Here is a 46,234-nt window from a genome sequence, read left to right on the forward strand (position 1 = left end):
GCTCTGGCAGGCGAACCAGCCGTCACGAAACGCACTGAAATCCTCGAGCCCGCCAGCCCAAAGCTCGTAGACGATCTTGCCGCTATCGTTGCGCAGCGGTTTGCCATCCGGTCCCCTAACCGCCACCTTCTTCGAGCCGAAACCGTCTTCGGTCAGCGGCCGCAAAGTGGTCATCAGATGAATGTGCGGATTTCCCGGTGCGTCGTGGAATACCCAGTCCGCCACCATGCCCTGGGCGGTGAGGTGGCGTGCCACGAAATCCCTGACGAGCTCGATGTTCTGCTGGGCTGACAGCTCGATTGGCAGGGCGATGGTGACATCCTTGGCGAGCTGCGCATCGGAGCGTTTCTCGAACGCCTCGACTTTATTCCAGAAGGCTTCGGAGGCGCCAGATACGGATCGATCGGAAATCAAGGATTGCAGCCAATCAGGTGCGTCGGCCGGAATCACAAACTCCTCGTGCAGCAGACCCTGCTTGCGGGTGTAATCGATGGTGCGGGCTTCCCGCTCATAGTCCATTTTAGCGCAATGCCGGTACGCCGCCGACAGCACTGCGCTGCGGCCGGAGCCGCGCGTAACGATGCTGACTGAGAAATGCGGAACGGCCATTACCGGACGAGCTCCTTCAACCCAACGAAATCAACTTGTTCATGAGGAGCGGAAGGCCCCGCCAGGGCCTAGAAGCATGGCGTCGCATCAGCGACGTATAATTGCGCCCTTCGGATCCGTCCTTCGAACGGTCGGGATGATGCTCAAAAGCGTAGGCTCCGCCTACTCGCATTTCTGCTAGTAGATCGGCACGCCGATCTGAAGGACTCTGGATGCGTGAACCACGTAATGCACCAACAGAGGACGATCCAGAGATGAAAAAGCCATCATCCAAGATCCGCGAAGAAATCGCCAAGCTTCAGGAACAGCTCAAGCACGCGGAAACGAGAGAGGCCGAGCGTATTGGTCGCATCGCACTTCGGGCAGGCCTCGGCGAGATAGAAATCGAGGAGAGCGAGCTTCAGGCAGTGTTCGATGAACTGGCCAAACGCTTTCGCGGAGGCAAGCCGGGCACGAGCGAACGGAACGGGACAGGGGAAAGCGCCACGGGCAGTGGGCGTTCACAAGCGCTCTCGTTTAGCGCGACTTCGGGCAGCGATCGTGAGGCTTGAAAGGATGAGCAGGAACGCAACGTCCGATGCCCGGAAGAAAGATACGCGTGACAAGATTGAGCTCGGCGGCCTGATCGTCAAAGCTGGCCTACGTTTCGAGAAGCGAGCGCTTTTGCTCGGAGCGTTGATCGACCTGCAGAAGCGGCTGAAGTCCAACGAAGAGGAGCGAACACGATTGACGGCGATAGGAGCGGAGGCGTTCGGCAATGAAGGCGAATAGGATCGTTTTCATCATTCTGCCTGTGGCCATGATGAGCGCTGCCATGTTCGTAATGACAGGCATTGAGACATGGCTTGCCGGGTTAGGAAACTCCGAAGCGGCAAGGCTTACTCTTGGACGGATAGGGGTCGCCGCACCCTATATGTTGGCGGCTGCACTCGGCCTGATTTTCCTGTTCGGAACGGCTGGGTCGGCGAGCATTCGCGCTGCAGGCCTTGGAGCCGCTATCGGCAATACGGTGGTCATCCTGGTGGCGTGCTTGCGGGAAGGAATGCGCTTGGCAGTGCTCTCACCCCAGGTCCCAGCCGGAAAGTCCGCGCTATCCTACCTCGATCCCTCGACCGTGATCGGCACGGCCGCTGCACTGATATCAGGATGCTTTGCAGTGCGGGTGGGGATGGTGGGCAACGCCGCATTTGCGCGGGCTACACCGAAGCGCATCGTTGGCAAACGCGCTTTGCACGGCGAGGCCGACTGGATGACACTTGCCAGAGCCGAAAAGCTGTTCCCGACGACCGGCGGCATCGTCGTCGGTGAGCGGTATCGCGTCGACCGTGACGGTGCCAGCGGTGTTTCCTTCCGTGCAGATAACAGTGAGACGTGGGGTGCTGGAGGCCAGTCGCCCCTCCTTTGTTTCGACGGATCGTTCGGCTCCTCGCATAGTATCGTCTTCGCTGGATCGGGCGGTTTCAAAACGACCGCGGTCACAATCCCGACTGCTCTGAAATGGGGCGGACCGCTCGTCGTGCTCGATCCGTCGAACGAGGTTGCGCCCATGGTCTCGAAACATCGTGAGGACGCCGGCCGGCGCGTCAGGATCCTCGATCCGCGCATGCCCGCGAACGGCTTCAACGCCCTCGACTGGATCGGTCAGTATGGCGGCACCAAAGAGGAGGACATCGCCTCGGTCGCATCATGGATCATGAGCGATAGCGGTCGCGCGTACGGAGTGCGCGACGACTTCTTCCGTGCTTCAGGCTTGCAACTCCTGACCGCAATCATCGCCGACGTCTGCCTGTCCGGTCATACGCCGAAGGACCAACAGACGCTGCGCCAGGTACGCAGAAATCTATCAGAACCCGAAACGAAGCTTCGCCAGCGACTCCAGGATATCTTCAACAATTCGGATTCGGACTTCGTGAAAGAGAACGTCGCCGGTTTCGTCAACATGACGCCGGAAACATTCTCCGGCGTCTACGCCAACGCCATCAAGGAAACACACTGGCTCTCTTACCAGAACTATGCATCACTGGTCTCGGGTTCGACATTTCGAACCGAGGACATCGCATCCGGAACGACGGACGTGTTTATCAACATCGACTTGAAGACACTGGAGACCCATAGCGGATTGGCGCGTGTCGTGATCGGCTCATTCCTGAACGCGATCTATAATCGCGATGGCGCGATGGAAGGGCGGGCGCTGTTCCTGCTCGATGAGGTCGCGCGGCTCGGTTACATGCGCATTCTGGAGACCGCGCGGGATGCTGGCCGCAAGTATGGCATCACTCTGACAATGATCTACCAGTCGATCGGCCAGCTGCGCGAAACCTATGGGGGGCGCGAAGCGTCCAGTAAGTGGTTCGAGAGCGCGAGCTGGATCAGCTTTGCCGCAATCAACGATCCGGAGACAGCAGACTACATCTCTCGCCGCTGCGGCATGACGACCGTCGAAATCGATCAGGTCAGCCGCAGCTTTCAGTCGCGCGGGTCGTCACGGACCCGGTCAAAGCAGGTTGCCGCTCGGCCGCTCATCCAGCCGCATGAAGTGCTGCGGATGAGAGCTGACGAGCAGATCGTCTTCACGGCAGGAAACCCGCCGCTCAGGTGCGGTCGCGCCATCTGGTTCCGGCGAAACGATATGAAAGCTTGCGTTGCGCAGAGCCGATTCGCGCCGCGCGCAGCGCCCCGCCATTCAAAATGAAGAGCATCGGAGAAATCAGCATAGCGACGACCGCCAGGGCGTGATTTCGGGAATTCTCGTCATGCTTCGGTCGGTTATCGGGCAGCCGCAGGAGGCTTAGCATAGCGCCGCGTTAGCGGAAGCCGGGACCGACTGCCCCCGACCGAGGCATTCTGCTTGAGAAAGCCGTCTACTGGTCGGGTACCCCCTTCGGTCAGTCCGCCGAAGACCTCCGTCACCGCGTTGGTGATGGCTTGGCCAATAGCGAAGATCGAACGGGGACTTCGTTCGCGACAGCGCATAGACACGTACGCCGGAGGCGGACCGGCCAAGCACGACTGCATCGCCAGATCACGAAAATGAATCAATCACTCCCGAGCGATTCAAAACTGTCGTTGGACGAAGATTCCAAGAAGCACGATCATGCCGACATGATCATCCAGCCCTATAACCTTTATATCGAGCGCTCAGACGCCACGAGAAACATGGCTCGCTTCTATGCGATGTCGATCGAGCCAAACCTTTTTGGGGAAGCTTGCCTGATGCGACGTTGGGGTCGTATCGGAACGCGCGGCCAGACGATGAGTCACCATTTCGAGACTGAGCAGGAGGCAGTCGATCTGTTTTTAGAGCTTCTCCGTCAGAAAAAGCGTCGCGGCTACTCATCCGTGGCCCATCAGGCGCCCGCGGGTAGATAACAGGGCTCGTAACCTTGAAGGGCGAGGATGAAGACGAGATCAGGAGTGGGTGCTGATAGTAGAACGTCGAGATCAATCCGAGCGACCTTGTTGGCTTTGGTCGTGGCGTTTTCAGCTTCCAACACGTCAATCAACATCCAGCTTACTTGAGCGACAAAAGCCCCGAGGTAAGCCTCCAATTCCAATAATGCGTTGCGGTCTGGCGTATGGCCTGCGTCGTCGATAGAGATACTAATTGGCAAACCCGCCAGAAGATTTGATCGCCAAAATCGACACGCCGGATGTGGGCGAGCCAAGGTGCTCGTGGAGCCGGCACTTGGCAACAGCGCGACAGACATGATGCTCAAGCTGATCAACGAAGGTCCCTTAGAGATTTAAGCGGGGCCTGGCTGTGATGTCGACCGATATGGCCGGAAGCGTCGCGTCGTGGTCAAAAAGGACCGTAGTCTTGGATCTGGATTTCGAGTTCGTAGGTCGTGTTCGTCTCCTCGACCTTTGTGAACTATGACAGACGAGTCCGGGAGGGGATGGCAAGGCCAAGGATCGCGCCATCGACCGGAAAATCTGTGGAGTGGGGGCCGATTTGCGGCAGCTGCCCTCAAAGACGGGTAAAGCAAATTGGGGGCACTGCCCATCCTAGAGGCCGGCGCACTCACCTGACACAATCATACATTCTGAGCAGCTTCCTGCTCCGTATGCCACCCCTAAATCCGGACTCGGCTCAATGCCTGATCAGGCTCTGATCTCTTGGTAGGAAAGAAGGCCCCGCCAGAGGCGGAGCCTCGTGATTCTGATTAGTCATGGTTCGGGCGGGACCAGATGAGCTGGAGGCCTTCCTCGCCTTCGACCTCGGCGAGCGTCGCGTAGATCGGAGCCGGGAAGCTTGGATCGTCGAGCTTAACCGAGAGATAGTCGCGGCCCTGCTCGGAGGTCCTCTGCCAAGCGGCGCCCAGCTCGACGCTGCCGGCGTAGACGCGGAACTGCGGGCCCTTGTCGGATGGGTTCTCGACCCGAGCGATGCGGGCCTTGACGTTCAGGGCGAGAGTTCGGATGGAGCCGGTGAAGCCGTTTTCGGTGGAGGTGAAGTTGCCGATGGTAGCCATTGTCGTATTCCTTTTCTCGTGTTCGGGCCGCGCCCATCGCGGCCTCGATGGCAGTCGACAAGACCGGAGACGATCGGACCGCACCTGATAAGGCCGCAATGCAATGGAGGGCGGCAAGTCGCATATTTGTTAGTGGGCGAGGAGGAGCCCGTGAGGGATACGGGGTAAGAAATCTGAGCCTTGTCGTTGCGGGAAGGCGATCGAGGCGCAGCCGGTCTCCGGTCAGACATGCCTCATCGAGCCGCAGATGGGTTGCCAGGAACCCTGTCGTAAAGGGATATTGCAATAGCGTGACTCGGCATTTCCCCGAGCACACTGGCATCCGTTCCATCACCTCGCTCGCGCCGCCGTCACCGCTTGCTTCAGTTGGGGAAACGAGACCGCCCTCGAACATTGGCCTGCTTGCCCGCTATGCCTCGTGCGATATCGTGCATCGCGAATCGCAGCCTGGAGGATCAATGTTTCGATCCTCACTTTCGATTCGAACCGACGCTCGAAGACGAGACTGCTAGCATCAGCCATAACCCGAGGATGGGACTAGGTTCGGCGCCCGAGAAGGGCGAGACCATCTGCAAGCATACGCTTCAAGATCAGCTTCCTGCTTTCCCCTGAAGCAGAACCAGCTTCGGCGATAGCAACAGCAGCAGGCGGTGGGTCGGCGGCCCCGGAATTTGAGAGCTTGAAAGGCTCTTCGGCCACTGAGGAGACAACGACATGCGTGATTGTCGTCTCATCCGACTTGACCGCGACGGCGACCTGTCCTCCGGAGCGGAGTCGGCCGACGCCTATCTGAGCGGCCTCCTGCTCATCCTGTGCTTCGACCAGCGATGTCTGCGTCACGAGAAAAAAAGGCATGTGTTTCCACGAAGTTTCTTAATGCAGATCTCATTCGCGAAGCCTGTGCGGTCAAGGTGCAGCATCACATTTGCGGTCGCATCAGACAAAAAAAAGGCGCTCTACCCGAAAGGGGAGCGCCTTCTTCTGTATCCCGGACAACGTCAAACGCCGCGGCGATTGCAGCGAGCAGGACATCGGCTCATCGGGAAGTGATCCTTAGATGTTACCGATTGAGAGCGATTTCAAGCCGAGAGCGGGGATCCAGAGTCATTTCAAGGCAGATGTGCGTTCATGGCTCAAGAGCCGACCCGCAAAGTAGCGAGATGGCGTGGTACCAAGCGCCTTCCTGAACATGACGATGAAGGGCGTCGGAAGGCGCCAGCCCCGAAACATTTCTGACGTGGTGCTCGAAAGGACAACGAGTTGGTTGACCAAACGCGATCGCGTCATCGCCTGGTCGTGATCGCCAGCAAAGTCAAACGAAAGACAAAAAAATGGGCCAGCGGAAATCGCGGCCCTGAAGTGCGGAGATTTGAAACCTCCAGAGGGGAACAGTTGCTGCGGCGGAACTGGGAGGCTACCGCCATGTGCAACAACTAACGCCATTATGCCTGGTTTTTGATCAGCTGAACAACTTTTATTGTGCAACGCAGCTATGCATGAGTAGCGACACCTTCCTTGTTCGGGTCTGAAGCAAGTTGAACCTCGACTAGCTATAGCGCGAGCAGCCATCCTGCAGATCGCCCGCGACGAAACCAGTACGGGGTCGGAGCCGGCATTGTCGGCGAGCGCACGGCCATTCTGTTTGAACGAGTACCAGCTGACTGATTGCCTGCAGCGTGACGGTCCGGCATCTCGTTGACCGGCATAGCTTAGGTTGCCCACCGCCTCCAAATAGACGCCATACCTTACTGAGAACCCATTTTGGCCACGTGCCAGTGCCTTTTAAAGACCCAAGCAAACGTACTTAAGTTCGGTGTAGTCATCTATGCCGTATTTCGATCCCTCGCGTCCGAGTCCAGACTGCTTGACACCTCCGAAAGGGGCCAATTCTGTGGAGATAAGACCTGTGTTTACGCCGACCATCCCAGTCTCCATATCCTCGGCGACCCTAAAAATGCGAGCAAGATCCTTCGAATAGAAGTAGCCGGCCAGTCCAAATTCTGAGTCATTGGCCGAACGGATCACTTCCTCTTCCGTATCGAACGAGATAAGTGGGGCCAAAGGCCCAAAGGTTTCTTCGCGAGTAACTTTCATGTCCGAGGTGACACCGACGAGCACCGTGGGAGCGAAGAACTGCCCGCCGGTTTGGACTGAAGAACCGCCGGCTACAACGCGTGCACCGTTTGCCAAAGCGTTGTCGAGATGACTCTTGACCTTCTTCATCGCGTTGCCGTCAATCAGAGGTCCGATCTCTACGCCAGCGTCAAAGCCATTCCCGACCTTGAGGGCGTCAACGCGTTTCGCGAGCTTGGCCGCAAACTCATCATAGACGCTTGATTGGACATAGATGCGGTTTGCACAAACGCAGGTTTGCCCTGCGTTCCGGAATTTAGCCGCAACAGCCCCTTCGACGGCTGCGTCAATGTCGGCGTCGTCAAACACTATGAAAGGCGCGTTACCACCAAGCTCAAGGCTGAGCTTTTTGATCTGATCGGCACCCTGACGCATCAGAATGCGGCCCACATTGGTCGAGCCGGTGAATGAGATCTTCGCGACCAACTCATTTGCGCAGAAACTTTGTCCGACCATCTCTGCGTCGCTTGATGTGACGACATTGAAGATACCTCTTGGTATTCCGGCGCGTTCGCTAAGGACGGCGAGAGCCAGGGCCGAGAGCGGAGTCTGTGCGGCTGGCTTTGCGATAATCGAGCAGCCGACTGCCAAGGCGGGCGCCAACTTGCGGGCAAGCATTGCGTTCGGAAAATTCCATGGCGTGATGGCTCCAACGACGCCGACTGGCCTTCTTAGTACAAGGATGCGCTTATCGGCCTGATGAGCCGGGATTACATCGCCGTTCAGACGCTTTGCCTCTTCTGCGAACCATTCGATGTAAGCGGCGCCGTAGAGAATTTCTCCCCGGGCTTCTTGGAGTGGCTTGCCCATTTCAGCTGTCAGAATGATCGCCAAATCATCTACGTGTGCCACAACAAGATCGTGGAATCGGCGCAGCATTGAAGCACGTTGCTTGCCCGTCAGCTTAGACCAAGACTTCTGCGCGTGGCTGGCAACGTGAATCGCTTTTTCAAGATCGCCTGCATCGAGATCTGGCACCGACGCGATCCTAAGACCCGTCGCAGGGTCGAGAACATCGAATGTAGCTCCGCTTCCGGCGGCCATCCATTCGCCGTCAACGAACGCCTTTTGTATAAAAAGGCTTGGATCTTCCAATTTCGATGCGAGGTCAAAGTTTCCCACGATGTCGCTCCCTAGAAAGCGCAGCGTCTCACAGCTGCGAATACGATGATCTGATTGTTGGGTGAGCCTCCCGCCTTGTAATAGCGAGAGGAAATTTCGGTGAGAGTTTGAAGGCCTTAACTTTGCGATGTCCTGCAGGTGGACAACAATCGAGGGTCGCTGAGGCAAGCTCGATGGGAGTGCCCTGTCACTCTCGCCAACTTGAGCCCTTATTCATGTGGAATGGACAGCCGCTCTCGGCCTTGAGACATATTCCGCGCTCAGCGGATCCAGCTGTTCCACCGTTGGACAAGCAATCCCATGTTTGCGTTTATCCACTCGGCATCGGGAGTGATGACCTTGCTGTCCATCTCCTCCGCAGAGGGCAACCCTTCTTGCGCTTCTTTTGACATCATCCCGATGGCGCTGCGACTAGGAGGCGTACACGAAAGCCGCTCGCAGACTTTCGCTTGAGCTTCGGGATGATCGAGCCAGAAAGCCACGAGTTTAAGAGCGTTGTCGTGGTTTTTTGCTCCCTTGATGAGCGCGATGCGGTCTCCAACCAGAAATGCGCCATCGTAGCTCCAGCCAATTTGAAAGCCCTCGGTCTGGAGGGCTTTCGCCCTTGTCAGCCAAATCTGACCGAGACTGTACTCGCCGTTTCGAAAGCCTTGAACGCTCTGGTCGCCGGTCTTCCACCAGAGCTCAACCGACGGGCGGATGTTTTCAAGTTTCCGCAGAGCTCTCTCGACGTCCAAAGGGAAAAGGTCTTCCTTATTGACACCATCCGCTAGCAGAGCAGCGGCCAACACCCGCCAAGGGTCGTCAAAGTTGGGGAACGCCCTTCCTCCAGGAAACCGCTCGGTATCCCACATGTCGGCCCAATTTTTAGGATTATCACCGGCCTCGCTTGGCTTATAAGCTAGAAGCGTCGCAGTCGACTGAAGACGCGCGCCCCCTCTCGCACAAGTATCGGAGACCAGATCGATGTTTTGGCTGTAACGCTTACAAAACTCGGTCAAGTCCTCGGTGATGTCGAAGTGGCGCTGGGATCCCGCCTGGATTTCTCCTTCTAAGAACAGATCCCAAGTCACGTTTCCAGTTTGCACCATTGCTGACGCTTTGGCTCGCTTTTCAGCGTCAGTCGCAGAAACAGCTATTACTTCGATTCCGGTCGCTTTAGTGAAGGGTTCGAACCATTCTTCACGTAAAACTTTTTCGTAAGTTCCCCCTGTGGTGGCAATTACAACATTTTCAGCCCCTTCTGCGGAAAGTGGCATGAGCGCTGTGGCAAGCAGCGTAACCGCGACCGAATATCCGGCCGCAATCGGGCAAGCCTTCGGCGTCTGACCGAAGTGGGTCATTTTGAAGTCCTTTCGAGCTGTTGACTATTCTATTTCGAGCGCTTCGCTGTCAGCCGTTGTGCGCAAGCCATGAGAACAAGGGAAATCGCGATAAGCACGGTTGATGCAGCTGCTATTATAGGTGTGAGATTGAAGTCGATGTCCTCGAACATCTTTCTTCCTATGGACTTGCCTCCGATGTCCGAGATGAAAAACGATACTGTCGCATCGTCGAAGGATGCGAGGAAAGAGAAGACCGCGGCGGCCGCCACACTCGGGGCGATAATAGGCAATTCTACTAAGAAGAATGCCTGTACGCGGCTTGCTCCGCAGCTTCTTGCCGCCAGTTCGAGGGTGGTGTCGAGTTTCTGCAATGCAGCGCCGACGACGATCACGACATACGGAACAGCGAGCACTGTGTGCGCAAGCACGAAACCGACAGTCGTGCCAGTCATTCGTAGCGGTGAAAACACCAGATAGAGTGCGACACCGACGACCACGTGCGGAACGATCATGGGACCGAGCGCGAGTGCCTGGAGCGACCCCCGGCCCGGAAGGGTGCTTTTCGAGATGGCTAAAGATGCCATAGTTCCGATTAGCGTGGACAATGTTGCTGTCAGAATGGCGATCTTCAAGCTAAAGCGGGTGGCACTCATCCAGTCGGCATCAGCAAAATACGCTTGATACCATTTCAGGGTTAAGCCGCGCGGCGGAAACTCCAGGTAAGATCCATCATTCAGACTTAACGGAACCACCAACAATGTCGGAAGAACAAGGAATACTAGAATTGCTGTGACGATTGATGCTGAAAGCATCGTCCCCATGACCACTCTTATAGGAGTATGAGAATGAGGTTGCTTGGTCAGCATATCGTGCGAGGCAAGGCTGAGGTTGTCAGATACCACTGGTCAATCCTTTGCTAAGTGCCAACGTCTTTCTAAAGAGGATGATGACTGCCAGCGTGAACGCCAACAGAACAGTCGACAGCGCTGCGGCGAAGGGCCAATCCAGCAGCACCGTCGTTTGCTGACCTATGAGTGTCGCCATCATCAATGAACCCGGTCCACCGACCAGAGCTGGCGTGACGTAGAAGCCGAGGGCCAGCACGAAGCACATGACGCATCCTGCGAATATCCCAGGGAGCGCTAGGGGCACTGTGATCCTGACGAATGCGTGAATAGGTCCTGACCCGAGGGTTCGCGCCGCGTTTACGAAGTGCTCTGGTATCGCACGCAGGGCAGCGTAAATGGGGAGGATCATGAAGGGGAGCAGAACATGCGTCATTGCCAAGATGACTGCACCCTGGGTGTAAATCATCTTTAAAGGACTTGAGATCATGCCAGCAGAATGAAGTAATTCGTTGATCAAGCCGTTGCGTTGCAGGAGCACGATCCAGGCATATGATCTGATGAGTACAGACGTCCACAAGGGGATGATAACGCAGGCTGCTACGATTGTGGCCAATGGCCCTTTGAGGCGCGTCATCGCGTACGCGACTGGGAAACCAAGGAGAAGCGCAGCGCCCATAACTGCAACAGCGACAGCGACTGTTGAAAGCAGAACAGCTAGGTAAAGGGGTTCGTCCACAATCCTGATGTAGTGGTAGAAGCTCAAATCAGGCAGGCTCAGAGCGACCAATTTGAAGAGCGGATAAACGAAACCAGCGAGCATCACCAAAAGGAACGGCAAGAGCAACAGTGTGGCTGTGAAATGAGAGTACGTCGTTGCCGAAGACTGTGCGAGCAAAACGCTCTGCCAGCTCGAGCAACGTGACTTGTTTCGAAAGATCCTCATGCAGCGGACCTCTCGGAAGCGGAAAAACAACACATTGCATTTGGTTCGACTATGACATCGACCTCCTGCCCGGGCTTGAAGGGCGCTACGCTAAAGACGTGTGGAACCTGCGCCTCGACTGCTGGCCTGCCTGGGAGACTTAGCCGGACTATGAGGACGTCATGGGCGCCCATAAAGATTGAATGTTCTACTACACCTGGAATTCGATTAGGTTTTGTTTCCTTGCGTGCGTCGATACCAATCATTTCAGGCCGCAAGGCAATTGTGACCCGCTCCTGTCCGCCTGATGAAGCCGTCCGACTTCTGTAGTCGCCTGGCATAGTGAGAGTGATATTTTCGCACAAACGGATATCCTGTCCGCCGTCCTGCCTAGCGAAGCTTTCACCCTCGAGAAAATTCATCCTCCCCACGAAATCCGCGACGAAAGTCGATTTTGGCGATCGGTAAAGCTCAATAGGGGTGCCAATCTGCATCACCCTTCCACTCTTCATGATGGCGACGCGATCCGACATAGTCAGAGCTTCTTCCTGATCGTGCGTCACATAGAGGATTGTCGCGCCGACAGATTGCTGGATACGTTTAATCTCGATCTGCATGGCTTCTCGAAGCTTCTTGTCCAGAGCTCCCAGTGGCTCGTCCATCAACATAAGAGGCGGCTCGAAAGCGAGCGCGCGCGCGACCGCAACACGCTGTTGTTGACCGCCTGACAATTGAGCTGGAAGTCTGTCCGCAAATGATGCCAGCTGAACAAGTTCAAGCATCTCGTCTGCTCGTGACTTCCATGTTCCCTTCCATCTTTTTTTCAATTTCAATGGGAAGGCGATGTTCTGTCGCACCGTCAGGTGCGGGAAGAGGGCGTACTTCTGAAACACCATTCCGATATTGCGGTCGTTGGGAGCAAGCTGCGTCACCTCCTTCGAACCGATTATGATTTCCCCACTGCTCGGCCGCTCAAACCCGGCGACCATGGACAGGATACTCGTCTTGCCGGAGCCGGACGGACCGAGCACAGACATGAACTCACCAGCATTGACGGTTAAATTCAAATCATCGACGGCGAGCGTGTCATCGTATCGTTTCACTAGGCGATTAAGTTGTAAGGCTTCCCCGATCAAATTGTATCCTCCTCATCTCGTGGGTGCAGATCGGCTTATGAATCAGCCAGTTTGTCAAAACGAGACAGACCCGGCGACGAGACGTCCAAAGCGTGGTAGAAACCCGCAATTGGCGTCACATAAGCTTTGCACTAACTTCACATTTGATTTTTGTGACATCAAAAAATGAGCGAGTCAACAAGGATCGAGGGAATATGGCAGGTAGTGCGCGTGATGAGGGTGATGTAGCTGCCCAGGGGCAGCGTATGGGGAACGCCGTATACGACGTTCTCCGCGAACGAATGATCAGAGGACGCTACGCCCCCGGCTACAAGTTCACCGTCAGAGGTGTAGCCGCCGAGCTGGACGTTAGTACCACGCCGGCTCGCGACGCTCTCAATCGACTCATAACTGAGTCGGCGCTCGTATTCTCAGGACCCAAAACACTGGTTGTGCCGACCATAAATCGCAGCCAGCTGAAGGACATAACAGTCACGAGGATCGCTCTCGAGGGCACCGCTGCTGAATATGGGGCGCGGAATGCGACAGCGGAAACTATTCAGCGACTGCAGGAAATTCAGATAGTTATCAACACTGCGCTGCAAGAAGGCAGGTATCAGGACGCACTTTGGCACAATAAGGAATTTCACTTCGAGGTATACAATCTATGCGGCATGAGCGGCCTTCTTGAGATAATAGAATCGCTATGGGTACGCATTGGCCCGACCCTCCTCAATCTCTATCCTGAATTCGCCGAAACCCGGAGCGGCGTGCACAATCATCTCGTCGTGATTGAGGCCCTCACCGAGCAGGATCCGATTAGCGTCAAAGCTGCGTTTGAGAACGATATTCGCGACGGTTACAGAAAATTACGGCGAGAAGCGCCAAACAAACAAGCATAAGACACAACCTAAAGATTGATGTCACATATTGACTCTTCCTATTTTTGTTGCAACAAAAATGTGAAGAGCAGGCAAACCTGTTCTTTCAAACTTGGTGAGGACAGAGATTATGACATCAGATCGCAGGGCAGCGCCGGCTCACACGACCGGAGGAAAGCTATCGGAGGAACTCTTCGAACGTGCACGATTAGTGTTTCCGGGCGGCATCACGAGGGCGACGGTTGAGAGAGATCCTTTTCCCGTCTTCGCGGATTTTGGCGAGGGCGCATATCTAACAGATGTCGACGGGCGCCGTTTTCTCGACCTGAACAACAACTTCACGACGCTCATCCATGGTCACGGATTTTCACCCGTCGTTGAGGCGACCGCCGCAGCACTCCGCCGCGGTACATGCTTCGCTAATCCAATGAAACATGAGATCGAACTTGCAGAGCTGCTTGTTGATCGAATTCCTGCCGTTGAAAAAATCCGCTTCGTCACCAGCGGTACCGACGCCGTCATGTTTGCGATCAAAGCGGCGCGAGCAGCAACGGGACGGACCGCTGTTGCGCGACTGGCAGGCGCTTATCACGGCGCTTACGACTGGGCGGAAGCCGGACAGACAACCGCTGCTGGTATGCCGGTTTCGAGCTTCACCGGTACGCCGAGTTATGTCCTCGACGACGTCATCGTCATCGATTTTAACAATGTAGCGGATTTGAAACTGAAAGTGGAGGAGAACGCGCATCGTCTTGCGGCACTTCTCATTGATCCAATGCCTAGCCGCGCCGGCCTTATGCAGCCGCTTCCCGAATTCCTTGAGACCGCCAACCTCCTGGCCAAGAAACATGGTGTGGTACTGATAGCCGACGAGGTTCTCAACTTGCGGCAAGGATTTCACGGAGCCTCCCATCGATACGGTCTCGAACCGGACCTGATTACGATGGGGAAGATTATCGGCGGCGGCTTCCCTATAGGTGCGGTCGGTGGACGAGCTGAGATCATGAACCTCTTTGCAAGTGACAATGGGGTTGCTGGACTCCCACAAGGTGGCACTTTTGCAGCGAACCCTGTCTCGATGATGGCGGGCAAGGTTGCAATGGAGGCATTGACGAGAGCCACATTCGAACGGCTCGAAGAGCTGGGCGACCGCGTCAGGGGCGGTTTGGCGTCACGCATTGCCCAACACGACGCAGCTTTCTTCGTGACTGGCGCCGCTTCATTATTTCGCATCCATGTCAGTTCAACAGCGTCGAGTAGTTCCCAACATGAGCACGCTGTGTCTGACGATGCAAAGACACTGAGCCGCCTGCACCGCCATTTCGCAGCGCATGGCATCATTTTGCCACGAGGAGCGGCAGCTTCGCTCTCTACTCCGATGAGCGAAGCGGATGCTGACCAGATCATTTCCGTCTTTGACGACTTTTTAGCTTCCGATTCTAACAAAGCCGGGGAGGCCGCATAATGACGACGAATACTACAAACTGCACGGTTGCGGAGCAGATAGCCACAGGCCTGATGAGGCATGGAGTCGAATTTATTTTCGGTCAAAGCCTCCCGTCAGCAGTGATACTCGCGGCCGAGAAACTAGGCATCCGGCAAATCGCCTACCGGCAGGAGAACATGGGCGGGGCGATGGCAGATGGATACGCCCGTCGTTCCGGGAAAGTAGGAATTGTTGCGGCTCAAAATGGCCCAGCCGCAGCACTTCTGGTAGCGCCCCTGGCGGAAGCGATGAAAGCAAGCGTTCCCGTCATCGCATTGGTACAAGATGTCGAGCGTGATCAGACGGACCGGAACGCATTCCAGGACCTCGATCAGATCAGCCTCTTTCAATCCTGCACGAAATGGGTCAAACGCATCAATGTAGCGGAACGCGTCGACGATTACCTGGACGCAGCGTTCACGGCAGCGACATCCGGAAGACCAGGCCCTGTCGCCCTTCTCCTTCCGGCTGATTTGCTGAGGGCGACTTCGGCAACGCAGACGAGACTGAGACGCCGAAGTCTCGGTAATTGGCCACTTGACCGATTCAGACCTTCAGATGAGCAGATCGACATTGCCGCCCATGCGATCGCCGCAGCCCGCAACCCCGTCGTCATAGCAGGCGGTGGCGTCATCACTTCAAATGCGATCGATGAGTTGAGGCTTCTGCAGGACAGATGCTCTCTGCCAGTCTTCACAACCAATATGGGGAAGGGGGCGGTAGATGAATTTCATCCACTCTCTGGAGGCGTTCTAGCGTCATTGGTGGGCCCAAAATCACTGGGCCGCCATACGCTTCCAATAGTTCAAAATGCGGATCTCGTTCTTCTGGTCGGCACAAGAACGAACCAGAATGGAACCGATAGTTGGAGACACTATGCGCACGACGCAACGATTATACACATCGACGCTGATCCACAGGAGATTGGCCGTAACTATGAAGCGATCCGGCTTTTTGGGGATGCGCAGGAGACACTCAAATCTCTGCGGCACAAGCTAGAATCGCTTGGCCCAAATGCCCGGACCAAGTCACGGAAGGAAGTTGAGAAGACGCTCGGCGAGTGCTGGGAAGCTTTCAGCGCAGAGCGGCAGGTCTACTCAGCCTGTGACAAAGCGCCTATGAGACCTGAGCGCGTGATGGCGGAGCTTCAAACGCTCATCGGTCCGAATACCACGATCGTCGCCGACGCCAGTTACTCATCGATGTGGGTGATTGGCCAATTGCGCATCTCATCTCCTCAGACACGTGTATTAACGCCTCGGGGCCTTGCAGGGCTTGGTTGGGGAGTGCCCTTAGCGATCGGGGCGAAAGTGGCAGCGCCCTCAAGCGACGTTGTCGCGCTAGTGGGGGATGGCGGCTTCGCTCACAGCTGGGCCGAAATCGAAACGCTTGTGCGCATGGGCATCCCTATTACGATCATCGTCTTGAACAACGGTATTCTTGGCTTCCAGAAAGACGCAGAGACCGTAAAATTTGGGGCTTACACGACAGCTTGTCACTTCGCTGAGGTCGATCACTGCGCCATTGCTCGCGCGTGCGGGTGTGACGCGGTTCACGTGTCCGGGCCGGACCAGTTCACCGACGCACTTGCACGGATCAAAGGCCGGACATTGCCGCTCTTGATTGAAGTCAAAACGGATCCCGACGCCCATCCGGCGTTGTCCCTATTCGCACAAATGGATAGCGCGGCATGACCGAGGACCGGAAGAGCAGGACCGCAATCGTCGCGGGGGGCACGTCAGGGATCGGACTCTCGATCGTTCAACGACTTCTTGATTCCGGCTACAGGGTGGCCGCATTTGGGCATACGGAGAGCGCGTCGCAAGCGGCGCGCTCCAGTTTGGGCGAGGCGCTCGGCTCGGGCAGGGCGCTGATCGAGAAAGTGGATGTCAAATACCCGCAGGATGTCCACCAGTTTTGCGAGAAGGTCAACTCCGTTTGGGGAGGTGCCGATACGTTGGTCTACTGTGTCGGCATCTCCCCAAAAGACCCGAAGGGTAATGCAAGAAGGTTCGGGGACGTGCAAGCCGGCGAATGGGATGAGGTCATTGCCACAAACTTGACAGGAGCGTTCTTGTGTACGCGGGCTACGATTGGGGCGATGGCAAGTCGAGGCTTCGGTCGGATCGTGCTGATCGGCTCGCTCGCCGCTCGCACCCGGCCTCAGGTGGCTGGTGTCGCTTACACGGTTTCAAAAGCTGGACTGGGCGGACTTGCGAGGGCTCTCGTCAGTGAATTTGCGGGCAAAGGCGTTACCGTAAACGTGGTCGCTCCGGGCCGAATTATAAGTCCGATGTCCGGCTCGCCAGAAAGCCCCGTGAATATCGAGGCAATGAAACGTATCCCTACAGGTCGATTGGGGGTGGCGGAAGACGTTTCCGCCGCAGTTGCTTTTTTAGTTTCGGAAGAGGCAAGCTTCATCAACGGGGCAATTTTGGACGTCAACGGCGGCGAGTTCGTACCAACCTGAGGCCTTTTGGGAGCAGCGATAGTGCGTCCTATCATCGTTCACACCACCGACCCTGAACTTTACCTCATACTCCGATACGTGCTTCAGCAGGCAGAGCATACGGTGGAAATTGCCTCAAGCATCGACGGGATAGTCTCCAAAGCTAAGGCGATGGCAGGTAAGGGTGCAGCCATACTTGCACTCCCCGCATGTACTCTTATGGCTGCAGCAAATCGGCTTCAAGTTGACCGAACTCATTTGGACCTGGTCGCTTTTCCGTTTGCCGAAGAGCGCTTGGCTTACAATGCAAATCAACTCTTCGACTTTGTCATCAACCGCCCATTCGAACCGCAAGAACTTCTGGATTTTTTGCGCAGCGACCAAGTTGAACGTGGCGGCTCACGCGGCTCAGACATAATTCGTTTTGCTGATGTCCAGATAGATGTTGCGGCAAGACGGGTGAAACGCGGCAATTCTCAGATTGAACTTACACCGCTTCATTTCAGGCTTTTGCAGCATCTCGCCGAGAATACCGAGCGTGTCGTCAGCCGTGACGATCTTATTGACGCCTGCTGGCCCGCGGGGGCGAACGTCGAGCCGCGGACTGTAGATATTCATATTGGTCGGATAAGGCACAAGCTGTGCTCATGTGGCAGCGACTTGATCAGGACCATTCGTGGAGAGGGCTACGTCCTCAAATAATGCCATTGATCGCAAGTTGTTCAGTACGGTAGCCTTCATCGAATAAGTTTGCTACTGCCGCGCGTGTGCTCGACGCCGTCATCGAGTGGACACTCATTTCGCGCAGTTCGCCGACGCTCCTTACGTCTTTATACGCAATTGGCGCTGCTGCGGTGACGCTAAACTCCACCAGTTTGAGTTTTGTAGTGAACCGCAGCGACAGGTCGCATCATCATATCGACGTCGGTCAAGAGACCAGGAATTCGCCGCACCAACCTAGTTGAACGTCGTGAGCTTCTTAAACACGGCGGTCCAGAACCTGAATTCTTCTGCGTCACCGTCAAGTCGCGCATCCAGAGCGCAGAACGCAACAGCTGTGGCTGCCTGTTCACCGAATAGGCCGCGAACGAAGTCAGCCGCTGAATTGAGACGCGCGTCGTTGACTTGATTGTAGGCACGGCGCGAATGTCCCGCCGTGTAGCTCGAATATGTCATTGTGCCTCCTACGCCCAGACGCAGGAATTAGGATGAAGCCGGGCGTTTTGGCTCATAAATGAGATACAGGCATTCGCTGTATTTTCGCCCCTTGGCTTCCTTGCAGCGTGACTTCGAATATTAGCTGAGTGACACAACACACACGTATTTTTTTGATGTCACAAATTTTTGACGATTTCAACCGAATATAAATTTTTCAGATGATTTCTGACAGTTATAATAGGACATCAAATATCATAAGCGATATTTTCGAAGATTTTGTGACATCAAAATTGATGTGCAGGATAAAGCTTGCGAGGATATCAATGACCGAGAACGCGACTGAGTGGTCGAAGATAGCAGTCTACACAAACAATCCAGACTATTTCACCATCCTGAAACATATTCTCAACGGCGCAGGCTTCAGCGCTCTTTTGTGCAATCGAAAGGATCTGGAAGAAAAATTGTCAGTTTGCGGAGTTGCGGGCATCGTCTTGGACGCAGAAGTCGACGATGCTGTCAGCGTTTGTCGGTTGATAAAGTCCAAGGAAGCCACCACAGCTCTCCCGCTTCTCGCTGCAATCCCCAATGGAAATACGGAGCTCTACATGTCGCTGATGAGAGAGGGCGCGGACCAGTGCCTCGTCCGACCCTTCTGGCCGCCACATCTCATCGCCTTTCTAAGAAGCATAAATTTCGCTCCCGGAAGCAAACACGATCGACCGTCGGCCGTTGAAGCATCTCAACTTTGGCCAATCGAGGTTGATCATAGCCGTAAACAGGCAATTGTGAACGGCAAGTCACTGCATCTCGGTCCAATCGAATTCAAACTCCTGTCACACCTATTGAGCGACCCAGGGAGAGTGTTCAGTAGAAACGACCTGATAGAAAACGCTTGGCCACCCGAGGTGTATGTGCAGTTACGCACCGTAGATGTGCACGTCGGTCGTCTCAGACGACAACTTCAGACTGCCCTAGGTAGAAATGTGATCCGGACCGCCAGGACCAACGGCTATGCCATCGAGTTCGACATGCCAGAAGGGGGGCGGACATCAACCGAATTATGAAATCGGGCGTCGCAAAGCTTTCATTTAACATTTCGACGCCGTTTGTTGAACGACGTCAATTTTCGCCGAAGCTCCTCGGCATGTTGAAAATGCGGCGGAGCGAACCGATGATAACCGATTTACACAAGTCCTATCACCCCACACGCAACACCCGAGATCTCATCGATCACGCGCAAAGCTATTTCTCAGCAGCGCATAATCAGGGCCTGATGGCAGTCTACGCCATCCCCGGTGAAGGGCGTACGGTGGACATCATCGACGACGGCCAGTCCGTGCGAAAGGTGACCGATTTCGTAAGGTGCTCGTACCTCGGCCTGGACAACCATCCAACGCTTATCGAAGGTGCTATAGAGGCCATGCGAAGATATGGCGCCCTTCACTGGTCTTGTGCGCGAACCCGACTTAATTTCGCGATTCTTGCTGACCTGGAAGAACGGCTCTCCAGTCTTTTTCAAGCGCGCGTTGTCACCTACACCACTGTGCTTGCGGCCAACATGGGAGCTTTACCAATCATCGCGTCGGGACATCTCACATCGGGGAAAAAGCCCCTCATGGTGTTCGACCGTCACGCCCACGCAACGCTGGCGTTTCACAAAGGAACTCTTGCGCTCGAAACACGAGTGGAGACCATTTCTCACAACGACATGAACGCTCTTGAAGACTTGTGTCGTGTAAACGAAACGGTGGCTTATATCTGTGACGGAGTTTATTCGATGGGCGGTAGCGCTCCGATTGCTGACCTGAGGACTCTCCAAGATCGATACGGCCTGTTCCTCTATATTGACGATGCTCACGGAGTTTCAATTTGGGGCAAAAGAGGTGAAGGTTTTGCACGATCGCAGTTGGCAGGACAACTGCACGAACGAACAATCATAGCGGCGTCTCTCGGCAAAGGTTTCGGCGCTTCAGGAGGGCTTCTGATGCTCTCGACAGCTCGGCAGGAAGAGCTGTTCCGACGATACTCAATAGCGCATGCTTTTTCAGCCTCGCTCAATGTCGCAGCGATTGGCGCTGCAAATGCCTCCGCTCTACTTCACCAAACGGATGAGTTGGCCCATCGACAAGCGGTCCTCCAAGCCAATCTCGCAATCTTCGACGACTTGGTGCAAACGGAGCAAAGGGGTGCATTGCTCCCTATCAGGACGATCCATCTGGGGTCAGAAGATCGGGCCGTCTCCGTCGTGCGGCAAATGCTGGACAATGGATTTTACACCTCGGCAATATTCTTTCCGACAGTCGCCAAGGGAAGGGCAGGGGTTCGAGTGTGCCTTACCGCGTCCCATGACGAAATGGACGTTCGACGGCTCTGCGAAGCTATCTCTAAGTGCTGACCCACGGATCCAGCATGTATCATGAGAACAAGACTTCACCGTCTGCGCGGAGCCATGGCATGAATGCGTGGTTCACGAAGCTTCTCGATCTGACCGCGCTGCCAGGTAACGCAGACCAGATATGTGAAAGGCTGCATCAACTGACCCAGGAAGGGGGCTTTGCGTATTTCTGTTATCTCAAGCTTACGTGCGAAATAATCGACTACCAAACGAATTTGCCTCTTGAGTGGCAAGAGACATTCCTGAGGCAGCGACGAATACTCCAATCCCCGGAGATCATGAATGCAAGGCGGCGACGCGTGATCTATTCATGGTCGGAACAGGGGAAACAGAAAAATCCCACTGAGACGACAAAAACAATGCGGAGGCTTTCGAGAAAACTGGGTATCCGGAGTGGCGTGACCGTTCCGATTGCGACCGGTTTTGGCCACCAAGCGCTGTTTTCGCTTTATTCGCCATCCGAGGTGCCAGCAGACATCTCTGGTACCGACCCGGTTCTAGCAGCGACAGCAGTAGCGCAACTTCATGTCCGCCTGAAACACACGCGGACGCAAACAACGACTGCAAGCCTAAATCCAAAAGAAACAAGGTGCCTGCGTTGGATCGCCGAAGGCAAGAGTATTTCTGTCGTAGCTGATCTGGAAGGCCTTTCCTATGGAGGCGTGCGGTTCGTCATTCAAAACGCGAAAGAGGCACTGGGAGCCGTATCCCTCGCTCAAGCAACAGCGGCAGCAAAAGAGCGACAACTGATTTGAAGGATTGGCAGTAAGTGTGGCAGACGCGTTATGGTCGAACAAAACTGCAAATTCCAGCACCTCCCCGGTAGTATGTACGCCGGCAGGACACGGCGCTACCGTATCGCCGATCCAGCACCATCAAAATCCTACGTCCTTGGGGAAGGATAGCGGACACCATTTCGTACCTGACGGCGAAGTCGTCGCCTTCTCCGTTTCGCTATCAACCACGCCATGGCTTTCGTCAGCTACCGGGTGATGGCGGCAATGGTTTGCAGACGTGTGCTTAGATTTACCTACCCGTTACCGAGTTGATCTACTGTGACTCCGAGGGCATCTGCCAACGCCAGCTTGCCGTGGTCCGGCATTAACCTAAGGCCCGACCGGATAGCCTCCTGCCACGCTTCTCCACGCCCCCACGCCTCGTGGTACGCGTCAGCTAGCAAATAGCTTTGCCGCGTCTCGGCAAGCGCCTCAGACAGTAAAGAAGCCTGTACGAGGTCCTTGTCCCTCTTGGCACGCCCAAGGACGTCTGTGCGCCTCCTAGACGCCACGATCAACTTGTGCACGGCATACCGCTCGGGAGAAGGGATATTTACGCTCACGCCCTCCCGGTGGAGCAAGACGGTCCGCACGGGCTCGTAAATCAGGAAGTCCAAGAACCGCAAGTTTTCGGCAGAGGCGCCTCCAAGTGCAGGCATAGGGGATGGCTTGCCCGTGTAGTCATCCGATCCACGGTTCGTCGTCAGGAACTCGACCCGGTAGTTTACCGAATTCGAAAACGAAACGATTTTTGCCTTGTCGGCCTGGTGGGGGACTGCCCGGAACGTGCTGTCTATCGATCTCAAGAGGTCGAGGATCGGAGGCAGACTGTCCTTGACTTCGGCCGAGATGGCGAAGTCCTGCGCGAAGTCAGCGTCACCTGTTTGCATAGAGGTACTAGGGAGTCGAACACCAAGAAGGCCGGCATAGCAGCTGAAAGCCACGGAACCGACGACGAGCGCTCTTAAACGGAATAACCCCGCATCGGCAAGCACTTTGGTCACCTCACCTGCGAACCGATCCGGCGCTGACAACCCGCCGCTGCGCAGGAGCATAGTGACGAGCTTGCGCCGCTCCCGGATATCGTCTTTCACTTCCTTGTGGGCTTGCACCCGTTTAGTAATGTCTGCATCATCCTCTGGGCCGACATATGTCCGCTTGTCCTTGCCTTCAGGGGTAGGAAGATCAAAATACCAGTAAGTGCGGCCCTTGACCGGAACGGAGACAAACCGACCTTCAAGGGGGAAGTCTGCCCTAAACTGAGCATCGAAGGTTCGCTGCGCGAGTTCAGCGAATGCCGTTCTGTAAACGAGGTCAATCTGTTTCATCATCGATCCAGTTATAATGAATTTGCAAAAACATTATAACTAGGTGCGGGGTTGTCAATGCTTCGCTCTTTATCCTCTTCTCGTACATGAAAAGCCACTCTGAGGTCCTGTGAAAATCCATCTTGCCGTACCCGGACCACGACGAGGGTGAAATCAGCGATACTGTCCATGCTCAGCGCAGGGATACGCACGTCTATTCTTTTCCTCTTCGGCTGAACATTCTAACAATGTTGTCGATGCGGTTATCTTCCGTGTTGGTAGCTCTCGAGCCATACTGTCGATCCCGATAGATGAGCAAGAAGCTTGCTACCAGGAAAGCTCTGAGACGGAATTCCGGCTAACCCATTGAATCAGTTCCATAATAAATGTTATGCGATATAACTTTGTAGCGCCCATTTAGTAATGCGACAGTTGGGCCGGATAGAAATGCGACAATCTCCTCGCAAAGCGGAATGGGCGCCGCGCGGAATAGTTCCTCGCCAATGTCATGTTTCGTGATTTCCGCGCAACAATGCCCATATCGCAACATACTCGAGAGTTGGATACGGTTAGGAACTCACTCACCCCTTAAACCGCCTGGCGTAGCGCCGCCGTCGCGGGCTCTCGCCGAGCAGATATGGAATTAGCTCCAAAAACCAAAATCGATCTCTGTGGCTAAAGTCACCGTAAAGTTTTTGAATCAGGACGAAGTCTCCGGACTAATCACGGCGAACGTCGGCGGCCAAGAAAGCCCTCGGCTATTTCGGCAGTGTCACACCGGCGACCTTCTCAGCGAGAGCTCCTCCGCCTTACTAGAAACGCCGTTAAGCATGTCATACGCTCCGGGGCAAATTGCCCTCTGAGTTGACCAAATGGCACACAATTGGCGGCTAGGGCTGTATCTGACCTCACTTGACGTTCCCGCCGGCCTTTTGAAGCCCAAAACGCCGCCGTTATGCGGCAATCCACAAACTTCATGCTTCACAACGCCAAAACTAATGATATTAGGAAATACACAAACAGCATTAGTTTTAGAGGTTATGGTGGCGAGAGCCGGTTTGAACAAAGACAAGATCATCGCCGCGGCGGGTCGGCTTGCAGATGACGAGGGCTTCGAAAGCCTCACACTAGCGGCCGTTGCCCGAATCTTCGACGTCCGGCTACCTAGTCTCTACGGACATCTGGCAAATCTACACGAGCTCAAAAAGGGTGTTGGCCTTTTAGCGCTCGACTCTCTGGCCGAGAGGACAGAAGAGGCGATAGCGGGCCGCGCGGGCAAGGATGCCCTGGTTGCTCTCGTCAACACACATCGCGACTTTGCGCGACAGCACCCAGGGCTGTTCCAGGCCTCGCGCTATCCACTCGATCCGCAAAGCGCGGCCCTCAGCGGCGGGGCGCGCCTAGCCCGGGTCAATCACGCGATGTTGCGCGGATACTCGTTGAAGGATGAGGATCGCGTGCACGCCACCCGGTTGATCGGTTCGTTCGTCCTGGGTTTTTCCCTTCTAGAGTTGGCCGGAAGCTTCAGTCACAGCGACCCGGAGCCCGAACTCTCATGGAAGCGCGACGTCGAAGGCCTCGATGGCCTGCTCCAAAGCTGGGCGGGCCAAGGAAACATAGCTGAAAGCATTTGAAAGATGACAAACTCGGAGCTCACCACGTCGGTGCCAATAGAACCTACCCTTCTGCGCGGCTTCGTTCAGCTTGAACACACCGAGTTCGGACTGCTCCCTCACCGGCTTCCCGCCCGGGCCCGTGCGCAATGCTCAGACTCCACGCTGGCGATGGTAGAAGCCGAGCCGTCGGGCGTCCGGCTGGTTTTTGACACCGCAGCGACCGCCATCGAGCTCGACGTCATGACCTTGCGGCGACAGATTGTGGGCGTGCCGCCTCGCCCGGTGGGCATCTATGACCTGTGTGTTGATGGTCACCTTTACTGCCAGCAATCCGTCAGGGACGCGGCCATCCTGCGCCTTGATATGGCTTCTGGAACCACGGTTCGGGAACCGGCGGGTGCTCAGACCCTACGGTTCGACGATTTGCCAAGCACAGAAAAGCGTGTCGAAATCTGGCTGCCCTATAACGAAGTCACCGAGCTCGGGGCGCTTAGAGCAAATGCTCCTATCGTCCCGTCAACAAGCCCGGAAAAGCCCGTCTGGGTTCACCACGGCAGCTCGATCAGCCATGGATCGAACGCTGCTTCGCCCACCGGGATATGGCCGGCGATCGCCGCGTCCGCCGCAGGCTTCGATCTGATGAATATGGGGTTTGGCGGCAATGCCCTTCTCGATCCCTTCACGGCCCGAGCCATACGAGACCGACCGGCGGACATCATCAGCCTCAAGATTGGCATCAACCTTGTCAACGCTGACCTGATGCGTGTTCGTGCCTTCGTCCCTGCAGTGCACGGCTTTCTCGATACCATCAGGGACGGACACCCCGAAACGCCGCTCCTGGTTGTGTCTCCGATTTATTGTCCTATTCATGAGATGACGCCAGGGCCAGGAACGTTTGACCTCGACGCCCTGGCCAAGGGCGAGACGACGTTTGTCGCCCTCGGCAAGCCGGAGGAAACGCGCGCCGGCAAGCTCAATCTGAGCATTGTGCGCGAACATCTCAAAGCCATCGTCGAGCAACGGGTTCGCGATGACGCCAATATGTACTATTTCGATGGGCTGCAGCTATACGGGGCGTTGGACCATGAGCGTCTGCCGCTGCCGGATCGACTGCACCCCGACGCTGAGACCCACCGCCTTATCGCGGCCCGATTTGCGCCGGTCCTCCGACAAATAACGCCACGAGCGAAAAAACAGGCCTGAGCGCCATATGATCGCTAAACTGGCCTTAAGCCTGTTCATCCAGGTTGCCAATCGATTCGCCGCGACGAACAAGAAAGATGCTCATCAGCCATTCCGCAGTGAAGGCTTGAACGGCACTGTTACCATGATGTTAAGCTCAACGCCCATCAAAAGAAGCCCGGATTTACGCGGTGACTGTCCAGCCGACACTGTCTGGAAGAGGACGCGCTTATGCGGCCTTGGGGAGCGAGAGATCGAACGAGTGGACAGCAGATGGACCATCTCTTCGACAGTGAAAGCGAGACCGTATGCCTGTTCCTCAATGTCCTTCGCAGACGCCGCAGGCGGATAAAAATCGGAACGAGTTGTGGACAGCCACCTGATGTAAGCGATGCCGCCCTCGTCCCTGATGACAGGCAGGCCAGAAACTGACACGGATTTGGTATTGTTTCACTTTCGAGGATATTTCCATGACTACCACCAATGAAATTGCCGACAAGATCGCCGCCGACAACGGCCTGACAAAGGTTCAGGGCAAGGCAATCGTCGAAGCCGTTTTTCACGCTATTGCCGACGCAGCAAGCTCCGGCGCGGAAACCTCGATCCCTGGCTTCGGAAAGTTCAAAGTGAAGGCATCGCCTGAGCGCGAAGGGCGCAATCCCGCAACTGGCGAAGCCATGAAGATCGCGGCTTCCAACAAGCTGACCTTCGCGCCTGCCAAGGCGCTCAAGGATGCACTGAACAAGTGACCCCTAACCTGGAGAGCCGCGCAATGGCGGGCGGGGCATTCCAGATCAGTCTAGGTTTGATCAGGGCGAGATGAGGGAGAGGCTTACCTCCCCCTCAACCTCGGTCGGCGTTGGGTAGATCGGGACCGGGAGGCTCGGGTTGTCGAGTGCATCGAGCGCCAGCACGTGGCGCCCGGTTTCTCATCATTGGCGCGGCTTCAACCGAGCCAACTGCCACGGCGACTAAAGCTGCTTCTCTCTAACCGTCGCAAGCGTTGCTGCCTCACCCTTAAGCGCGAGGCAAGCTCTCGGCCAAGCGCCCTTGTCCGCGCCGAGCGCGGTCTGAAGCCAGGCGAGCGTAAGACGCCGTGTCGCTTCCAGCACGTCTGGTGCTTCAGTCTCTGTTTCCTTTGCGTCGAGAGCTGCAATGCCGCCAAGACCATGCCCGACCCCGTGCATCATCAGCATTGCCTCAGCGCCCGGTGCATCTTGGAATGCATCTGCATGCCACTCAGGACCGCGGGTGGTAAAATGCGGATTGTCCATATCACCGCAAACGACGAGGCTGAGTGTCGTCAGGGTCGAGAAATTGACGTCGAAGAAGGGAAACCGGGCAGCACTCTCAGGCGTCATGTCCTTGCCGCCGCGTCCTGGTGTTGTCAGGAGAACGCCCGCCGAGATGCGTGGATCGGAAAAATCCTCACCATTCACCTGTGCGCCGAGCAGGAGCCCGACGGTGTGGCCGCCAAATGAATGACCCACCGCGCCGATGCGTGCATGATCCATCCGCCCAGCAACGGCCGGCGCCTGTCTCTCGATCTCCGGCAGTTGGTCCAGGATCGCCTTCATCTCCTCGACACGCTCACGCCAGAAGAAAGGCGCGCCGGGTCCATCTGACGGCAGGCCGCCGACCCGCGAACTCGCATGCGTCGGCTGGATGACGACGAACCCTCTTTCCGCCCAGAACTGGACAAGGGGAGCGTAGCCGTCCTTAGACGGAATATAGTTGGATGGACCGTAGCCATGCGACAGCAGCACGATCGGTAGGTTATCGCCGTGTCCGGGCGCCGTCACACGCAATTCCAGCGGCTGACGGCCGGGCATCGAAAGACGGATCGGCGTGTAGGCCACGGTGAGAGTGGCTTCAGGCGTCGGAATATGCTTTGCGAGATTGATCAGATTGTTCATGGGTCCGGACCTTCAAAGGTAGATTTCGATTGTCGATGATCAGGCGAGCAAATGACCGGCTTCGCGGAATGAGGTTTCCGCGTCGGCCCCGGCGGGGATCTTCATCGGCGCGTCGATCTCTGTCACAGACCGAAAGACGGCATCTGCAACCGCCTCCGCAGTGGTGACTTGCGCGCCCGAACGCAGCTTCGTCATGTAGTCGTCGACGAAGGCGGTATATGGCTCGGGAATTTCCATGCCCATGCGCGAGACTGCGTTCTTGCCAAAGCCGGTCGTCGGCGCCGAGCCAGGCAAAACAAGTTTGGCGCGAACTCCGAACAGAGCCGCTTCGAGCGCTAGGCTCTCCGTAAATGCGTTGAGGGCCGCCTTGCTGGCGCTGTAGACCGAAAGTGCTGGCAGCGGCCTTATCGTGACGGCGGAGCTGACGTTGACGATGACGCCCGAGCGACGGGACCGCATCTGCGGAAGGACAGCTTTTGTCATCGCCATTGCGCCGAAGACGTTTGTCTCGAACAGTTCGCGAACCTTCGACATATGCGAGCCTTCGAGCACATTGAGCATGCCGACGCCGGCATTGTTGACCAGAGCATCGATCGTGCCGGCGGCTTCCACCGCCTCGGCAATGCTGTCTGCGCGAGTAACATCCAGCGGCAGGATTTCGAGCCTGCCGTCCGAAGGAAGAAGGTTGTTTTGCGGCGCGCGCATAGTGGCGACGACGTCCCACCCGGCGTTCAAGAATTTCTGTGCGATGGCGAGGCCGAAACCGGACGAGCAACCGGTGATGAGGATCTTTGGCATGTTCCGTCTCCTGACATTTAACTGACCTGAAGATGGACCGGATAATCCGGACTTGCTATATGCGTATGTCCGATATTGTTTAGCAGAAATCCGAAAAATGACCGATCCCGTCGCCGAAGTCGTTTCCCTACTGAAAGCAAGACCTTCCATCTCAAAGCTTGTGACGGGTGGCGGTCAGTGGCTTGTTGAGCGCACCGAGCTTGGAAGCCCGTTCTACTGCGCCGTGGTCGAAGGACGTTGCCTGATGACGATTGCCGGTCGTGAGCCGATGGTGCTCACTGCGGGTGACTTCGTCCTGGTCCCAAACATCTTCTCGTTTACGATGAGCAGCACGGAGCCGCCGCCACGCGGCGCGCTTCCCCAGCGAATGGAAACCAGCCCCGGTGTTTTTCGCCTCGGCGACCCGGAAGCGCCGGCGGAAATCAAGGCACTGGTCGGGCATTGCACGTTCGGCTCGGATGACAAGGCTCTTCTCGTATCGCTGCTGCCGGAAGTCATCCATGTCCATGGGGAAGAACGACTGATGGCCCTGGTCCGCATGATCAATGACGAGACGAGGGCCGACCGTGCTGCGCGCGAAATGGTGCTTCATCGGCTGCTGGATGTTCTGTTCATTGACGCATTGCGGTCAGTTGCAAGCGCCAAAGCACCACCGGGTCTCCTGCGCGGCATGGCCGACCCACTGCTGGCGCCGACTTTGCGCCGGATCCACGCAGATCCGGGTCGCAGCATGACTGTGGAGACGCTTGCCCAGGAGGCTGCCATGTCTCGTTCAACCTTCTTCGATCGTTTCCGCAAGGAGGTAGGCGTCGCGCCGATGGAGTATGCGACCGGATGGCGAATGGCACTGGCAAAAGAATATCTCCGCGAAGATGTTGCCATCGCCGACATCGCCCAGCGCGTCGGCTATGGATCGACAAGCGCCTTCAGCGTGGCCTTCAATCGGCATGTGGGAATGCCGCCTGGGGCGTATTCACGCGCGGTTGCTGCCGCGGCCTAACGCGTCCGACCCCTACCCACCGATATAGGCTGCCAGCTCTTCAGGTGTTCCCTTGGGGAAAGCCTGCCTCAGGAAATCGAGGAAGGCAGAGACCCGCGAACTCAAGAGACGCCGCGACGGGTACAGCGCCCAGAGCGCGATCTCGGATCCTTTGATGTCGCCCCGGCGAGAAGCGTCACGCCTTCAAAGTTATTCCTCGACATAGGCTGCTAGCTCATCGGCCGTCCCTAGAGGAAAGGCTTGCTTGAGATAGTCAAGGAATGCAGACACTCTCGCGCTGAGGAGACGACGTGACGGGTAGAGCGCCCAAAGCACCGTTTCCGGCCCTTCGACATCTCCCCAACGAACCAACCGCCCCTCAGCGAGATCATGGCTTACCAAAGACAGGGGAAGGCGCGCCGCGCCGACGCCCATGCGCACCGCATCGCGGACCATGGTCATAGAGGAAAGGCTGAGCACGGGATCGATTTGAAGACTGAGCTGCCCTGTCGGTGTGTTCATTGTCCATGACCTCGTTTGACCCGGCGTGCCGCGTATGACGACTGGCACAGTGGCTCTGCTGTCGTATGCGAGGTGTGGTGCCGCCACGACCACCAACCCGTCACGCAGGAAGGCGCGGCCCACCAGGCTCTCGTCTGGATCGGGGTTCACCCTGATAACGAGGTCGTATCCCTCCTCCACCATATCGACAGGGCGATCTTCGGTCGTCACCTCCATGCGCACCTCTGGATACTTGAGGGAGAAGCCGGCAGCCAGCTTGCCCATGGCAGTCTGGGAGAACAGCAATGGCGCGCTGATCCGCAACCTGCCACGCGGCCTGTCTCCGCCAGACGCTATGGCGGCGGCGGTCTCGTCCAGTTCGATCAGCAGAGCACCCGCCCGCTCTTGAAGCGCCCGCCCCTCCTCCGTCAGCTTGAGCATCCGTGAGCCGCGTTCGAACAGCCGTAGGCCAAGGCTCGCTTCCAGTTCAGCGACCCGGCGCGAAAGCGTTGCCTTCGGCCGACCGGAAGCGCGGGCAGCGCGGCCGATGCCGCCATGGCGGGCAACGGTGACAAAATCAACAAGGGCAGCCAAATCCATGAGTGTTCTACCAGTGAGACGATGTGTCTATTTTTAGCGCCTATTGGGTTGAATGTGAACCAGCCATAGTCGGGGTGTCTTCGAAACCGAAGTCGTTCACAGTAAACCAAGGAGAACCCCAATGACCATTCTTGTAACCGGTGCCACTGGCCGTGTCGGCCGCCATGTCGTTGACCAGCTCATCGCACGTAATGCGGATGTCCGTGTCCTCGTGCGTGATCCCGCCAAGGCCAATTTTGCCTCGAACGTCGATGTTGTGCAGGGAGACATGCTCGATATCGACGCGCTCCGCCGCGCCTTCAATGGAGTCCGCACCCTGTTCCTGCTGAACGCGGTCGCCGGCGATGAATTCACCCAGGCCATCATCGCTTTGAACGTTGCGCGCGAAGCCGGCGTCGAACGTGTCGTCTACCTCTCGGTGTTCGATGCCGACCGAGCAGTGAATGTGCCGCACTTCGCCGTCAAGTTTGGCGCCGAACGCATGCTGGAGGCGATGGGCTTTAGCGCCACGATCCTGAGGCCGGCATACTTCATCGACAACGACGTCATGATCAAAGACGTCATCTTCAATTACGCTGTCTACCCGATGCCGATCGGGAGCAAGGGTGTTGCCATGGTCGACACCAGAGATATTGCAGAAGTTGCTGCGTCCGAGCTCCTTCGTCGCGACCGCGCCGCGAAAAAACTGCCGAGCGAGACGATCAATCTGGTCGGCCCGGAGACGCTGACTGGCTTGGAAGTCGCAGCCATCTGGTCTGATGTTCTGGACCGCCCTGTCGTCTATGGCGGCGATGATCCATCCGGCTTCGAACAAAACCTCGCCAGTATCATGCCTAAGTGGATGGCCTATGAAATGCGCCTGATGGCTGAGCGCTACGTCAGCCACGGCATGGTTCCGAACGCTGGCGATGTCGAGCGGCTGACGCAAATCCTGGGCCGCCCGCTGCACAGCTATCGCGAGTTTGCCTCGCAGCTTGCCGCATCTGCCTGAACCGCGCGCGCCCCTCGATAACAACCGCGACCGCTTCAGTAGAGCCCCAGTGGGAACTGATCTTGTCCCGCGCGCACATATGGGCGGGTCTCGAAATCAAGGCGCGTGATTCGCGCCTTTTCTGCCGGCGGGCCTATGAGCGGTCTGGCTGGCAGGACATGTCTCCTCGTACATGCAGCACGCGTTAGCACGAACGCCTGTGGTCATCGCGACGATGCGCTTGTAAGAACGGACGCTTCGGATATTCTCGAAGACGCTGGATTTCGAGTGCTGGAGGCGGCTACGCTCGATCAAGCTATATCGATCCTCGAGCAGCGTGCGCCAGCGTAAAACTCCTTTTACCGACGTGCAGATGCCGCCGAGCAAGCTCGACGGCTTATCTCGCCCAAAAATGTGCGGGGTCCTGTCCGGAATTTGGGATCGTAGTCGCATCGGGACAGATCGTGCCCAAGCTGGATATCTCCCGGAAGATGCAACCTTCGGGAGAAAGCCATTCAGTGCAGACGTCGTTCACGATCACCTGCACCGACTGCTACCGGACGGAAAGACGCCCGGACCGCCGACACAGTGGACATCTTCACTAGGCTGACAATTAAACGGCTAGATCACCCTACTGGAAATTTCGGCTCTTGACCTTAAGAGTGTCGATGTGAAGGTCTGGGATATAGATGTCACGAACCTTGTTCGGCTTCGGCCTATCGCGGACATCGCCGCCGCCATGAGAGCCATGCGCGAACTCATCGCCACGACCACTCGGATTCCGAAACTCGGTGTCGCGGTCCGACAGAGATGACAGATCGGCAGAGAGGTCGTAAAGCTGCCGCGCGATCAAGTGAACGACGTCCCCTTCCCGCTGGATTTTCCCGTGGATCGCCATCATGCTTGAGCTTAACACGATCCGACGCTGTTTCTCGAAAAGCGACGGCCACACGACGATGTTCGCTGGTCCGGTCTCATCCTCGATGGTGATGAACATGACGCCCTTCGCGGATCCGGGTTTCTGCCTCACGAGCACTAGCCCAGCAACGCAGAGCCAGCTCTTATCACGGGCATTCATCGCATCTGCACATGTGACGATCCGGCGAGCGGTGAGATCCTGTCGCAGGAATGACAAAGGATGCGCACGAAGAGTCAGGCCGACGTGTTGATAGTCCTCGACCACCTTGTGGCCCTCGGTCATCTGCCTGAGTTCAACTTGCGGCTCCTGCTGCTCGGCGACCGTTTTCATCTCACGCTCTGCCGCCGCCACAAACAGTGGAAGCGGCTCGTCTCGTAATGCTTTGATCGCCCAGAGTGCATCACGCCGCTCGATGTTGAATGCAGGTCTGAAGGCGTCGGCCTCGGCGAGCTGGACAAGCGCTTCCGATGGGACTTCCGATCGACGCCATACGTCGTCGACGCTCTCGAACGGCCGTTCGATCCTTGCTGCGACAATTCTGGCGGCGTCCCGAGCTGCCAGCCCAGCAACCTGGCGCATACCCAGCCGGATGGCGTGTCGGTTGCTGCCGGGGATTTCCTCTAGTGTGCAGTCCCAGCGCGAATGTTGCACGGATATGGGTCGAACCTCGACACCATGCTTCTGGGCGTCGCCGATGATTTGCGCCGGAGCGTAGAAGCCCATCGGCTGCGAATTGATGAGCGCCGCGGCGAAGGCATCCGGGTAGTGGCATTTGATGAAACAGCTCGCATAAGCGATGAGCGCGAACGATGCAGCATGGCTTTCCGGGAAGCCATAGCTGCCGAACCCTTCGAGCTGGGAGAAGGTCTTCTCCGCGAATTCGCGACTGTAGCCGTTGTTGACCATTCCATCGATCAGCTTGGTCTGAAACCGCGATACGCCTCCAGTGAACTTGAAAGTCGCCATGCTTTTTCGGAGCTGGTCAGCCTCGCCGGCGGTGAAACCTGCGCAAACCATTGCGACGCGCATCGCGCTCTCCTGAAACAAGGGCACGCCCAACGTTTTGCCAAGTACGGCCTCGAGCTCCGGTGTCGGATACTCCACAGCCTCCTTCCCCTCCCGGCGGCGGAGATACGGATGGACCATGTCGCCCTGTATAGGGCCTGGCCGAACAATGGCGACCTGGACGACGAGATCGTAAAACGTTCTCGGCTTGAGCCTCGGCAGCATCGCCATCTGCGCTCGGCTTTCGACTTGGAATGTGCCAAGCGTATCGGCCTTACGGATCATCGTATATGTCGCCCCGTCCTCCTGCCGAACCTTGGCAAGATCGAGATCTTCGTGCTTGTGCTCCCGGATCAAGTCGAAGGCCTTCTGCATGCACGTCAGCATGCCGAGCGCCAGAACGTCAACCTTCATCATTCGCAAGGCTTCGACGTCGTCCTTGTCCCACTCTATAACCTGGCGATCTTCCATCGCCGCCGGCTCGATTGGAACGAGATCATCTAGGCGTGAACGCGTCAGCACGAAGCCACCGACATGCTGGCCGAGATGTCGAGGAGCACCCATGAGATCTCGAGCAAGACGAAGCGTCATCACAAGACGGTAGTCGTCGGGATTGAGATTCAGCTCGCGCACATTGCGCTCCGTCACCTCCTCCGACCACGACCACAGCCCCGACGAGAGGGCTTTGGTCACGTCCTCCGGTAAACCCATAGCCTTGCCGACGTCGCGGATCGCACCCTTGGCTCGATAACGCGTGACCGTACAAACCAGCGCCGCACGATCGCGGCCGTAGGTCTTGTAGATCCACTGGATAACCTCCTCCCGACGCTCGTGTTCGAAATCGACGTCGATGTCTGGCGGTTCGTTGCGCTCCTTGCTGACGAACCGCTCGAACAACAGATCGTTGGTTTCGGGGTCGATGCTCGTGACGCCGAGGATGTAGCAGATCGCAGAGTTTGCGGCGGACCCCCTCCCCTGGCAAAGGATTCCTCGTGAACGAGCAAAGCGAACGATGCTGTAAACCGTGAGGAAATAGGGCGCGTACCCCATCTCCTTGATCAGATCCAACTCATGTCTAACCGCTCGTAGGACACTCTGTGGCAGTCCCTCCGGGTATCGGTCGGGGATGCACTCGCGGACGCAATGCTCCAGCGACTGCTGCGCGTCCATGCCGTCAATCAGCGCTTCCTCAGGATATTCATACGTCAGTTCCTCCAAGCTAAAGGTACACTGGCTTACGATCTCCATCGTCCGAGCAAGTGCTTCGGGGTATCTCGGAAACAACCGCTCCATTTCCTCCGGGGGCTTGAGGTAGCGATCGGCATGTCGCTCTCTGTCGAAACCCACGTCGTCGATAGTCGTGTTGGTGCGGATGCACGTGAGGATATCCTGCAATTGACGGCGAGACGCCTCATGGAAGAGAACGTCGTTGGTGACGACCGTCTTCACCCTGAACTTTGCCGCCATATTTGAAAGCTCGTGGAGCCGCATTTGGTCGTTGGGTCGTCGCCGAAGACTGAGCGCCACGTGAGCTCGCCGGCCGAAAATCTCGTTCATCTTCCTGAGTTGGACGGCACAGACATCGTCGGCGAGGTCCGGCACGAGGATGCCGACCATCCCTTCTGCGTAAACGGCAAGGTCGTCCAGATGAAGGATGCAGTTGTCCTTCCCGCCTCTGCCCTTCCCCAAAGTGATCAGGCGGGTGAGCCGCGAATATGCCGCTTTGTCCGTCGGATAGACGAGGATCGAAATCTTATCCTGCAGATCGAGCCGACAGCCGACGACCAGCCGCACTCCAGTTTCGCGGGAAGCCTCTAGCGCGCGCACGATTCCGGCGAGACTGTTGCGATCGACGACACCAAGGGCTTCGATGCCGAGCTCCTTTGCCGTCGCGAACAATTCATGCGCCGACGACGCTCCACGAAGGAAGCTGAAATGCGTCGTGACCTGAAGCTCCGCGTACTTCATGCGAAAATCCCGTGCATGAACCACTTATGCGAGCCCGTTTCCGGGTCGATCCCATCTCCGGAGCGAAAAATCCAGAAGCGCTCCCCGTCATCATTTTCTATGACGAAGTAGTCCCGCACGGCCTCCAGTTCCGTGGGCCGCATCCACCATTCGCCGAAAATGCGTTCTGGACCGTCGGCTCGCTTCACGCGGTGACGCTTCCCGCGCCACGTCACGCTTGCGGGCGGATAGTCTGGCATGAGAGCAATCGCCTGGATCTGCTCCGGTCGGTCGAACAACCGCACGGGTCTGCGCCAATGGCTCACCCATGCAGTCTCCACAGCGTCCGCAATAGCCGGGACCCGCTGGACACTCCTCTCAGGAACATCGGATGCAACGGGCGCCAAGCGATATACCCGTTGTCCACGGTTCGCGAAGATGTCGATCAGCGGAGTGATGTCGCCGTGCTCCTCCTCGACAAGCGACGATTCCTTCTGCTCCTCCACTAATGGTTCGGCCGCGACGGCGACAAGAACAAGTCTCTCGATACCAAATCCCGGCTCTATCTTCTCGGTCCGGTCCTTGAAGAGTTTCGTCAACCAGCCGACGTCGCGCGCGGGCTTTGCAGTTCCGGCGCGTATTGCCTGAATGGTGTTGTCTACCTTGTGGACGATGAGGTCGGTTCTTCGCGCGCCAAGTCCGCGCTTCTCAAGTTCTGCCACAAGTTGGACCACCAACCTGCCGACGTACTTGTCGATCGTTTCCGCTGCTCCAATTGGCTCCTGGAAGGAACGGGAGACCTCGACAAGATCCGCTGTCCTTATGGGATCTATCGGCTCCGACACTCGACCAAACATCTGGTCCAGTCTCCTGCCGACTTCCGGTCCGAAACGAAGCGCCAGCGGCGCACGCGGCGTGTTCGCAAGTTCGCCGATCGAATGGAAGCCAAGGACAAGGAGATCCTGGACGATCTTGTCGGAGAGCCTCAAAAGAGAGATCGGGAGTTTCTCGACTGCGCGCACTATTTCACCGCGAGGCACGATCACCGTATCGCGCTTGATTGCCCGAACACACGCGTGGGCCGCTCCCCAGGTTTCTGCCACGGCTACCTTCGCCGTCAGTTTTCGGGACAGGAAGGTGTTTACGATACCAGTCGTCATCGGCACCTCTCCGCCTTGGAGATGATCCGCGCCCTCGGTATCCATGACGAGACCGTCAACGCCGTCGACTGCAACGACCGGCGAATAGTGCGCGAGCGCCCAGAAACCGATACGATTGAGTGCGACAGCATCCGCGGCGGGATCGGCATCAACCAATCTAAGACCCCGGAAGATTGCCTGCGCCTTCGCGGCAGGCATCCCTACACGAACCCCGATCTTCCTTGCGGCGCCATCGACCGCGGACACCCATCGCTTGGATCCACTCCTGGAAATCACAGCGATCGGCTGCTCACCCGGTATCGAGGGATCGTCCCTCCTGATCCTGTCCGTGGCCAAATCCGGAAAATAGATCGATACGACCCTGCTCATCACACGCTCCGACGCAAAACTCTCTACACTCGCCCGCACGCGACCTGAGCAATTCCAAGTACCACCTGGGCCGCCCGATGCCTGGGACCGGGAGCGACTCTGAAGGAAGTACACCCACGCGCCACCGTGTCGTGGCAGCGGTCGGTTGACCGAAATCACTAGCCTCGGTCTGCCTTCGCCACCTTCGGACCACGAGCGCCATGGTGCCTGTACGTTCTGCGACGAGTTGCAGGCGCCTGCTGACGACCATCGGCAGTCTGACCATTTCCCCGACAACTGCGCCAAGACCTCCGAATGAAAGGGCTTCCTCCATGCTGGCCGCGACGTCCTCTTCCTTGTCGCTTTCGACGAAGATTACTCTGCGAGGATGCAGCCCCGCCTGAGCGAGCGCGGGGAAGAAAAGGTCCGGCCTCGTCAGGCACCAGACGATCGGACCCTTCGTGCGTGCGGCAATGCCGGCTGCGAACAGCGCGGCGGCCGCTCCGTCAACGGTTCCTGAACCTCCGCCCGCGAATTCATGCAGCGCGCCATACGCCAGGCCGCCTCCCGGAAGGATTGCGTCGATCTGAGCCACGCCAAAAGGTAGGCACCCCGCTTTCGTCACGCCCTCTCCTTGGATGGAAGAGATGCGATCTCGCAGATCAGTAATCACTTGATCGCGGGCAGCCGACATCGGTTACGAATCCTTCCGAAATCGCAGTTGAACAGGGACGACATCATGTCGCTAGAACTTGATTGTTCCCCTTCTGTTCCGTATCTTGTCCGGCGTCAAGACGCCTGAAAATAAGGAATCTTGGCTCAAGATTAGCAACACTGCAGATTCGTGAAGTCGAATCAAAACCGTAACTAGATTCGACATGGCACCGTTCGTGGAAAATATTTTTGTCGTCATAGAGGGATGTGGATATCCAAAGTCCTCAGAGGTTCCAGGGGGTGGTATAATCACCAAGACGCCTAAAACCAGCGGAAGAACTGAAAGCGAGCGCAACTACACGCTGAAGGACGTACGACTGCCTAATATCGAAATCGAATGCATCCGGTGCGAACGCGTTGATAGCTTAGAACGAAAAGCGGCTGTTGCGAAGTTCGGCGCCAGCATGAGCTTCGCCAAGCTTCGCCGACGCCTCGCGATGGGTTGCGACCGTATCTGCCATCCCGACGGCGACCTCTGCGAGATGCGGTTTCGATGTCTCCAGTCGCCGAATGCAGATGGCTAGTCGCGCGATCTGTTCCCCGACCATGTACCATCTGCTCGGTTGAAGTTGTATTGAACATGCTCCTCATCAAAGACATCCAGAAGCTCGACGGTGACAAGCGTGACCTTCACCAGGGCGAAAGCCGCCGGTGGGACCGACAGTTGAATTTGTGGGCCGGCGCCCTCCTCACACGCTTGATCGTCTACCCTAAAGCCTGCATCGCGGGGTAAGAACGAGCGTCGGGTACGAGTGCTCAACATGTTCCATTGCGCAAGTCGCTCGTCCTCGTCTTGCGAAACACTGGCCAAGCCCGACAGCCTGATCTGAGTCCATGTTGCAGGATCGTAGCCCACCAGCGACACATGGTTGTTGGACCGAAGCTGGCTCATCTTGGCAGAACCGGCGTCCGTCACGAAGAACAACTCTCCAAGTCTTCGTGTAAATTGCCGCAGTACGATCGTTCTGACGGACGGCTTTCCATTGTAGGCTACTGTTGCGAATTGGAGCAGGTTGAACGGGGCATGGGATTTTGTACCGCCTTCAAGAGCAGACCAAATATGAAGAAGGACCTGCTCCGGGTCATCGGGGAGACGCTTGTCGTTGGTCAATTTCCGGCTCCAGTAATATGTGCCTGCGCCACGAGATTGTGACGCACTAGTTTGGTCGCGTGTTTCTCAATCCCACCGCTGCCATGCTTCAGACAAATCGGCGCGATTTAACGGCTGGATGGACATCATCGCAAACTCTATTCCAAACGACGTCTATTCTCTGCTCCTGACCGTGGCAGCCGCGCTCATTGCCGTCTGGTTCGCATTCTTCATACTCCGCAAGCTCATAGGTGTAGCGGTGCTTGCTGTCGTATTGGTTGGCGGCCTAATGGCATGGTACGATCCGAGCACGCTTCGGTCCGCTCAACATTTCGCAACCTCCGCTTATGATCAGTGGAGATATAGCGATTCCAACGAGGACGGGTTCCGTCCCTATCGGTAACGAAGGACGCAACACGCGCGTATCTAAGAATGAAAAATGCGCGCTTGTAATTCGAGGCAGCGCAGATCGATCGAGACCATTTACGACCAGACGAGGCTCATCGCGAAGCTTCTACAGTCTCCGGTCAATCGCATCTAGCACCGCGAGCGATGCACGGCATTTCAAACTTCCCACCCCAAATACCTAGACGTGCGGACTGTGCCTCTGCCTGATCCTTGGCATAACGACCGTTCGAGTACTTCGGCCAATCGATCGCGTGTCCGTTGCGAACCATCCAGGCGTTGACATCTAGACCGTCAGATCGAACGCAACGCCCCACGATCCTGTCGTAGCTCTTGCCTGTCGCCCTACACGTTGTCGGACGCGATTGCGAAAGGAAGGTGTCGAGGGCATTAGCACTGACTTGCCCGCAGCGGTAGCGTTTGCCGCTGGCATTCTCGCATAGCTGTCGGCTCTCAGGTGCATCGATGCCCTCAAAGCGGATGCGCACGCCGTTGATCTCGATCGTGTCGCCGTCCACAACGGAGGGGCGTCCGGTGATGCTGCCCGCCGACGCAATCGCTGGGATGAACATCAGGATAAGGGCAGAAGCTGTAACTTTGATCATCTGTGTATTCGGATGGCGCAAGGGGCGACGAAGTTCCTGGTTTTTCTTTCGCAAGAGCCACGACTGATAATGCTGATTCCACGCATAACCACTTTATAGATTGTCACGCAGGGATACAGGAACGACAAAAGGCAGTTTGTTAGACCAAGAGCAACCGCGCAATCACTTAATGTTGAGGTAAGCATGTGCAATCTCTATCAAGTCCGAACAAACCAGGAAGCCATGCGAGACATCGCCGGCGCGATGAGCGAGAGGCTGAACCTTGAGCCAGAGGTGGAAGTCTACCCGGACCGCCCTGCCCCGGTCATCCGAAACCGTGACGGAGCGCGCGAGCTTGTCGGCCTCACCTGGGGCATGCCCACCCCGCCAAACATTCTCGGCGATCGACCAGACACAGGCGTCACCAACATTCGCAACGTCGCATCGCCACACTGGCGCCGATGGTTAAAACCGGAGAGCCGTTGCATCGTGCCGTGGACGCGGTTCTGCGAGTGGGAAGACACCAAGCCTCGAAAGACGAAGCGATGGTTCGCGATCGATGACAGCGAGCCGCTTGCATTCTTCGCCGGCATTTGGACCGATTGGCACGGCGTGCGCGGATCGATGAAGAACCCGCGGGACGGCAATCATCAGCTTTTCGGCTTCCTGACCTGCGAGCCAAATAACATCGTCAAGCCGATCCACCCCAAGGCAATGCCGGTCATACTGACGACGCGCGAGGAAGTCGATGTGTGGCTTAGCGCGCCATGGGATGAGGCAAAGGCGCTCCAACGGCCCTTGCCTGATGAACGCTTGGTGCTGCTGCCTCTCGAAGATGTTTCCATTCAGGCCACACTTTTGTAAGCAGGGGCATACAGTCAGCATTCTGTGAGGAAGTGGTAACATCTCCGCACCAAGAATGAGCTGCTACGAGAGAGTTTGAATAGAACGGACTGGTATGCACCCAAAGCAGAAGCTCATCGATCTCGACCAGGCATCGTTGTTTCGCGGGAACGTTCTCAGGCTACCGGCGAAATATCCGTATGAGGAACACGTCGACTTCATGCTCTTCGAAACTACGTCTGGCGAAAGAGGATACGGCTTGATGGTCACGTCCGGGTACAAGGCGGGGATTTCCCTGGTGTATTTGCCGCCTGAAAGCGAAAGCAAGGATGGTGGTGTCAGTCGTGATTGGATTGTTTCCAACTGGAAAGCCTGGATATACCCCGACTGCGACGTTTCGCAGGTCGAGTTCATAGAGGCTTACCAAGCGACGTGAGACGTCGTGCGCGCTCACGCCACAAAACCATCACTATTCATTCAGCCGCCGTTCACGGGACCGAGAGCTAAATCACTCCACCAAACGAGGAGTGATGGAAATGCGCAATATAGTTCTAGGCGCGGCACTGCTGATAAGCGGATTGATGGGAGCAAGTGCAAACGCGATGCCCATGACGCAACCCTTGGCGCGGGATAAGCCAGACATCCAGACGGTCGATTACGCCTGTGGGCGTGGATATCATCTATCGCCCCGGGGCTTCTGCCGGCCGAACGGCCCGCCACGCTACGAACGCGAGTGGGGGCGTCGCGGCGATTGGGAAGCTCGGCGCGAGTGGCGGGAACGCCAGGCAAGGCGGGAGTGGCAAGAGCGTCGAGCGTGGGAACGCGAACGTGAGTGGCGACGAGGATATGACTACCGTGATCGCTGGTAATATGAGTGGCCGCTAGGATAACGAGCCCTAACCGGCGCCGATCATGGCCAGCATGCCAAACGCTTCCCTTTTATAATCGACCCCCAACGATGGCTGTGCTCTGAGAAAATAATTGTAGCACAATGCACCTGCCGGTCTTTGATCGCAACGAATAAGCAGAGGAGGCGTACTCTAGGGGTTAATGGCGACCGCAAGAAGGCCGCCATTCTATAACAAGGCTCAGTTCACAGGCATCGCGCCGGCAGTGCCGCACTTGGCGAACTTGCCCTTAGCATCCTTGCACTGAACCTTCTTCTTCGTCGTCTCGCATTTAACGAATTTGCCCTTGGCGTCGCGGCACTGCTCTGCGCTCGCTGGCGCGACGGCAAAAGACGTCAGTGCGGCTACAATCAAAACCGACTTCCACATGCTGAAAAACTCCTGGCCTTGATTGGCCAAGAGGTATCGTTACAACAAGTTTTGAAAAGCTCAAGCCGCAAGCTCGCATCCAATAGAGGGCAGCGTTCGACACTTTGCCCGCTTTTCCGAGCGTTGATTCTATCGCACTTCGGCAAGACATTACGCATAAAGTTGCGAGATATCTGAGCCTCCGGCAGTGTTTCCTTGAGGTGCGGAGATTGCGGGGTCCTGAATGGCTCTTCTTCCGACTACCTGAAACTGTGTGAAACGGTCGGGACGAGAAATGCCGGCGTCGCTAGCCGCCTTCTACAAAATCGTGCGACCGACGGCAGACGCCTTCGTTCGGCCTCATTCAACCTAACTGCACACTGCACTTCACCATTTGCGCATCTTATGCTCTGCCGCAGTCTTCGAAAACTCCTTCTGTCGAGGCTGATTTTCGAGGGGCATCTTCTGTCCAGCGGCGCAGCAACGGTCGAGAAGAAGAAATTCTCTGATACATATCCGAGCTGGACATATTTCGTTCCCTTTATGTTCGTATTGTTAAACTTGTTATAAATTGGGCAAACGTGCGTAGGCTTCCTCATGATTGATCAGCAAACTTTACAGTTTTTATCAGAAGCATCTGCGGAGGGTGAAGCGGAGTGGCTCGCCGACAACCGTATTCGTCTTAAACTGGCGCGCCAAAACTTAAGTGAATTTGCATCTGCGCTTCTCCTAGGCGCGGTACGGTTAGATCCCCGCATTGCCGAAGCAAACCGCGACGCGCGCAAGTGTCTGGTGACCGCGCAGATTTCGAAGGGCGTCGCTCCGATCACAATCCGGGTGTCCCTATCTAGAAATTCGGCTGCGACCTATTTCATGAGCATTTCTCAGGCGTATTCGTACGTCGGCGGGGGTGCATTATCGCCGCAGCCCCGCCTTGCTCGCATCCTACGGCAGACCATTTCGAGTCAAACAGGTAAGTGGCGAGGAATCGTTGAAGGCGCTTTATTCCGAACTTATTTTCCGAACGGTCTGAGTGACGGGCGCCATGCAAGTGGCAAACCTTATATGAAAGACCATGACGCGCTCGACTTTTTCAATCTCAAAAACTTCGGGGCGTGCCGTGATGTTTCACCCCAGATGCTCATGTCTCCGGATCTTTTAGAAGAAGCAGTTAAATCGTTTGCTGCAGCCCGTGGCCTTGTCGACTACATAAATCGCGCGACCACAAAGCTTCCAGAGCTGGCATGATGAGCCACTCGTCCTAGGCGCTTGCGCACCTATCAGATTTATTTTGGACTTCACAAACGGCGCCGACAAAAAGCTGACTTAGGCCGCCTTCAGACCATCCCTCCTGTGCTGAAGCTCTTGAAGAACGACTACACTCGACTATTAAGGCGCTACCAACGACCGTCAACGGCGCTACCAGCAGCGTGTGGGCGCCTAAGGTCTGCTCCGGGGCGTTTCTATCGCGTTGTAACTCCATAGACTTCGGCAGTTGAAGCGAGGATCGTTGGCAATCGGATTAAGTTGAATTAATGAGAGTGGAACGAGAAAAGGCTTTTAGGCCCACAGCTTTAAGCGCACACTCCTAAGTGGAATAAAGCAACCGGGTTTGGCGAAGGATGATATAATGATCCGGCTCCGAGCTCTCGAGATCAGAACAGTCTCGGATCCAAACGTCAGGCGGAGCGGCACGATAGAAGTCAGCCATCACTGCTTCCAACTACCCCTATCGCATCGGTAGTGAGGCGGTATTCGGACATTTCGGCTGGCGAAAGATAATAGAGTTGGTTAGGTGGGGTCTCCAGCGCATGGATCCACAAACCGGCGCCGATGCCCATTTCGTCGAGGTGTCGCGCAACTCTTGCAGTAATGGCCTGAGCACTAGACATTGCTTGCTCCGGCGATCCCTGGTCAATGCCGCCATTGAAAACCTGATGAACGCCCACAACGGCATTATTGGCTGCCGATCTCGTAATGCCCCCAGCAAAAACGAGTGGGCAGGACGAGGCACAGAGTGCCTTTTCGCCGACATTGGTCGCAATTGCTTTTTCCCGAATTAATTTGGACATAGCTAGAGCATCATCGACCGACCCTCCCGGTGAGTCCAACGACACTATTTTGATATACTCACCACGAGCCTCGATTTCTCGGGAAAAGCGTTCGGCCGCGCCGGGATCGATTGTTCCTTCAGCATGCAGCACTCCGCCTTTAACAAGACTAAATGTCATTGGCTTGCGGAGCACCTCCTCAGGGGTCAAGGGTTGGACTGGAGGAGCGCCGCGGACCCCTGGCTCACCCTTCGGAGGGAGAAAAATTGGCAGCTCCGGCGCCGGTTCAAGACTGGGTCGAGCAGCTTCGGCTTCGGTAATGTCCTTTACGTCAAGCACCACAAATGTCGCCGCCGCCGCAAGAAGCAAGTAGAAGGCGCCGCGCATCAGCATGCCGTCGTCCAAGCTAATCATGGCTTTAAAAGCGGCGACTGGTCTCACGTGGTCGGACCTTTGCGCGGTGACTTGTTAACACCGATACTTGTGATCTTATTGGTGTCTTCACCCTCCTCGCAATCCCGAGTTTCAGCAGGGGCATCCTCCGTGATCTGCAGCTCTCTTGCTGACATTTCTTCGGCCGCAATCGCCCTTTGCATCGCGAGCGCCTGCATTAGTTCTGCTACAGTGACCCTTTCGGCGAACGGCATGGCCGCCTCTTCCCTTCGGATCGCACCATTCACCACAGCGAGGATGAAAACCATGACGCCTGGTAGGAGATCGATGGAAATCGCCCCCGCCCATGCTGGAATAAAGTCGGAAGCGTAACGCAGAACGGCTTCTGCCGATGAGAGCGGCACGAAACGTCTCTCGGCTACTGGTGCGCGCGACAGAATTTCATCTGCGGCATCAGAAAGGACTTTCGATTGTGCTGCAACCGAAGCGCGGATTGTTTCCATAACCCGGTCTTGACGGGTGATAAGATCCTGTTCGCCACCGTCTGGGATAGGCGCAATGAAACCTAGCGAAAGATCGTCTGCAGCGCGCCGAATTGAGGGAGCAATCGAGGTTTGCTGCAACGATGTGATGACGCCGGTCAGGGCGACGGCTTCGGACGAAAACTTGTCTGCCCGTGGCTCTACAACTCCGGGTGCCGACACAAGCGCGCGCATGGTTTCGAGGCGCTTTTGTCCTTGGTCGAACAGGCTGGCAACCTGTTCCCTGGATGCATTGATGCCGTTTTCCAATTCATTCAATTGCGAAGACATCTGCGTCAGAAGCGAGACAACGCTGCCCGAACCAGTTGTGCCCGTCAGCGCCCCGGACTGTCGTTCAGAGGCCGCAAGCTGGGCAAAACGCTCTTTGGCGCGTTGAATGTCCGGCAAGAGACTCTGTGCTGCAAGAGCATTCTGATGTGCCTGATCAAGATCTCCGGTGTAGTCTTGAACAGTTTCCGCGAGATGCTGTTCAAGAGCAGCTGAGCCTGCAAGTGCTGCAGCATTGAGCCAGCTCGACATAGCCAGAATCATCGCGCAGCCAACCGCCATGACTGCTAACATCGCGGAGCGGCTAGAACGGCTGGTCACGTGCGGGTAAAATCGCGCCATATAGGACCAAAAGGCGTAGATCCCCACAGAAACTGAAGCAGAGTAGATGATGGCTGCAAAAAAGACTGCCGTAGGCGAACCGTCGAGTATACTGCGTACACCAAGATAGGTGTAGACGCCGGAAGCGAGAGCGAGGACGGCGAGGGCAAAACGAGTCATCGTTTCGACCGCCGCCAGGCTTTCCTGCAAGCGATGCGATGCGCCTAGCGCCATGAATATGTCTCCGGAGAATTCTTCTGCTCCTTAACTCGAACTTAAATATCGGCGAATTCAAGGCCTGAAAACGATGCTTCGTATTACACGATAGCAAGGCGGCCTTTGACACTGACTTGCGACTTTGGCGGTCAGTCAAATGACGACGATAGCAGGCGCAAACACGTAAGCCGCGCAGTTTTCCTTAAAGATTTCGAGAAATTACCACAAAGCGACAATGGCCAATATTTGAGGTAGCCAAGTTCACGTTCTCGTACCTTCACCAGACGTTTTTATTCAGAAGGTTCTGACAAAGCGCCAACACCGGCAAATGCAAATAGTGGGGAGCACGTTGTGCTAGAAGACCGATTTGCAGGCTTGGCTTGGGAACCAGACGGTTTATTGTTGACGACCCGCCATCCACCACTGCTCATCTCTCCCATGCAAGAAGCTGCCATGTCTCGTTCAACCTTCTTAGCAAGGAAGTAGGCGTCGCGCCGATGGAAGATGCGACCCTATGGCGTATGGCGCTCGTGAAAGAATATCTCCGCGAAGATGTTGCCATCGCCGACATCGCCCAGCGCGTCGGCTATGGATCGACAAGCGCCTTCAGCGT

Annotated in this window: 44 protein-coding genes and 2 pseudogenes (1 of these 46 running past the window's edge); 23 read left to right on the forward strand and 23 right to left on the reverse strand. The window is 56.5% G+C overall.

The annotated features are described in order from the left end of the window. Positions 1-609 carry the start of a Ti-type conjugative transfer relaxase TraA gene (gene traA, locus ACTJK5_RS21835; protein ID WP_440613235.1) on the reverse strand. The gene continues 2,712 nt to the left of window position 1, outside the view, so 609 of the gene's 3,321 nt are visible here — the first part of the coding sequence; the start codon lies at positions 607-609; its stop codon lies off the left edge, out of view. Positions 610-863: 254 nt separating this feature from the next. Between traA and traC the strand changes: the two genes are divergently transcribed. The 4 genes from traC to ACTJK5_RS21855 all read left to right on the forward strand — a co-directional run bounded on the left by traC (position 864) and on the right by ACTJK5_RS21855 (position 3,978). Beyond that, positions 864-1,160 (forward strand): conjugal transfer protein TraC, encoded by a 297-nt coding sequence (gene traC / locus ACTJK5_RS21840; RefSeq protein ID WP_440613236.1) that lies wholly within the window; start codon positions 864-866, stop codon positions 1,158-1,160. A gap of 4 nt (positions 1,161-1,164) precedes the next feature. After that, on the forward strand, positions 1,165-1,380 hold the full coding sequence (gene traD, locus ACTJK5_RS21845) for a type IV conjugative transfer system coupling protein TraD (RefSeq protein WP_296081834.1): 216 nt from the start codon (positions 1,165-1,167) through the stop codon (positions 1,378-1,380). Then, positions 1,367-3,301, forward strand: a complete 1,935-nt coding sequence (gene traG, locus ACTJK5_RS21850) for a Ti-type conjugative transfer system protein TraG (protein ID WP_440613237.1) — start codon at positions 1,367-1,369, stop codon at positions 3,299-3,301. The genes traD and traG overlap by 14 nt, the downstream gene beginning before the upstream one ends. Positions 3,302-3,534: 233 nt before the next feature. Continuing rightward, entirely contained in the window at positions 3,535-3,978 is a 444-nt protein-coding gene (locus tag ACTJK5_RS21855) for a WGR domain-containing protein (protein ID WP_440613238.1), read from the forward strand. Here the strand turns inward: ACTJK5_RS21855 and ACTJK5_RS21860 are convergent. From ACTJK5_RS21860 to ACTJK5_RS21895, 8 genes are all read right to left on the reverse strand, one after another. Further along, positions 3,957-4,334 carry a hypothetical protein gene (locus tag ACTJK5_RS21860; protein ID WP_440613239.1) on the reverse strand — a complete coding sequence of 126 codons (378 nt, stop codon included), beginning with the start codon at positions 4,332-4,334 and terminating at the stop codon, positions 3,957-3,959. The two genes, ACTJK5_RS21855 and ACTJK5_RS21860, sit on opposite strands and share 22 nt — an antisense overlap. 438 nt (positions 4,335-4,772) lie before the next feature. Beyond that, positions 4,773-5,081, reverse strand: coding sequence for a DUF736 domain-containing protein (locus ACTJK5_RS21865; protein ID WP_062597706.1), 309 nt, complete (start codon positions 5,079-5,081; stop codon positions 4,773-4,775). A gap of 537 nt (positions 5,082-5,618) precedes the next feature. Then, positions 5,619-5,936, reverse strand: a complete 318-nt coding sequence (locus ACTJK5_RS21870; protein WP_440613240.1) for a hypothetical protein — start codon at positions 5,934-5,936, stop codon at positions 5,619-5,621. Between the two features lie 927 nt (positions 5,937-6,863). Continuing rightward, positions 6,864-8,336 (reverse strand): NAD-dependent succinate-semialdehyde dehydrogenase, encoded by a 1,473-nt coding sequence (locus ACTJK5_RS21875; protein WP_440613241.1) that lies wholly within the window; start codon positions 8,334-8,336, stop codon positions 6,864-6,866. A gap of 260 nt (positions 8,337-8,596) precedes the next feature. Then, positions 8,597-9,595 carry an ABC transporter substrate-binding protein gene (locus ACTJK5_RS21880; protein ID WP_440613267.1) on the reverse strand — a complete coding sequence of 333 codons (999 nt, stop codon included), beginning with the start codon at positions 9,593-9,595 and terminating at the stop codon, positions 8,597-8,599. A 113-nt stretch (positions 9,596-9,708) separates the two neighbouring features. Further along, a complete protein-coding gene (locus tag ACTJK5_RS21885) occupies positions 9,709-10,482 on the reverse strand; it encodes an ABC transporter permease (protein ID WP_440613268.1) in 774 nt (257 codons plus the stop codon). A gap of 70 nt (positions 10,483-10,552) precedes the next feature. Beyond that, positions 10,553-11,452 (reverse strand): ABC transporter permease, encoded by a 900-nt coding sequence (locus tag ACTJK5_RS21890; RefSeq protein ID WP_440613242.1) that lies wholly within the window; start codon positions 11,450-11,452, stop codon positions 10,553-10,555. Beyond that, on the reverse strand, positions 11,449-12,567 hold the full coding sequence (locus ACTJK5_RS21895; protein ID WP_440613243.1) for an ABC transporter ATP-binding protein: 1,119 nt from the start codon (positions 12,565-12,567) through the stop codon (positions 11,449-11,451). Before ACTJK5_RS21895 ends, ACTJK5_RS21890 begins: the two co-directional genes overlap by 4 nt. Before the next feature lie 194 nt (positions 12,568-12,761). Between ACTJK5_RS21895 and ACTJK5_RS21900 the strand changes: the two genes are divergently transcribed. From ACTJK5_RS21900 to ACTJK5_RS21920, 5 genes are all read left to right on the forward strand, one after another. Next, positions 12,762-13,448 (forward strand): GntR family transcriptional regulator, encoded by a 687-nt coding sequence (locus ACTJK5_RS21900; protein WP_440613244.1) that lies wholly within the window; start codon positions 12,762-12,764, stop codon positions 13,446-13,448. Positions 13,449-13,557: 109 nt separating this feature from the next. Then, a complete protein-coding gene (locus tag ACTJK5_RS21905) occupies positions 13,558-14,892 on the forward strand; it encodes an aspartate aminotransferase family protein (protein ID WP_440613245.1) in 1,335 nt (444 codons plus the stop codon). Beyond that, complete coding sequence (locus tag ACTJK5_RS21910; protein WP_440613246.1) at positions 14,892-16,607, forward strand: acetolactate synthase catalytic subunit; 1,716 nt, start codon at positions 14,892-14,894, stop codon at positions 16,605-16,607. The genes ACTJK5_RS21905 and ACTJK5_RS21910 overlap by 1 nt, the downstream gene beginning before the upstream one ends. Next, the gene (locus ACTJK5_RS21915) at positions 16,604-17,383 is read left to right on the forward strand and encodes an SDR family NAD(P)-dependent oxidoreductase (RefSeq protein ID WP_440613247.1); all 780 of its coding nucleotides are present in this window, start codon (positions 16,604-16,606) and stop codon (positions 17,381-17,383) included. The genes ACTJK5_RS21910 and ACTJK5_RS21915 overlap by 4 nt, the downstream gene beginning before the upstream one ends. Positions 17,384-17,404: 21 nt before the next feature. Then, positions 17,405-18,064, forward strand: coding sequence for a winged helix-turn-helix domain-containing protein (locus tag ACTJK5_RS21920; protein ID WP_296021805.1), 660 nt, complete (start codon positions 17,405-17,407; stop codon positions 18,062-18,064). Positions 18,065-18,319: 255 nt separating this feature from the next. Here ACTJK5_RS21920 and ACTJK5_RS21925 read toward each other — a convergent pair whose 3' ends face one another. After that, on the reverse strand, positions 18,320-18,538 hold the full coding sequence (locus ACTJK5_RS21925; protein WP_440613248.1) for a hypothetical protein: 219 nt from the start codon (positions 18,536-18,538) through the stop codon (positions 18,320-18,322). A 200-nt stretch (positions 18,539-18,738) separates the two neighbouring features. On the opposite strand from ACTJK5_RS21925, the gene ACTJK5_RS21930 reads away from it, so the two are divergent. From ACTJK5_RS21930 to ACTJK5_RS21940, 3 genes are all read left to right on the forward strand, one after another. After that, entirely contained in the window at positions 18,739-19,584 is an 846-nt protein-coding gene (locus ACTJK5_RS21930; protein ID WP_296021802.1) for a winged helix-turn-helix transcriptional regulator, read from the forward strand. A 107-nt stretch (positions 19,585-19,691) separates the two neighbouring features. Continuing rightward, on the forward strand, positions 19,692-20,915 hold the full coding sequence (locus ACTJK5_RS21935) for an 8-amino-7-oxononanoate synthase family protein (protein ID WP_296074411.1): 1,224 nt from the start codon (positions 19,692-19,694) through the stop codon (positions 20,913-20,915). Between the two features lie 59 nt (positions 20,916-20,974). Next, the gene (locus ACTJK5_RS21940) at positions 20,975-21,670 is read left to right on the forward strand and encodes an autoinducer binding domain-containing protein (protein ID WP_440613249.1); all 696 of its coding nucleotides are present in this window, start codon (positions 20,975-20,977) and stop codon (positions 21,668-21,670) included. Positions 21,671-21,945: 275 nt separating this feature from the next. On the opposite strand, the gene ACTJK5_RS21945 is transcribed toward ACTJK5_RS21940, so the two are convergent. Next, positions 21,946-23,019 (reverse strand): nucleotidyltransferase family protein, encoded by a 1,074-nt coding sequence (locus tag ACTJK5_RS21945; protein WP_440613250.1) that lies wholly within the window; start codon positions 23,017-23,019, stop codon positions 21,946-21,948. A gap of 1,037 nt (positions 23,020-24,056) precedes the next feature. Here ACTJK5_RS21945 and ACTJK5_RS21950 point away from each other — a divergent pair. The 3 genes from ACTJK5_RS21950 (at position 24,057) to ACTJK5_RS21960 (ending at position 26,545) form a co-directional block, all read left to right on the forward strand. Continuing rightward, positions 24,057-24,632: a TetR/AcrR family transcriptional regulator gene (locus ACTJK5_RS21950; RefSeq protein WP_440613251.1), complete on the forward strand. Its 576-nt coding sequence runs from the start codon at positions 24,057-24,059 to the stop codon at positions 24,630-24,632. 3 nt (positions 24,633-24,635) lie between these two features. Then, positions 24,636-25,817: an SGNH/GDSL hydrolase family protein gene (locus ACTJK5_RS21955; protein WP_440613252.1), complete on the forward strand. Its 1,182-nt coding sequence runs from the start codon at positions 24,636-24,638 to the stop codon at positions 25,815-25,817. Between the two features lie 449 nt (positions 25,818-26,266). Next, the gene (locus tag ACTJK5_RS21960) at positions 26,267-26,545 is read left to right on the forward strand and encodes an HU family DNA-binding protein (RefSeq protein ID WP_062597722.1); all 279 of its coding nucleotides are present in this window, start codon (positions 26,267-26,269) and stop codon (positions 26,543-26,545) included. 222 nt (positions 26,546-26,767) lie between these two features. Here ACTJK5_RS21960 and ACTJK5_RS21965 read toward each other — a convergent pair whose 3' ends face one another. Both ACTJK5_RS21965 and ACTJK5_RS21970 read right to left on the reverse strand, forming a co-directional pair. Further along, positions 26,768-27,712 carry an alpha/beta hydrolase family protein gene (locus ACTJK5_RS21965; protein ID WP_440613253.1) on the reverse strand — a complete coding sequence of 315 codons (945 nt, stop codon included), beginning with the start codon at positions 27,710-27,712 and terminating at the stop codon, positions 26,768-26,770. 39 nt (positions 27,713-27,751) lie between these two features. Further along, the gene (locus tag ACTJK5_RS21970; RefSeq protein ID WP_144623192.1) at positions 27,752-28,510 is read right to left on the reverse strand and encodes an SDR family oxidoreductase; all 759 of its coding nucleotides are present in this window, start codon (positions 28,508-28,510) and stop codon (positions 27,752-27,754) included. Between the two features lie 97 nt (positions 28,511-28,607). Between ACTJK5_RS21970 and ACTJK5_RS21975 the strand changes: the two genes are divergently transcribed. Next, positions 28,608-29,510 carry an AraC family transcriptional regulator gene (locus ACTJK5_RS21975; RefSeq protein WP_113180142.1) on the forward strand — a complete coding sequence of 301 codons (903 nt, stop codon included), beginning with the start codon at positions 28,608-28,610 and terminating at the stop codon, positions 29,508-29,510. Between the two features lie 12 nt (positions 29,511-29,522). Here ACTJK5_RS21975 and ACTJK5_RS21980 read toward each other — a convergent pair. Together ACTJK5_RS21980 and ACTJK5_RS21985 are read right to left on the reverse strand one after the other, a co-directional pair. Continuing rightward, a pseudogene (locus ACTJK5_RS21980) lies at positions 29,523-29,672 on the reverse strand (LysR family transcriptional regulator); the annotation flags it as partial. Positions 29,673-29,699: 27 nt separating this feature from the next. Next, a complete protein-coding gene (locus tag ACTJK5_RS21985) occupies positions 29,700-30,590 on the reverse strand; it encodes a LysR family transcriptional regulator (protein ID WP_144623193.1) in 891 nt (296 codons plus the stop codon). A gap of 121 nt (positions 30,591-30,711) precedes the next feature. On the opposite strand from ACTJK5_RS21985, the gene ACTJK5_RS21990 reads away from it, so the two are divergent. Next, complete coding sequence (locus tag ACTJK5_RS21990; protein ID WP_144623194.1) at positions 30,712-31,581, forward strand: NmrA/HSCARG family protein; 870 nt, start codon at positions 30,712-30,714, stop codon at positions 31,579-31,581. Between the two features lie 610 nt (positions 31,582-32,191). Here the strand turns inward: ACTJK5_RS21990 and ACTJK5_RS21995 are convergent. From ACTJK5_RS21995 to ACTJK5_RS22005, 3 genes are read right to left on the reverse strand one after another with little or no spacing between them, the layout of a single operon-like run. Then, positions 32,192-35,452, reverse strand: coding sequence for an error-prone DNA polymerase (locus ACTJK5_RS21995; protein WP_440613254.1), 3,261 nt, complete (start codon positions 35,450-35,452; stop codon positions 32,192-32,194). Continuing rightward, positions 35,449-36,960 (reverse strand): Y-family DNA polymerase, encoded by a 1,512-nt coding sequence (locus tag ACTJK5_RS22000; protein WP_440613255.1) that lies wholly within the window; start codon positions 36,958-36,960, stop codon positions 35,449-35,451. The genes ACTJK5_RS21995 and ACTJK5_RS22000 overlap by 4 nt, the downstream gene beginning before the upstream one ends. Further along, positions 36,881-37,633, reverse strand: coding sequence for an ImuA family protein (locus ACTJK5_RS22005; RefSeq protein ID WP_111850994.1), 753 nt, complete (start codon positions 37,631-37,633; stop codon positions 36,881-36,883). The genes ACTJK5_RS22000 and ACTJK5_RS22005 overlap by 80 nt, the downstream gene beginning before the upstream one ends. Before the next feature lie 184 nt (positions 37,634-37,817). Here ACTJK5_RS22005 and ACTJK5_RS22010 point away from each other — a divergent pair, with 184 nt between their 5' ends. Then, a complete protein-coding gene (locus ACTJK5_RS22010) occupies positions 37,818-38,177 on the forward strand; it encodes a hypothetical protein (RefSeq protein WP_440613256.1) in 360 nt (119 codons plus the stop codon). Here the strand turns inward: ACTJK5_RS22010 and ACTJK5_RS22015 are convergent. Further along, complete coding sequence (locus ACTJK5_RS22015; protein WP_440613257.1) at positions 38,174-38,764, reverse strand: pyridoxamine 5'-phosphate oxidase family protein; 591 nt, start codon at positions 38,762-38,764, stop codon at positions 38,174-38,176. The two genes, ACTJK5_RS22010 and ACTJK5_RS22015, sit on opposite strands and share 4 nt — an antisense overlap. A 506-nt stretch (positions 38,765-39,270) precedes the next feature. Further along, positions 39,271-39,753, reverse strand: coding sequence for a thermonuclease family protein (locus ACTJK5_RS22020; RefSeq protein ID WP_112360799.1), 483 nt, complete (start codon positions 39,751-39,753; stop codon positions 39,271-39,273). Between the two features lie 183 nt (positions 39,754-39,936). Here ACTJK5_RS22020 and ACTJK5_RS22025 point away from each other — a divergent pair, with 183 nt between their 5' ends. The 3 genes from ACTJK5_RS22025 to ACTJK5_RS22035 all read left to right on the forward strand — a co-directional run bounded on the left by ACTJK5_RS22025 (position 39,937) and on the right by ACTJK5_RS22035 (position 41,444). After that, positions 39,937-40,596 (forward strand): SOS response-associated peptidase, encoded by a 660-nt coding sequence (locus tag ACTJK5_RS22025; protein ID WP_440613258.1) that lies wholly within the window; start codon positions 39,937-39,939, stop codon positions 40,594-40,596. Positions 40,597-40,690: 94 nt separating this feature from the next. Continuing rightward, positions 40,691-41,011, forward strand: a complete 321-nt coding sequence (imm45, locus tag ACTJK5_RS22030) for an Imm45 family immunity protein (RefSeq protein WP_427928601.1) — start codon at positions 40,691-40,693, stop codon at positions 41,009-41,011. 100 nt (positions 41,012-41,111) lie between these two features. Next, entirely contained in the window at positions 41,112-41,444 is a 333-nt protein-coding gene (locus ACTJK5_RS22035) for a GCG_CRPN prefix-to-repeats domain-containing protein (RefSeq protein WP_440613259.1), read from the forward strand. Positions 41,445-41,663: 219 nt separating this feature from the next. Here the strand turns inward: ACTJK5_RS22035 and ACTJK5_RS22040 are convergent, their stop codons facing one another. Further along, entirely contained in the window at positions 41,664-41,852 is a 189-nt protein-coding gene (locus ACTJK5_RS22040) for a hypothetical protein (RefSeq protein ID WP_062597795.1), read from the reverse strand. Positions 41,853-42,428: 576 nt separating this feature from the next. Between ACTJK5_RS22040 and ACTJK5_RS22045 the strand changes: the two genes are divergently transcribed. After that, positions 42,429-43,079: a DUF2461 family protein gene (locus ACTJK5_RS22045; protein WP_440613260.1), complete on the forward strand. Its 651-nt coding sequence runs from the start codon at positions 42,429-42,431 to the stop codon at positions 43,077-43,079. Between the two features lie 455 nt (positions 43,080-43,534). On the opposite strand, the gene ACTJK5_RS22050 is transcribed toward ACTJK5_RS22045, so the two are convergent. Both ACTJK5_RS22050 and ACTJK5_RS22055 read right to left on the reverse strand, forming a co-directional pair. After that, positions 43,535-44,323, reverse strand: coding sequence for a hypothetical protein (locus ACTJK5_RS22050; RefSeq protein ID WP_440613261.1), 789 nt, complete (start codon positions 44,321-44,323; stop codon positions 43,535-43,537). Beyond that, complete coding sequence (locus tag ACTJK5_RS22055; protein WP_153312885.1) at positions 44,320-45,639, reverse strand: hypothetical protein; 1,320 nt, start codon at positions 45,637-45,639, stop codon at positions 44,320-44,322. Before ACTJK5_RS22055 ends, ACTJK5_RS22050 begins: the two co-directional genes overlap by 4 nt. A 423-nt stretch (positions 45,640-46,062) precedes the next feature. Here ACTJK5_RS22055 and ACTJK5_RS22060 point away from each other — a divergent pair. After that, positions 46,063-46,234 (forward strand): annotated as a pseudogene (locus tag ACTJK5_RS22060) (AraC family transcriptional regulator); the annotation flags it as partial.

It is taken from the genome of Agrobacterium sp. 22094 (assembly GCF_052046015.1).
Classification (GTDB): domain Bacteria; phylum Pseudomonadota; class Alphaproteobacteria; order Rhizobiales; family Rhizobiaceae; genus Agrobacterium; species Agrobacterium cavarae.

Excerpts from the sequence above, each read along its gene's own strand:
- ACTJK5_RS21890 (WP_440613242.1), bottom strand. The coding sequence starts at position 11,452 with ATGAGGATCTTTCGAAACAAGTCACGTTGCTCGAGCTGGCAGAGCGTT.
- ACTJK5_RS21975 (WP_113180142.1), top strand. The coding sequence starts at position 28,608 with ATGACCGATCCCGTCGCCGAAGTCGTTTCCCTACTGAAAGCAAGACCT.
- ACTJK5_RS21885 (WP_440613268.1), bottom strand. The coding sequence starts at position 10,482 with ATGGGGACGATGCTTTCAGCATCAATCGTCACAGCAATTCTAGTATTC.
- ACTJK5_RS21945 (WP_440613250.1), bottom strand. The coding sequence starts at position 23,019 with ATGAAACAGATTGACCTCGTTTACAGAACGGCATTCGCTGAACTCGCG.
- ACTJK5_RS21970 (WP_144623192.1), bottom strand. The coding sequence starts at position 28,510 with ATGCCAAAGATCCTCATCACCGGTTGCTCGTCCGGTTTCGGCCTCGCC.
- ACTJK5_RS21865 (WP_062597706.1), bottom strand. The coding sequence starts at position 5,081 with ATGGCTACCATCGGCAACTTCACCTCCACCGAAAACGGCTTCACCGGC.
- ACTJK5_RS21880 (WP_440613267.1), bottom strand. The coding sequence starts at position 9,595 with ATGCCACTTTCCGCAGAAGGGGCTGAAAATGTTGTAATTGCCACCACA.
- imm45 (WP_427928601.1), top strand. The coding sequence starts at position 40,691 with ATGCACCCAAAGCAGAAGCTCATCGATCTCGACCAGGCATCGTTGTTT.
- ACTJK5_RS21930 (WP_296021802.1), top strand. The coding sequence starts at position 18,739 with ATGATTTCTGACAGTTATAATAGGACATCAAATATCATAAGCGATATT.
- ACTJK5_RS21935 (WP_296074411.1), top strand. The coding sequence starts at position 19,692 with ATGATAACCGATTTACACAAGTCCTATCACCCCACACGCAACACCCGA.
- ACTJK5_RS22035 (WP_440613259.1), top strand. The coding sequence starts at position 41,112 with ATGCGCAATATAGTTCTAGGCGCGGCACTGCTGATAAGCGGATTGATG.
- ACTJK5_RS21965 (WP_440613253.1), bottom strand. The coding sequence starts at position 27,712 with ATGAACAATCTGATCAATCTCGCAAAGCATATTCCGACGCCTGAAGCC.
- ACTJK5_RS22040 (WP_062597795.1), bottom strand. The coding sequence starts at position 41,852 with ATGTGGAAGTCGGTTTTGATTGTAGCCGCACTGACGTCTTTTGCCGTC.
- ACTJK5_RS21910 (WP_440613246.1), top strand. The coding sequence starts at position 14,892 with ATGACGACGAATACTACAAACTGCACGGTTGCGGAGCAGATAGCCACA.
- ACTJK5_RS21960 (WP_062597722.1), top strand. The coding sequence starts at position 26,267 with ATGACTACCACCAATGAAATTGCCGACAAGATCGCCGCCGACAACGGC.
- ACTJK5_RS22000 (WP_440613255.1), bottom strand. The coding sequence starts at position 36,960 with ATGAGCAGGGTCGTATCGATCTATTTTCCGGATTTGGCCACGGACAGG.
- ACTJK5_RS21985 (WP_144623193.1), bottom strand. The coding sequence starts at position 30,590 with ATGGATTTGGCTGCCCTTGTTGATTTTGTCACCGTTGCCCGCCATGGC.
- ACTJK5_RS21870 (WP_440613240.1), bottom strand. The coding sequence starts at position 5,936 with ATGCCTTTTTTTCTCGTGACGCAGACATCGCTGGTCGAAGCACAGGAT.
- ACTJK5_RS21995 (WP_440613254.1), bottom strand. The coding sequence starts at position 35,452 with ATGAAGTACGCGGAGCTTCAGGTCACGACGCATTTCAGCTTCCTTCGT.
- traG (WP_440613237.1), top strand. The coding sequence starts at position 1,367 with ATGAAGGCGAATAGGATCGTTTTCATCATTCTGCCTGTGGCCATGATG.
- ACTJK5_RS22055 (WP_153312885.1), bottom strand. The coding sequence starts at position 45,639 with ATGGCGCTAGGCGCATCGCATCGCTTGCAGGAAAGCCTGGCGGCGGTC.
- ACTJK5_RS22010 (WP_440613256.1), top strand. The coding sequence starts at position 37,818 with ATGGCACCGTTCGTGGAAAATATTTTTGTCGTCATAGAGGGATGTGGA.
- ACTJK5_RS22045 (WP_440613260.1), top strand. The coding sequence starts at position 42,429 with ATGATTGATCAGCAAACTTTACAGTTTTTATCAGAAGCATCTGCGGAG.
- ACTJK5_RS22025 (WP_440613258.1), top strand. The coding sequence starts at position 39,937 with ATGTGCAATCTCTATCAAGTCCGAACAAACCAGGAAGCCATGCGAGAC.
- ACTJK5_RS21925 (WP_440613248.1), bottom strand. The coding sequence starts at position 18,538 with ATGACATATTCGAGCTACACGGCGGGACATTCGCGCCGTGCCTACAAT.
- ACTJK5_RS22020 (WP_112360799.1), bottom strand. The coding sequence starts at position 39,753 with ATGATCAAAGTTACAGCTTCTGCCCTTATCCTGATGTTCATCCCAGCG.
- traC (WP_440613236.1), top strand. The coding sequence starts at position 864 with ATGAAAAAGCCATCATCCAAGATCCGCGAAGAAATCGCCAAGCTTCAG.
- ACTJK5_RS22005 (WP_111850994.1), bottom strand. The coding sequence starts at position 37,633 with ATGTCGGCTGCCCGCGATCAAGTGATTACTGATCTGCGAGATCGCATC.
- ACTJK5_RS21915 (WP_440613247.1), top strand. The coding sequence starts at position 16,604 with ATGACCGAGGACCGGAAGAGCAGGACCGCAATCGTCGCGGGGGGCACG.
- ACTJK5_RS21905 (WP_440613245.1), top strand. The coding sequence starts at position 13,558 with ATGACATCAGATCGCAGGGCAGCGCCGGCTCACACGACCGGAGGAAAG.
- ACTJK5_RS21940 (WP_440613249.1), top strand. The coding sequence starts at position 20,975 with ATGAATGCGTGGTTCACGAAGCTTCTCGATCTGACCGCGCTGCCAGGT.
- traD (WP_296081834.1), top strand. The coding sequence starts at position 1,165 with ATGAGCAGGAACGCAACGTCCGATGCCCGGAAGAAAGATACGCGTGAC.
- ACTJK5_RS21990 (WP_144623194.1), top strand. The coding sequence starts at position 30,712 with ATGACCATTCTTGTAACCGGTGCCACTGGCCGTGTCGGCCGCCATGTC.
- ACTJK5_RS21900 (WP_440613244.1), top strand. The coding sequence starts at position 12,762 with ATGGCAGGTAGTGCGCGTGATGAGGGTGATGTAGCTGCCCAGGGGCAG.
- ACTJK5_RS21955 (WP_440613252.1), top strand. The coding sequence starts at position 24,636 with ATGACAAACTCGGAGCTCACCACGTCGGTGCCAATAGAACCTACCCTT.